The sequence below is a fragment of the Arthrobacter cupressi genome, from assembly GCF_900099975.1.
Classification (GTDB): domain Bacteria; phylum Actinomycetota; class Actinomycetes; order Actinomycetales; family Micrococcaceae; genus Arthrobacter; species Arthrobacter cupressi.
Genome location: NZ_FNEI01000020.1, coordinates 1 through 51,960 on the forward strand (window position 1 = coordinate 1; position 51,960 = coordinate 51,960).

At 67.3% G+C, this 51,960-nt stretch carries 45 protein-coding genes and 2 tRNA genes; 30 read left to right on the top strand and 17 right to left on the bottom strand.

The genetic code is table 11. The features are described from left to right. Positions 1–168: 168 nt before the first annotated feature. Positions 169–933, bottom strand: a complete 765-nt coding sequence (locus BLP88_RS17320) for a potassium channel family protein (RefSeq protein WP_074591277.1) — start codon at positions 931–933, stop codon at positions 169–171. Positions 934–1,030: 97 nt separating this feature from the next. Between BLP88_RS17320 and BLP88_RS17325 the strand changes: the two genes are divergently transcribed. After that, positions 1,031–1,576 carry an acyl-CoA thioesterase gene (locus BLP88_RS17325; protein ID WP_074591279.1) on the top strand — a complete coding sequence of 182 codons (546 nt, stop codon included), beginning with the start codon at positions 1,031–1,033 and terminating at the stop codon, positions 1,574–1,576. 33 nt (positions 1,577–1,609) lie between these two features. On the opposite strand, the gene BLP88_RS17330 is transcribed toward BLP88_RS17325, so the two are convergent. The 3 genes from BLP88_RS17330 to BLP88_RS17340 are packed head-to-tail and all read right to left on the bottom strand — an operon-like array spanning position 1,610 to position 4,049. Beyond that, positions 1,610–2,410 carry an ABC transporter permease subunit gene (locus BLP88_RS17330; RefSeq protein WP_074591281.1) on the bottom strand — a complete coding sequence of 267 codons (801 nt, stop codon included), beginning with the start codon at positions 2,408–2,410 and terminating at the stop codon, positions 1,610–1,612. Further along, the gene (locus BLP88_RS17335; RefSeq protein ID WP_074591282.1) at positions 2,403–3,377 is read right to left on the bottom strand and encodes an ABC transporter ATP-binding protein; all 975 of its coding nucleotides are present in this window, start codon (positions 3,375–3,377) and stop codon (positions 2,403–2,405) included. The genes BLP88_RS17330 and BLP88_RS17335 overlap by 8 nt, the downstream gene beginning before the upstream one ends. Before the next feature lie 15 nt (positions 3,378–3,392). Beyond that, positions 3,393–4,049, bottom strand: a complete 657-nt coding sequence (locus BLP88_RS17340) for a TetR/AcrR family transcriptional regulator (protein WP_074591284.1) — start codon at positions 4,047–4,049, stop codon at positions 3,393–3,395. A gap of 121 nt (positions 4,050–4,170) precedes the next feature. Between BLP88_RS17340 and trxA the strand changes: the two genes are divergently transcribed. Then, a complete protein-coding gene (gene trxA / locus BLP88_RS17345) occupies positions 4,171–4,542 on the top strand; it encodes a thioredoxin (protein WP_074591286.1) in 372 nt (123 codons plus the stop codon). An 85-nt stretch (positions 4,543–4,627) separates the two neighbouring features. Here the strand turns inward: trxA and BLP88_RS17350 are convergent, their stop codons facing one another. Both BLP88_RS17350 and BLP88_RS17355 read right to left on the bottom strand, forming a co-directional pair. Further along, on the bottom strand, positions 4,628–4,906 hold the full coding sequence (locus BLP88_RS17350) for a putative quinol monooxygenase (protein ID WP_074591288.1): 279 nt from the start codon (positions 4,904–4,906) through the stop codon (positions 4,628–4,630). 31 nt (positions 4,907–4,937) lie between these two features. Beyond that, positions 4,938–5,915: a DNA-3-methyladenine glycosylase family protein gene (locus BLP88_RS17355; RefSeq protein WP_074591289.1), complete on the bottom strand. Its 978-nt coding sequence runs from the start codon at positions 5,913–5,915 to the stop codon at positions 4,938–4,940. A gap of 129 nt (positions 5,916–6,044) precedes the next feature. Here BLP88_RS17355 and BLP88_RS17360 point away from each other — a divergent pair, with 129 nt between their 5' ends. The 4 genes from BLP88_RS17360 (at position 6,045) to BLP88_RS17375 (ending at position 10,364) form a co-directional block, all read left to right on the top strand. Then, positions 6,045–6,437 carry a VOC family protein gene (locus tag BLP88_RS17360; RefSeq protein WP_074591291.1) on the top strand — a complete coding sequence of 131 codons (393 nt, stop codon included), beginning with the start codon at positions 6,045–6,047 and terminating at the stop codon, positions 6,435–6,437. Positions 6,438–6,502: 65 nt separating this feature from the next. Then, positions 6,503–7,888, top strand: coding sequence for a cystathionine beta-synthase (locus tag BLP88_RS17365; protein WP_074591293.1), 1,386 nt, complete (start codon positions 6,503–6,505; stop codon positions 7,886–7,888). Positions 7,889–7,915: 27 nt separating this feature from the next. After that, entirely contained in the window at positions 7,916–9,079 is a 1,164-nt protein-coding gene (locus tag BLP88_RS17370; RefSeq protein ID WP_074591294.1) for a cystathionine gamma-synthase, read from the top strand. A 4-nt stretch (positions 9,080–9,083) separates the two neighbouring features. Next, positions 9,084–10,364, top strand: a complete 1,281-nt coding sequence (locus BLP88_RS17375; protein ID WP_074591296.1) for a glycosyltransferase 87 family protein — start codon at positions 9,084–9,086, stop codon at positions 10,362–10,364. A gap of 86 nt (positions 10,365–10,450) precedes the next feature. On the opposite strand, the gene BLP88_RS17380 is transcribed toward BLP88_RS17375, so the two are convergent. Then, entirely contained in the window at positions 10,451–12,613 is a 2,163-nt protein-coding gene (locus tag BLP88_RS17380) for a phosphocholine-specific phospholipase C (RefSeq protein WP_074591297.1), read from the bottom strand. A gap of 168 nt (positions 12,614–12,781) precedes the next feature. Here BLP88_RS17380 and BLP88_RS17385 point away from each other — a divergent pair, with 168 nt between their 5' ends. Next, the gene (locus BLP88_RS17385; RefSeq protein ID WP_074591353.1) at positions 12,782–13,348 is read left to right on the top strand and encodes a winged helix-turn-helix transcriptional regulator; all 567 of its coding nucleotides are present in this window, start codon (positions 12,782–12,784) and stop codon (positions 13,346–13,348) included. Further along, on the top strand, positions 13,345–14,664 hold the full coding sequence (locus tag BLP88_RS17390; protein WP_074591299.1) for an MFS transporter: 1,320 nt from the start codon (positions 13,345–13,347) through the stop codon (positions 14,662–14,664). The genes BLP88_RS17385 and BLP88_RS17390 overlap by 4 nt, the downstream gene beginning before the upstream one ends. Here BLP88_RS17390 and BLP88_RS17395 read toward each other — a convergent pair whose 3' ends face one another. Genes BLP88_RS17395 through BLP88_RS17405 form a run of 3 tightly spaced genes read right to left on the bottom strand, consistent with a single transcriptional unit; the run spans position 14,665 to position 18,007 of the window. After that, complete coding sequence (locus tag BLP88_RS17395) at positions 14,665–16,170, bottom strand: APC family permease (protein ID WP_074591300.1); 1,506 nt, start codon at positions 16,168–16,170, stop codon at positions 14,665–14,667. Next, complete coding sequence (locus BLP88_RS17400) at positions 16,167–17,372, bottom strand: glutathionylspermidine synthase family protein (RefSeq protein ID WP_074591302.1); 1,206 nt, start codon at positions 17,370–17,372, stop codon at positions 16,167–16,169. The genes BLP88_RS17395 and BLP88_RS17400 overlap by 4 nt, the downstream gene beginning before the upstream one ends. Positions 17,373–17,374: 2 nt before the next feature. Then, positions 17,375–18,007: a Tat pathway signal protein gene (locus BLP88_RS17405; protein WP_074591304.1), complete on the bottom strand. Its 633-nt coding sequence runs from the start codon at positions 18,005–18,007 to the stop codon at positions 17,375–17,377. A gap of 91 nt (positions 18,008–18,098) precedes the next feature. On the opposite strand from BLP88_RS17405, the gene BLP88_RS19250 reads away from it, so the two are divergent. The 7 genes from BLP88_RS19250 (at position 18,099) to BLP88_RS17440 (ending at position 24,863) form a co-directional block, all read left to right on the top strand. Then, entirely contained in the window at positions 18,099–19,631 is a 1,533-nt protein-coding gene (locus tag BLP88_RS19250) for a sensor histidine kinase (RefSeq protein ID WP_074591306.1), read from the top strand. Continuing rightward, positions 19,628–20,302, top strand: coding sequence for a response regulator (locus BLP88_RS17415; RefSeq protein WP_074591308.1), 675 nt, complete (start codon positions 19,628–19,630; stop codon positions 20,300–20,302). The genes BLP88_RS19250 and BLP88_RS17415 overlap by 4 nt, the downstream gene beginning before the upstream one ends. 16 nt (positions 20,303–20,318) lie before the next feature. Then, a complete protein-coding gene (locus BLP88_RS17420) occupies positions 20,319–20,981 on the top strand; it encodes an MOSC domain-containing protein (protein WP_074591310.1) in 663 nt (220 codons plus the stop codon). Positions 20,982–21,399: 418 nt separating this feature from the next. Beyond that, positions 21,400–23,448, top strand: a complete 2,049-nt coding sequence (locus tag BLP88_RS17425) for a DEAD/DEAH box helicase (protein WP_074591311.1) — start codon at positions 21,400–21,402, stop codon at positions 23,446–23,448. A gap of 484 nt (positions 23,449–23,932) precedes the next feature. Next, a tRNA-Thr gene (locus BLP88_RS17430) sits at positions 23,933–24,004 on the top strand. A gap of 59 nt (positions 24,005–24,063) precedes the next feature. After that, a tRNA-Met gene (locus BLP88_RS17435) sits at positions 24,064–24,137 on the top strand. Positions 24,138–24,203: 66 nt separating this feature from the next. Then, positions 24,204–24,863, top strand: a complete 660-nt coding sequence (locus tag BLP88_RS17440; RefSeq protein WP_074591313.1) for an SDR family oxidoreductase — start codon at positions 24,204–24,206, stop codon at positions 24,861–24,863. Positions 24,864–24,915: 52 nt separating this feature from the next. Here BLP88_RS17440 and BLP88_RS17445 read toward each other — a convergent pair whose 3' ends face one another. Next, a complete protein-coding gene (locus BLP88_RS17445; RefSeq protein ID WP_074591315.1) occupies positions 24,916–26,136 on the bottom strand; it encodes an ROK family protein in 1,221 nt (406 codons plus the stop codon). A gap of 215 nt (positions 26,137–26,351) precedes the next feature. Between BLP88_RS17445 and BLP88_RS17450 the strand changes: the two genes are divergently transcribed. The 8 genes from BLP88_RS17450 (at position 26,352) to BLP88_RS17485 (ending at position 38,035) form a co-directional block, all read left to right on the top strand. Then, positions 26,352–27,668 (top strand): extracellular solute-binding protein, encoded by a 1,317-nt coding sequence (locus BLP88_RS17450; protein ID WP_074591316.1) that lies wholly within the window; start codon positions 26,352–26,354, stop codon positions 27,666–27,668. Positions 27,669–27,672: 4 nt separating this feature from the next. Continuing rightward, positions 27,673–28,617 (top strand): carbohydrate ABC transporter permease, encoded by a 945-nt coding sequence (locus BLP88_RS17455; RefSeq protein WP_084111337.1) that lies wholly within the window; start codon positions 27,673–27,675, stop codon positions 28,615–28,617. Beyond that, positions 28,614–29,492 carry a carbohydrate ABC transporter permease gene (locus BLP88_RS17460; RefSeq protein ID WP_074591318.1) on the top strand — a complete coding sequence of 293 codons (879 nt, stop codon included), beginning with the start codon at positions 28,614–28,616 and terminating at the stop codon, positions 29,490–29,492. Before BLP88_RS17455 ends, BLP88_RS17460 begins: the two co-directional genes overlap by 4 nt. A 93-nt stretch (positions 29,493–29,585) precedes the next feature. After that, positions 29,586–31,265, top strand: coding sequence for a glycoside hydrolase family 13 protein (locus BLP88_RS17465; RefSeq protein WP_074591319.1), 1,680 nt, complete (start codon positions 29,586–29,588; stop codon positions 31,263–31,265). Between the two features lie 38 nt (positions 31,266–31,303). Continuing rightward, the gene (locus BLP88_RS17470) at positions 31,304–34,537 is read left to right on the top strand and encodes a glucodextranase DOMON-like domain-containing protein (protein WP_074591321.1); all 3,234 of its coding nucleotides are present in this window, start codon (positions 31,304–31,306) and stop codon (positions 34,535–34,537) included. 78 nt (positions 34,538–34,615) lie between these two features. Then, on the top strand, positions 34,616–36,340 hold the full coding sequence (locus BLP88_RS17475) for a glycoside hydrolase family 13 protein (RefSeq protein ID WP_074591322.1): 1,725 nt from the start codon (positions 34,616–34,618) through the stop codon (positions 36,338–36,340). A gap of 75 nt (positions 36,341–36,415) precedes the next feature. Then, positions 36,416–37,378 (top strand): aldo/keto reductase, encoded by a 963-nt coding sequence (locus BLP88_RS17480; RefSeq protein ID WP_074591324.1) that lies wholly within the window; start codon positions 36,416–36,418, stop codon positions 37,376–37,378. Positions 37,379–37,453: 75 nt separating this feature from the next. Continuing rightward, complete coding sequence (locus BLP88_RS17485; RefSeq protein ID WP_074591325.1) at positions 37,454–38,035, top strand: dihydrofolate reductase family protein; 582 nt, start codon at positions 37,454–37,456, stop codon at positions 38,033–38,035. A gap of 119 nt (positions 38,036–38,154) precedes the next feature. Here BLP88_RS17485 and BLP88_RS17490 read toward each other — a convergent pair whose 3' ends face one another. Genes BLP88_RS17490 through BLP88_RS17505 form a run of 4 tightly spaced genes read right to left on the bottom strand, consistent with a single transcriptional unit; the run spans position 38,155 to position 41,958 of the window. Continuing rightward, complete coding sequence (locus tag BLP88_RS17490; RefSeq protein WP_074591327.1) at positions 38,155–39,075, bottom strand: TauD/TfdA dioxygenase family protein; 921 nt, start codon at positions 39,073–39,075, stop codon at positions 38,155–38,157. 41 nt (positions 39,076–39,116) lie between these two features. Beyond that, complete coding sequence (locus BLP88_RS17495) at positions 39,117–40,037, bottom strand: ABC transporter permease (protein WP_074591329.1); 921 nt, start codon at positions 40,035–40,037, stop codon at positions 39,117–39,119. Continuing rightward, positions 40,037–40,930: an ABC transporter ATP-binding protein gene (locus BLP88_RS17500; RefSeq protein ID WP_074591330.1), complete on the bottom strand. Its 894-nt coding sequence runs from the start codon at positions 40,928–40,930 to the stop codon at positions 40,037–40,039. Before BLP88_RS17500 ends, BLP88_RS17495 begins: the two co-directional genes overlap by 1 nt. Next, the gene (locus BLP88_RS17505; protein ID WP_074591336.1) at positions 40,930–41,958 is read right to left on the bottom strand and encodes an ABC transporter substrate-binding protein; all 1,029 of its coding nucleotides are present in this window, start codon (positions 41,956–41,958) and stop codon (positions 40,930–40,932) included. Before BLP88_RS17505 ends, BLP88_RS17500 begins: the two co-directional genes overlap by 1 nt. Before the next feature lie 357 nt (positions 41,959–42,315). Here BLP88_RS17505 and BLP88_RS17510 point away from each other — a divergent pair, with 357 nt between their 5' ends. From BLP88_RS17510 to BLP88_RS17525, 4 genes are all read left to right on the top strand, one after another. Then, positions 42,316–45,321, top strand: a complete 3,006-nt coding sequence (locus BLP88_RS17510) for a hypothetical protein (protein WP_139163443.1) — start codon at positions 42,316–42,318, stop codon at positions 45,319–45,321. A gap of 104 nt (positions 45,322–45,425) precedes the next feature. Further along, positions 45,426–46,289 carry an HpcH/HpaI aldolase/citrate lyase family protein gene (locus tag BLP88_RS17515; protein WP_074591339.1) on the top strand — a complete coding sequence of 288 codons (864 nt, stop codon included), beginning with the start codon at positions 45,426–45,428 and terminating at the stop codon, positions 46,287–46,289. A gap of 2 nt (positions 46,290–46,291) precedes the next feature. Beyond that, positions 46,292–47,236 carry a DUF2797 domain-containing protein gene (locus BLP88_RS17520; protein ID WP_245679911.1) on the top strand — a complete coding sequence of 315 codons (945 nt, stop codon included), beginning with the start codon at positions 46,292–46,294 and terminating at the stop codon, positions 47,234–47,236. Between the two features lie 20 nt (positions 47,237–47,256). Continuing rightward, positions 47,257–47,481: a DUF3188 domain-containing protein gene (locus BLP88_RS17525; RefSeq protein WP_074591343.1), complete on the top strand. Its 225-nt coding sequence runs from the start codon at positions 47,257–47,259 to the stop codon at positions 47,479–47,481. A gap of 6 nt (positions 47,482–47,487) precedes the next feature. Here the strand turns inward: BLP88_RS17525 and BLP88_RS17530 are convergent, their stop codons facing one another. Both BLP88_RS17530 and BLP88_RS17535 read right to left on the bottom strand, forming a co-directional pair. Beyond that, positions 47,488–49,143: a SulP family inorganic anion transporter gene (locus tag BLP88_RS17530; RefSeq protein WP_074591344.1), complete on the bottom strand. Its 1,656-nt coding sequence runs from the start codon at positions 49,141–49,143 to the stop codon at positions 47,488–47,490. Further along, positions 49,140–49,520: an ArsR/SmtB family transcription factor gene (locus tag BLP88_RS17535; RefSeq protein WP_074591346.1), complete on the bottom strand. Its 381-nt coding sequence runs from the start codon at positions 49,518–49,520 to the stop codon at positions 49,140–49,142. Before BLP88_RS17535 ends, BLP88_RS17530 begins: the two co-directional genes overlap by 4 nt. A 117-nt stretch (positions 49,521–49,637) precedes the next feature. Between BLP88_RS17535 and BLP88_RS17540 the strand changes: the two genes are divergently transcribed. The 3 genes from BLP88_RS17540 to BLP88_RS17550 all read left to right on the top strand — a co-directional run bounded on the left by BLP88_RS17540 (position 49,638) and on the right by BLP88_RS17550 (position 51,863). Next, positions 49,638–50,099, top strand: coding sequence for an FAS1-like dehydratase domain-containing protein (locus BLP88_RS17540; protein WP_074591347.1), 462 nt, complete (start codon positions 49,638–49,640; stop codon positions 50,097–50,099). A 2-nt stretch (positions 50,100–50,101) separates the two neighbouring features. Continuing rightward, complete coding sequence (locus BLP88_RS17545) at positions 50,102–50,545, top strand: MaoC family dehydratase (protein ID WP_074591349.1); 444 nt, start codon at positions 50,102–50,104, stop codon at positions 50,543–50,545. Positions 50,546–50,621: 76 nt separating this feature from the next. Then, positions 50,622–51,863 (top strand): MFS transporter, encoded by a 1,242-nt coding sequence (locus BLP88_RS17550; RefSeq protein ID WP_245679913.1) that lies wholly within the window; start codon positions 50,622–50,624, stop codon positions 51,861–51,863. The last annotated feature ends 97 nt before the right edge of the window (positions 51,864–51,960 follow it).

The window sequence follows — 51,960 nt, forward strand, 5'->3', positions numbered from 1 at the left end:
GAGACCGTCAACGATGTCCCGCCACAGCAGTCAACTATCACCCGTCAACGATGTCCCGCCACAGGTGTAAACGATGTCCTGAAATCACACACCTCATCTGCCACCAAATGAAATCCCCGGAACCATAGGTTCCGGGGATTTTTCTTTGCCCTGAATCCCCTGAAACTCCTAGCCACGCTCCGGGCCTGTAGTCTCCACGATGCCCCCGCCCCGTCCCCGCAACTCAGCGATCTCGCGCCGCAGGGCCGCCACCTCGTCCAGCAACTCTGCCAATTCGCTGCGCACGGGCTCTTCGGAGGCCGTGACGGCCGCTTCAGTGTTCAGTTCGATCCGCTGCACCAGCCACGAGGCGATCGACGCGGTGACGACGCCGATCACGGCGATGCCGCTCATCATCAGTGCTGCGGCAACCAGCCTGCCCAGGGGAGTCACCGGGTAGAGGTCGCCGTAGCCCACCGTGGTAATCGTGGTGATCGCCCACCACGCGGCATCGCCCAGGGTGAGGATCTTCGCGTCGTGTGCATGCTGTTCCACGTCCAGCACGGCCAGGGAGCCCACCAGGACGAGCAGGGCGGCCGAACCTGCCACATATGTGACGACCCTGCCGCGGAGGGTGTCGCCCACGCTGCGGTGCAGCACGGAGAGCACCGTGACCAAGCGGAGCAGCCGCAGCGGCCGGAAGAACGGCAGTGCCACGATCAGCAATTCGTGGAGGTTCCAGATGAACCAGCGCCCGCGGTCGGGGGCGAGGCCGAGGTTGATGAGGTAGTCCGCCACGAAGACCGCCCAGGTGGCCCACATGACCACTTCGAACGGTGCTGCCGCTTCACCTTCCAGGCGGGCGACCACCTGCCACGCGTAAGCCGCCAGGAAGACCAGGGCGGTGGCCATCAGCGGCCACTCGGCCAGGTCCCGGTAGCGTGCTTGCGTCATACGGGCATCCTAGGGCCACGTGGTGCCGGGTTGAACCCCGCCGGTGGCGCCGACGGGGTCGTTGGCGAGCAATGTTACCGGCGAGTAGCATTGGGGAATGCACCTGCTTCTGCGAACCCTCCTTCTGCTGTTCACCTCTGCAAGGCGGAACCGCCTAAAGGTGTGGGACGAGTCCTCCCTTCCGCTGCGGGTCCTGCCCACCGACATCGACATCGCGATGCACGTCAACAACGGCATGTACTTCTCGCTGATGGACCTGGGACGCTTCGACCTGATGGTCCGTGCAGGCATCTGGGAAAGGATGCGGCGCCGCGGCTGGACCCCGGTGGTCTCCGGAGAGACCATCGCCTTCCGGAAGTCCCTCCAGCTATGGCAGCGCTACACCATCGAGTCCCGGATCATCGGCCTCGATTCCAAGGCGATCTACTTCGAGCAGCGCATGGTGGCCGACGGCGAAATCTATGCCCGCGCCCATATCGCCACCCGGCTGGTCGAGAACGGCCGGCCGGTCAGCCAGGAGGACATCCTGGCCGAGTTCGGCGCCCCGCCGGCCTCCCTTGAGCTCCCGGAGTGGATCCATGAGTGGCGGGAAAACAACGCCCTTCCGGGCGCCCGAAGGCCCGCCCCGCACGCCTGGAGCTAAGCTCCCAAGGCAACTCCCGACGTCGGGAACGACTTAACTGCCAACATCCCTGCGCTGCAGCGCCAGCGAGCTGAGCAGCACGAGCCCCGCGGAGATGCCCCAAAGCCAGCCGGCCGAGGCCCAGTCGGCACCGTTGGCCACCGGGGAGTTCCCGTAGGCCCAGTGGTACGGCGAGAGGTCGAGGAGCCAGTCCAGGTCGGGACTCTGCCGCCCCACCGCGTTGAAGACGTACCCCAGGACGCCGACGGCGGCGCCGGCCGCCAGCCCGTACGCCTTCCGCCCGCTCAGGGCACCGACAAACAGGGCCGCGGTGCCGCTCAGCAGGGCCAGGCCGGCGAATTCGACGGCGGCGCCGAACAGGTGCATGGAGTCGATGGACAGGTGCGCCGAATCGTTGAGCGCCAGGATCAGCACGAAGACCAGGACCGCCAGCAACACCACCCGCAGGAACATGGCGAGGGCGCGCTCCCAGACAAGCTGCATGCGGGTGACCCCGTGCGCGAGTGTGAGCTCAAGCTGGCCGGACTCCTCGTCGCCGCCCACCGCGGCCGCACCCCAGGACACCGTGGCGATGGTCATCAGCAGGAAGCCGATCAGCCCAAACACCGTGGCCTGGGTGTAACCGGGACCGGAGGCGATCTGGTCATAGTTCAGGGCCTTGGTCATTTCCGGCGGCAGGGCGTTGATCATCTCCTGCATCTGGGCGCTGCCGCCAATGGACGGATAGATGGGCAGGTAGAGCAGGATCGCTCCGGCGAGTCCGGCCGCCCAGCCCAGGGTGGAGCGCCAGGAATCCACGAAGGCCCGCCTGAAAAGCGGCATGGGACTACGCATGGCTGCTTCCTTCCTCCTGCGGTTCGCGCCTGCGGGACCCATTGCCCCGCCGGCCATTGCCGTTGTTGCCATATAGCCTGAGCACCGATTCCTCCAGGTCCGGTTCCTCCAGGACCAGGTCCGTCAGCTCCAGCCTGGAGAGCGCCTGCACCAGCGGCCCGATGCTGCCTTCCAGCACCGCGGTCAGTTCGACGCCGTCTCCCGCCGTGAGTACCTCGACGCCGCCGACGCCGGGCACCCGGCCCAGCAGCGCGCCGGCGTCGTCCGCTGTTATCCCGCTCGCCGTGAACCGCAGGTGCCGCACCGCACTTTCCCGCAGGGCGTCGACGGTGGCGACAGTGACGATCCGGCCGTCCCGCAGGATGGCGACCTCGTCCGCCGCCTGCTGCACCTCGCTCAGCACGTGGGAGCTGAGAAACACCGTCTGGCCGCGGTCGCGGGCTTCCTGGACCATGGCCAGGAATTCCTGCTGGACCAGGGGGTCGAGGCCGCTGGTGGGTTCGTCCAGGACAAGGAGTTCGGGCTCGTGCATGAAGGCCTGGATGAGGCCGAGTTTCTGCTTGTTGCCCTTGGACAGCTTGCGCGTGTGCCGATCCAGGTCCAGGTTGAGGCGTTCGGCGAGTTCGTCGATCCGGCCCGGACTCACGGGGCCGCTGACCGCTTCGTAGTGGTCCAGGAGCCGCCGGCCGGTGACCCTGGCCTCCAGCGTGAGTTCGCCGGGCAGGTATCCGATGCGCCGGCGCAGGCCCGGGCCGCCGTGGCGGGGGTCCTGGCCCAGCACGCGGAGCGTGCCCGCGCTGGGCCGGATGATGTCCAGCAGGCAGCGCATGGTGGTGGTCTTGCCGGCGCCGTTCGGGCCGATGACGCCGAAGACCGACCCGGCCTGCACTTGGAAGTCGATCCCGTGCAGGACCTCGCGGGACCCGAAACTTTTCCGCAGGCCCTCGACCGTGATTGCCGATTCCATGGTTTCCCCTTTTCTTCAGCCTGAGGTTCCGGCGCTGCCGGCTGGCGCCTGCAGCGCCGTGCGGGCAGCATCGAGGAAGCGTGTGTCCGCATAGAAGCCGTGGGTGTACAGGTCCAGGGCCGGGACGGTGAGCGAACGCAGCATGTCCGCGCCGAGTTCGCTGGTGCCCAGGACCCGGGCGGCGTGCTTGCCGAGCACCAGCATGGCCAGGCTGTTGCTGGCCACCACGACGGCGGTGGCATCGACGTCCTCGAACGCACGGATGGTGCCGGCGGCGATCCCGGCCTCGATGATCGACTTGGTCTGCCGCACGATCGCAGCGAAGAAGGCGTGGCCAGCCTCCGAGTCGTCGCCGAGGGACTGCCGGATGTAGGCGATTTCCGTGGCGTACTGGCCGGGATCGGCCAGGTAGTCCTGGATCTGCCGGCCGGCGGATTCGGGGTGGGCCTTGCGGAGGCCCTGTTCCCCGGTCTCGGCGATGACGTGCCGGTCGCAGGCTTCGCGGAGGCCGTCCTTGCTGCCGAAGTGGTGGATCACCAGGCCCGGGCTCACGCCCGATTCGGCGGCGACCCCACGGATGGTGGTGCGCGCGAAACCGTCCCTGCCGAACAGGACGATGGCCGCGTCCCGGATGCGGGCGCGGGTGCTGAGATCCTCAGCTGCTGAACGCATGTTTAATACACTAAACAGTTGTTCAATGACTGGCAAGAGGCCGCCGTCGGGCTTTTATTCCCGCTTCGCCGGGTAGCGAACAGGGGCGACGGCGGCACCCCGTGTCGCGTACCGTGGGAGCATGGCTACAGTTGACATCACCGGCGAACAGTTCGCAGCAACCATTGAGGGCAACGACATTGTCCTGGTCGATTTCTGGGCCGAATGGTGCGGACCTTGCCGCCAGTTCGCCCCGACGTTCAAGGCCGCCTCGGAGAAACACACGGACGTTTTCTTCGCCAAGGTGGACACCGAGGCCGAGCAGCAGCTTGCCGCCGAGGCGGGAATCTCCTCGATCCCCACGCTCATGGCCTTCCGCGAAAAGGTGCTGGTGTTCTCCCAGCCCGGCGCCCTGAACGGGCCGCAGCTGGAGCAGGTCATCGAAGCCGTCAAGGGCCTGGACATGGAAGAGGTCCACGCGCACGTGGCGAAGATGCGCGCCGAAAACTCCTAGTTAAGGCAATCGACTGCTCCGTGGTTGTCGTTTTGAACCCTCAGAACGACAGTTACGGAGCAGTCGATTGCTTTAAGCAGGGAACTTAGAGGCGCTCGACCTTGACGGGCTCGGCCAGCAGCGCGCTGAGGGATTCGTTGAGGTCCTGCACGGCGATGCCCTTGGAGTGCTTCGCCAGGTCTTCTTCCGAAGCCCACTGTTCGGTGAGCACGAGCTTCTCCTCGGTGGCTTCCGTCAACTCGTAGCGGATGCAGCCGGGCTCGTTGACCACCTCGTCGATCGCGATTTCCAGCGCGAGCTTCACGCGGAAGAATTCGCCGTCGTTGGGGATGAAGGTGGCCTGCAGGTCAATAGGGGAAGTCATGGCCTTCACCTTACCGGTTGGTGTGAAAAGGTCAGTGCCCGCGGTGGTCCTGGATGGTCATCCGCGGGCCGAACGCCGGTTTCCGGAAGCCACTGAGGCCCAGCAACCGGACCACCCTTTGCCGGTGCCCGCGCCACGGCTCCATCAGGGCGAGCATGCCGGCGTCGTCCGTCTTCTTCCCGGTGAGGGCGTAGCCCACATAGGACGCCAGATGGTAGTCGCCCACCGCGATCGAGTCCGGGCAGCCGTGGGTGCGCTGCAGAACCTCTGCCGCTGTCCAGATACCGATGCCCGGAATGGTCTGCAGCTTCGCGCCGGCCTCCACAGAGTCCAGCAACGCCAGCCGTTCCAAGGCTGACGCCGAGCGCAGCGCCCGCATCACCGTGGCCGAGCGCTGCGGTCCCACGCCCGCCTTGTGCCACTCCCAGGACGGGATGCCCAGCCACTGTGCGGCGGTGGGGGCGAGCAGAAGGCCCGACGGCGCGCGGCGGCCCGCGTCCGGAGCCGGGCTTCCGTAGCGGTACATGAGATAGCGGTAGCCGCGGCGGGCCTCGATGGTGGTGACCTTCTGCTCCAGGATGGTGGGCACAAGGGAGTCCACCACCCGACCGGTGGCGGGCAGGCGCAGGCCCGGGTTCCGGCGCCGGGCCTCAATGACAAGGCGGGGGAGTCCCGCATGGAAGGCAGGCTCGTCGAAACCGGACCAGTCGTCGTCCCCTCCCAGCAGCCGCGGCACCCCGGAGATCGCGGACCCCGCGCCCGGCCCCCAGGCCTGGGCATCCACATGACAGTCCGGACCGGAGGCGGCGGTGAGCCGCAAGGTGGCGGGACCGTCCGGCGTCGTGAACGCGATCCACAGCCCGTCCGGGCGGTTGGCGAAGGACGGATCGCCGTTGCCTCGCATGAGGATTCCCAGGCTCTGCAAAAGGTTGAACGGCCCCCCGGGATGCCAGCGCACGGAGGCGTCCGCCGCAGCCGCTGCGGCGGCAGGGGCGCTGGCTATCGTCATGGATCCATCGTCCCACGGGGGACCGACGGTATGTTTCCGGGGACCCTTACGCCCCGCGAACCGCGCGGCTAGACTCCCGGTGTGGCGCGGGTGCCCGCGCCTTTCCCGAAACTTATGCAGGAGAACGCAATGGGTGGAGTAGTACATTTCGAAATTCCCGCCGAAGACTCCGAGCGGGCCAACAACTTCTACCAGGGGGCGTTCGGCTGGACGCTCAACTACATGCCGGAGCTCGATTACACCATCGCCCTCACCACGCCGTCCGACGAGCAAACCGGCCTGCCCAACTCGCCGGGCGTCATCAACGGCGCTCTGTTCACCCGCTCGGCGGAACTGCAGACCCCGGTCCTCACCGTGGACGTCGAGGACATCGACGCCGCCCTGGCGCAGGTCGAGTCCGCGGGCGGCACCGTCCACAAGGGCAAGGACGCCGTTCCGGGAATGGGCTGGTACGCGTACTTCAAGGACACCGAAGGCAACATCCTGGGCCTCTGGCAGACGGATGACTCCGCCGGCAAGTGACGCCGGATGGAAGCCCGGGCAGGTCCACGCCCGCCCTTCCTTGCCGAGGCGGTAACTTGGTACCCATGAAGTACGCCGAGTCCGTTTTGGACCTCATAGGCAATACGCCGCTCATCAAGCTCAAGCACGTTACCGAGGGCATCAAGGCCACCGTCCTGGTGAAACTCGAGTACATCAACCCCGGCGGATCCATCAAGGACCGGATCGCGGTGAAGATGATCGAGGAGGCCGAGCGCACCGGCAAGCTCAAGCCCGGCGGCACGATCGTTGAGCCCACCTCCGGCAACACCGGCGTCGGGCTGGCCCTGGTGGCGCAGCAGAAGGGCTACAAGTGCATCTTCGTGGTCCCGGACAAGGTCGGCGAGGACAAGCGCGCCGTGCTGCAGGCCTACGGCGCCGAAGTGGTGGTGACCCCCACCTCCGTGGCCCCGGACAGCCCGCAGAGCTACTACGGTGTTTCGGACCGGCTGGTCACCGAAATCCCCGGCGCCTACAAGCCTGACCAGTTCTCCAACCCCGCCGCCCCCGGCAGCCACTATGAAAGCACCGGCCCGGAAATCTGGCGGGACACGGACGGCTTGGTCACCCACGTGGTGATCGGCGCCGGCACCGGAGGCACCATCACCGGTACCGGCCGCTTCCTCAAAGAGGTTTCGGCGGACCGCCCGGAGGCCGACGGCGGCCGGGTCAAGGTGATCGGTGCGGACCCCGAGGGCTCGGTGTACTCGGGCGGAACCGGCCGGCCGTACTTCGTCGAGGGCGTGGGCGAGGACATGTGGCCGGAGAACTACGACAAGACCGTCCCCGACGACGTGATCGCGGTCAGCGACGGCGACTCCTTCGAGATGACCCGCCGGCTGGCCCGCGAAGAAGGCCTGCTGGTCGGCGGCTCCTCGGGCATGGCCGTGGTGGCCGCGCTCAAGGTGGCGAAGGACTTGCCCGAGGAGGCCGTCGTCGTCGTGATCCTGCCGGATTCCGGCCGCGGCTACCTGGCCAAGATCTTCAACGACCAGTGGATGCGCTCGTATGGCTTCCTCTCTGGCGGCGAGGAGTCCTCGGTGGGCGAGGTCCTCAAGTCCAAGACCGGCGAGCTGCCGGACCTGGTCCACATCCACCCCAATGAGTCCGTGCGCGATGTCATCAACATCATGACCGAGTTCGGCGTCTCCCACATCCCGGTGCTGTCGGCGGAACCGCCCGTGGTGATGGGCGAAGTGCTGGGTGCCGTGGACGAACGCTCGCTGACGAGCAAGCTGTTCCGCGGCGAGGCGAAACTGACGGACAAGATCTCCGAACACATGGGGGAGCGGCTGCCGGTGATCGGTTCCCTGGAGACTATCTCCGCTGCCCGCGAGCTGCTCTCCGACGTGGACACCGTGATGGTGACCTTCGTCGGCGCCCCGGTGGGCATCCTGACCCGCCACGACCTGCTCGCCTACCTCAGCCACTGAATTTTTCCCGCAACACGAGGAGTACCCATGTCTGCCCATGAAGCAGGTTTCAACACCCGTGCCGTCCACGCCGGCCAGGACTTCGAGCCCCGCACCGGTGCGGTGGTGCCGCCGCTGCACTTCAGTTCCACCTACGCACAGGACGGCATCGGCGGGCTGCGCGACGGCTACGAGTACGGCCGCGGCGGCAACCCCACCCGCGACTCCCTGCAGGAACAGCTCGCCGCGCTCGAAGGCGGCAGCCACGCCTTCAGCTTCAGCTCCGGCCTCGCCGCCGAGGACTCCCTGATCCGGGCGATCGCCCGCCCCGGGGACCACATCGTGCTCGGCAACGACGCCTACGGCGGAAGCTACCGGCTTATCAACCGCGTGCTGGGCGAATGGGGCATCGGGAACACCCCGGTGGACATGTCCGACCTGGACGGCGTGCGTGCCGCGGTTGCGGCGCATAAAACCCGGATCGTGTGGGTGGAGACCCCGTCCAACCCGATGATGCGGATCACCGACATCGAGGCGCTCGCCGCCGTCGCGCACGACGCCGGAGCCCTCCTGGTGGTCGACAACACCTTCGCGTCCCCGTACCTGCAGAACCCGCTCGCCCTGGGTGCCGACGTCGTGGTCCACTCCACCACGAAGTACATCGGCGGGCACTCGGACGTGGTGGGCGGCGCCGTCGTCGTCAACGATGCGGAACTGGCCGAGAAGATCGGCTTCGTGCAGTTCGCCGTGGGCGCGGTGTCCGGACCGATGGACGCGTTCCTGACCACCCGCGGCCTGAAGACCCTCGGCGTGCGGATGGACCGGCACAGCGAGAACGCCCAGGCCGTGGCCGAATGGCTGCTGCAGCGCCCCGAGGTGGAGGCCGTGCTGTATCCCGGCCTGCCGGATCACCCGGGGCACGAGCTCGCTAAGAAGCAGATGAAGAAGTTCGGCGGCATGGTCTCCGTGCAGTTCAAGGGCGGGGAGGCCGCGGCCCGCACCGTTGCGGAAAACACCAAGGTGTTCACCCTGGCCGAGTCCCTGGGCGGCATCGAGTCCCTCATGAACTACCCCTCGGAGATGACCCACGCCTCCGTGAAGGGCACCGAGCTGGCCGTGCCGGTCAACCTGCTTCGCCTTTCGTGCGGCATCGAGGACGCGGAAGACCTGATCGCGGACCTCGAGCAGGCGTTCGCCGCGATCAGCGGCTAGGGGAATGCCTGAATCTGTCTCTGCGCAACAAGGCCGCGGGTGGGTCCTGACTGCCATTGCCGGGGTGATCCTCGCGGCCGCCGTCTGGTTCCTCTACAAGGACTACCGTCCGTTCCTGAACGATTTCGAGGTCTACTACTACGGCGGCAGCCGGGTCCTGGAGAGCAGTGAGAGCCTCTACGCTCCCCGGGACGGACTGCCTTTCACGTACCCGCCGTTTGCCGCCGTGCTGTTTGCCGGGCCGGCAACCATGGGCTTCGGGACCGGCAGCATGGTCTTCATTCTTTCGGCGCTGCTCGGCGCCGCCGTGGTGGCGGCCTGGCTGTCCCGCCACTACTTCGGGATGAAGACCTGGCGTGCGGCGTTCGCCGATTACCGATGCAGGACCACCGCGGCCCTGGGGACAGGGGCCATCCTGCTCCTCGGACCGTGGCGCGACACCTTCGTGTTCGGCCAGATCAACATCATCCTCATGGGCGTCATCCTGGCGGACTTCGCTTTGCACGGGAAGGTGCGCGCCGGGGAGATACGCTGGCCGGCAGGTCTCCTGATCGGGCTCGCCGCCGGAGTGAAACTCACGCCCTTGGTCTTTGGCCTGTACTTCCTGGTGCGGCGTGACTTCAAGGCGCTCGCCTGGATGGCTGCGGGCTTCTTCGGGTCCATCGCCGCTGCGTGGGCTGTCCTGCCGCAGGCGTCCCTGGCCTTCTGGACGAAGATCCTGCCGGATACCGGAAGAATCGGGCAGCCGGAGTTCGTGGACAACCTCTCCCTGAAAGGCTTGTTGCTCCACTTCGGTTTGCCGGATTCCGCCCAGACCACCCTCGACTGGGCGGCGCTCTCGCTTGCGCTGGTCGCCCTCACCGCCTTGGTCATCAAGTGGGCGCTGGACGCTGACGAGAATTTCATCGCTGTCTCGGCCACAGCCGTCCTGATGCTGCTGATCAGCCCGGTTTCGTGGTCCCATCACTGGGTCTGGGTGGCTGTTGCCCTGCCGAGCATGGCCTTCGCGATGCACCGCGTGCCGTCCCGCCAAGGCAGGATGCGCCGGGCCGGCTGGTTCATCGTGGCCTGTTCGACCATTGCCTTCTACCTCACCCCGAAGAACATTGCGGTGCTGGCCGGTGCCGCGGAATGGGGCAAGGGTGTGGAAACGCAGTTCCAGTTGGCGGTGTCCAGCCTCGGAGTGCTGTGCGGCATTGCCCTGCTCGTGTACTGGGCCTTCGCGTACTGCCCGGCCCGGACGGGAATCGGCGCGGCGCCCACCGGGGCAGTCCGTTCGGCCTGACCCTGCTTTGCGAAGCGCAACGGCCGCGGCACCCCGGAAACTCCGGTGGTGCCGCGGCCGTCCTGCGCCAAACAAGGTCAGGAAGGCTAGCCGGAGATGCCGGGTTTGCCGTTTTCCTCGCAGCCGGTCAGCCGGCGCCGGAACGAAGTGTCCTCGGCAGCAGTGACCTCGATGTCGTACCAGCCCTTCAGGGTCGCCCAGGCCAGGGTCTTCGAGCTGCCGGGCTTCAGCTTCACCGTTGCGCCCAGCTGCTTGTACTGCAGCGAGCCCAGCCGGAGCGTCACCGTCTTGGAGCCGTTGTTGCGCAGGTCCAGCACCACGTCGCTGCCTTCGCGCGTGATGACTGAAACGTCGACGCCGGCCGCCGCCCCCGCCGTCGAGCCCTTCAGCTCGTACTGGTAGCGGTTGGGTCCGGTGACGATCAGGTCGAAGCTGCCCGACGGCGCCGCGAGGGTGAGTGCCTCGCTGCCCTTGACGTCGAGGTGCCGCGGTTCGGCGAGCTCGCCCGCGTAGCCGTACACGGCGAAGTGGGCCGAGCGGGTGCCGCCATTGCGCAGGGACAGCACGACGCCGTCGGCGGTCACAGCGGCGGACGTTCCGGGCCGGTACGGCAGCGGACGTGCCGGGCGGGTGCCGTCTTCCTGGATCGGCGCCACCTGCACGGCCGGCGGAACAGGACGCCAGCGGCTGATCTTCGCGGGGACCGGACCCGGGTGGTCCAGCAGCGGCGGGGTGCCGGCGGTGGCGAAGTTGAAGACGCCGGTGAGATCGCCGCAGACTTCGCGGCGCCAGGCAGAAATGTTGGGTTCCTGCACGCCGGTCCATGCTTCCAGGAAGCGGAGCACCGAGGTGTGGTCGAAGACCTCGGAGCTGACGAAGCCGCCGATCGTCCATGGCGAGACGACGGTCATGGGCACGCGCGGCCCCAGGCCGATGGGGCGGGCCGTGGTCCAGTCCGTGGCTTCGCCGGAGGCCGGGCGGGGCTGCACGGGCGGCGGGACGTGGTCGAAGTAGCCGTCGTTCTCGTCGAAGTTGAGGAAGATGGCCGTGCTGTCCCAGGTTTCCTGGTGGCTGGCCACGATGTCCAGGAGCCGGTAGACGAAGTTGGCGCTGCCCACCGGGGTGGACGCGCCGGGGTGCTCGGAGTCGGCGGCGGAGGGGACCAGCCAGCTGACCTTCGGCAGGGTGCCGCCCTCGATGTCCGCGCCGAGGCGCTGCAGGAGCGTGTCCGGGCGGCCGCGGAACATGGCCTTGTCGAAGAGGAGCTTCTCGGCGTCCGTCAGCAGCCCGCGGCCGGCTTCCAGCTGGGCAAGGAGCCGTTCCTGCTCTTCCGGGGTCTTGGCGTGCAGCGAGTCGTAGAACTCTTCCGTGGTGCGCAGGTCCCCGTCCACGGCGTCCAGCATCTTGTGGCCGATCGCCTTGAAGGTGTCGAAGTACTCCACCGCGTTGTCGGTGAAGTTGTCCCAGTCCTGGTAGATCCGCCAGGACACACCGGCCTGCTCCAGGCGCTCCGGATAGGTGGTCCAGTCGTAGCCGGCGTGGTCGTAGCTGTAGGCGGCGTTCGTGACGGCGCGCTTGCCGGTGGCCTTTTCGGTGCCGGTGGTGCCGCTCCAGAGGTAGTTGCGGTTGGGGTTGGTGGAGCCGTTGACCGAGCAGTGGTAGGCATCGCAGATGGTGAAGGTGTCCGCCAGCTCGTACTGCAGCGGGATGTCTGAACGCTCATAGAAGGTCATGGTGGAGGCGCTCTTGGCCGGGATCCACTTGTCGCACCAGCCGTTGTTCCAGGCCGCGGTGGTGCCGTTGAAGGAGTGGTCCAGGTCGCCGAGGTATTGGATGTCCGAGTCCGGGCGGCCGGCGAGCTCCGCGGCTTTGCGGAGCGAGAACGGCAGCACGGTTTCGCCGGTGGCGCGCGGTTGTTCGAACATGGACTTGCCGTTGGGCAGGCGGGTGACGGACTTGTCGCCGTAGCCGCGGACGCCGCGCAGCGAGCCGTAGTAGTGGTCGAAGGAACGGTTTTCCTGCATGAGGATGATGACGTGCTTGATGGACTGCAGGTTTCCCGGCGGGACCGGCTTGGCCATGGCGGCCTGCACGGAGGGCGGCAGCAGCGAGCCGGCGGCGGCCAGCGCCGTCGCGGCGGCCGTGGCGCCCAGGAAACCGCGGCGGGAGAATCCCCTGGCGGCGGCGTCAGCGGCCGAGCCACTGTCGGCGGTTGAACGTTTCATCATCTCGGGGTCATGCGTTGCCATAATCGGATTGCCTTTCGTAGATAAGGTCCAGCCCCACCAAAGTAGACGCTTCGGGTGAAGCCTTGGTGTATTTCGCGTACATCAACCGGCAACCGTCCCGACACCGGAGTGTTGTGCGCCGGCTTGGGCGTGCTGGCTTTCTTGAAGCAAGCCAACTACGATCGTGCCATGCCTCTTCGTTCCGACTGGTCCGCGCGCACCTGCAGCCTGGCCCGCGGCCTGGATGTCCTCGGCGACCCGTGGGGGAGCCTGGTCCTGCGGGAGGTCTTCTTCGGCAACGGCCGCTTCGATGCCATCAAACAGCGGCTTGAAATAGCGGACACCGTCCTCAGCAAGCGCCTCGGCTGGCTGCTGGAGGCCGGCCTGCTGGCGCAGCGCCCCTACCAGGACGGAAACCGGACCCGGCAGGAGTATGTCCTCACGCCGAAGGGCGAGGATTCCTTGCCCGTGCTCAACGCGATCATTATCTGGGCCGAGAAGCACCTGGACGCGCCCAATGAGGTCTCCCACGTGCGCGTCATCCACACCGACTGCGGACGCACCACCTCCTCCGCCGACACCTGCAGCCATTGCGGAGTACCCCTGAGCGCGGCCAACACGAGCTGGCACAGCCTCAAACGGAGCGAGCAGCCGCTGCCGCTCGCCGTCGCCCCCGTGGAGATGGCCGCAGCAGCAACGTCCGCCGAACCCGCACCCGACAACAGTTCGACCACCGAAACGGAGATCCCTGCATGACAGCGCCCGACGTCACCGAGGTAGCCAGCCAAAAGTCCCGGCGCCGGCGCCTGCACCCCGCGTGGTTCGTGGCCGCCGTGGCCTTCCTGGCCTTGGTGGGCGCCGCGGGCTTCCGTGCCGCACCCGGCGTGCTGATGGTCCCGCTGCAGGCGGAGTTCGGCTGGTCCACCACGGTCCTCTCCCTGGCGGTGAGCATCAACCTGGTGCTGTTCGGGCTCACGGCACCCTTCGCGGCGGCCCTCATGGAACGCTTCGGCATCCGCGCCGTGACCGCCATCGCCCTGTGCCTGATCGGGCTTGGCTCGGCACTGACGGTCTTCGTGAACCAGTCCTGGCAGATCCTGCTCACCTGGGGGCTGCTGATCGGCCTGGGCACCGGGTCCATGGCCCTCGTCTTCGCCGCGACCATCGCCAATACCTGGTTCGCCAGGCGCCGCGGCCTGGTGATTGGCATCCTCACCGCCGGCAGCGCCGCCGGGCAGCTGGTGTTCCTGCCGTTCATCGCCGTCCTCGCACAGGACCCGGGCTGGCGCGGGGCCTCGCTGCTGATCGCGGCCGGCGCGCTCGCTGTCGTCCCGCTCGTGCTGCGCTGGCTGCGGAACTCTCCTGCCGACGTCGGCGTCCTGCCGTACGGTGCCGAGACCGCGGAACCGGCGGTCACGACGGCGGCCGCCGGCGACTCCACGAACGCCGCCGTCCGCGCGCTGCAGGTCCTCAAACGCGCCAGTAAGGTGCGCACCTTCTGGGGCCTCGCCGCGGGTTTCGCGATCTGCGGGGCGACCACGAACGGCCTGATCGGCACCCACTTCATCCCCTCGGCGCACGACCACGGCATGCCGGAGACGACGGCGGCGGGGCTGCTGGCCGTCGTCGGGATCTTCGACATCGTGGGAACCATCGCTTCCGGCTGGCTGACCGACCGCTTCAACCCCAAGATCCTCTTGGCCGTGTACTACCAGTTCCGCGGGATCGGCCTGCTGGTGCTGCCGCTGCTGCTGGGCTCCACGGTGGAACCGAGCATGATCGTGTTCGTGGTGGTGTACGGGCTGGACTGGGTGGCCACGGTGCCGCCCACTGCCGCGATCTGCCGCAGGGTCTTCGGCGCGGACGGGTCCGTCGTGTTCGGCTGGGTGTTCGCCGCCCACCAGCTGGGCGCAGCCGCGGCGGCGGTGGCAGCCGGCTTCGTCCGCGACGCCACCGGGCACTACACCTATGCCTGGGTCGGCGCCGCCGCCATGTGCACCGTGGCCGCCGTCATCAGTGCCACGATCCGCAAGGACGCCGCCCACAAGGAAGCGGCGCCTGTAGCCGCCTGACTACTTCGCCGGAAGTGCTTTCGCTTCGAAGTAGGCCCTGGTGGCCGGCAGGAAACGGCACACGACGGCGAGCACCACGCCCAGGAGCAGCAGCACAACGCCGCTGACAAAGGCGCCGCCCACCCCGAAGATCATGGTGTCCCCGTACTCCGGGTCCCACATCTGCACCGCGGAGACGAAGAACGCCGCGGCCAGCATCACGGCACCCAGCAGCGGCAGGATCCCGCGGAACCACAGGTTCCGGGCGGAGCCGCGCAGCGTGCCGCGGAAGTACCACACGCAGGCGAAGCCGGTGAGGGCGTAGTAGAAAGCGATGAACAGGCTGATCGAACTGATGGAATCGGCCAGCAGGTTCTCGCTGAGGAACGTCATGGCGATGTAGTAGGCGGCGGCCGCGGCGCCCATGAGCTGGGTGGAGAAGCCGGGCGTCTGGTAGCGCGGGTGGACCTTCCCGAAGCGGGGCGGCAGGGCTCCGTGAACACCCATCGAGAGGGTGCCGCGCGCAGTGGGCAGGATGGTGGTCTGCGTGGAGGACAGCACCGAGGCCAGGACCGCGACGACGATCAGCCAGCCCCAGGGACCCAGCACCACGTCCTTCATGGCCAGGAATACATCGGATTCGTTCTCGCTGTTGCCCAGGCCGATACCTTCGGCGCCGGAGCCCGCGTACATCATCACCAGCAGGGCCACGGAAACGTAGATCGCCACCAGGACGAAGGCCGAAATCACTGCACCGCGGCCGGGGGTCTTTGCGGGGTTCTCGGTTTCCTCGTTCAGGGCCAGGCACGTGTCCCAGCCCCAGTAGATAAACAGGGCCAGCAACGCACCGTGCACCACGGCGCCGGGGTCCGTGAACGCGCCCGTGGGGTTGAACCATTCGAAGGTGAACGGCGTGGCATTACCCGACCCGCCGTTGGCGATGCCGACCATCAGGGCCACGGCGAAGATGCCCAGCGAGATGTACTGCACGTAGGTCAGGGTGCGCTGCACATGTTCGCCCAGCCGGATGCCGCGGTGGTTCACGAACGTCATCAGGGCGATGAACGCCACCCCGGTGGCGGTCACCAGCCAGGTGTTGCCGGCCAGGGAACCGTCGCCGACCAGGAGCCACAGATACTGCCCGGCCACCTGGGCCAGGTTCGCCAGCACCACCGTGCCGGCCAGGGCCACGCCCCAACCGCCCAGCCAGCCCGCCCAGGGGCCGAAGGTTTTCCGGGCCCACACGAAGGTGGTGCCGCAGTCGGGCATGGCGCTGTTCAGTTCCCGGAACGCGTAGGCGATGAACAGCACCGGGATGAAGCCCAGCACCAGGATCAGGGGAGTGTAGTCCCCGTTCACGGCGACGATCAGGCCCAGGGTCGCCGCGAGCGAGTAGACCGGCGCCGTCGACGCCAGGCCCAGCATCACCGAGTCGCCGAGATCCAGGATCCCGGCCCGCAGTCCCTTGGCAGGGACGGTGCCGCCGGGCTGGGGCCGGCCGGACGACGTCGAGGTTTCCATGCTCACAGGGCGGCTCCGTTGCTGGTGGCCGGTGCCAGGTTCGGCGCCGGTGCGTCGATGGTGTTGGGCACAAAGCGGCAGAAGTAGTCGGTGACCGGGCCGTCCGATTCACGGATGCCGCAGCCCACCGATTCCCCGTCCACCACCCATAGGCCGAGGACCGGGTGGTTGCCGTCGAAGTCCGGAAGCTGCTGGTACTGCTGGAAGCACCAGCCTTCGCGGCCGTACTTGCCGGGCTGGTCGATCTCGATGCCGGGGGCGTGGATGCGGATGTTGTCGCCTTCGCGTCCGTGCAGGGGTTTCGCCACCCATTCCGTCAGCGGCCCGGGGTCGTTGAGATAGGCGGGCAGCAGGTTTTCGTGGCCCGGGTAGAGGTGCCACAGGGCCGCCAGCAGCGCCTTGTTGGAGAGCAGCATCTTCCACGCCGGCTCCACCCAGCGCGGGTTATGGGCACGCTGCAGCAGGCGGTGGCCGAACGGCTCCTTCATCATCAGCTCCCACGGGTACAGCTTGAACATGGTGCTGATCATGAAGTTGTCCAGGTCTACGAAGCGGTTCAGGTTCGGGTCCCAGCCGATGTCCGACATGTTGATGCCGATCGTCGTCCAGCCGCCCTGGCTGGCTACGTCCCGCATGTAGGCCGCCGTCATCCAGTCCTCGCCGGATTCCTCGGCCTCCGAATGCGCCACGTGCAGGGTGCTCATGCCGGTGCGGTACTGCAGCTTCTTCCACTGCCGGATGAGGGCCTCATGGATGCCGTTCCACTGGTCCTTTTCCGGGAAGACGTCTTGCAGCCAGAACCACTGCGCCACGGATGCCTCGATCAGGCCGGTGGGGGTGTCGGCGTTGTACTCGAGCATCTTGGCGGGGCCGCCCGCGCCGTCGTAAATGAAATCGAAGCGGCCGTAGATGTCCATGTCCCCGGCCTGCAGCGATTCGGCCGCGAGCTCCAGCGCCTGCTGGCCGATGCCGATCCCGCCCATCGCCCCGGTGGCCAGGAATTTCGCCGCCTCCAGGCACATGAGGTGCATGTCCTCGGCGGTTTTCTCGAGCGTTTCCACCTCGTCCATGGTGAATTCGTAGTAGGCCGATTCGTTCCAGTATTCGATCTTGCGGCCGTCGGGCATGGTGGTGGTGGAAAACACCAGGCCCTGTTCCTCGATCTTCTGCTTCCAGTCCGGGCGCGGTGCCACTGCCAGTCTCTTCATCCTCAGCTGCCCGTGCTTCCGCCGCCCTTGGAGCTTCCGCCAAAGCCGCCGCGGCTCACCGTTCCGCCCTTGGTGCTGTACCCGGTGGAGGCTTTTGCACCGCTGGGCATGGTCCGCGTGTAGTTCGGATACGTGCTGCGGTTCTGGCCCACGGCCGGGACGCTGGAGCCGCGCGAGTAGAAGTACCAGGCGTAGAAACCCGAGCCGCGGCCCTCGGAACTGCCGCAGTTGACGTCCTCCACGCGCTCGCCGGTCTCATCGTTGAAGCACACCTGCGCGTAGTCGGCGTCGTTCTCCTGGCTCGCCACGATCGCGGTGATGGTCCCGGCGAGCAGCGCCGTGACGCCCAGGCCCACCACCACGGTCCGCCGCTGCGAGCGCTTCTTCCGGTGGGCGGCCTCCGCGGCCCGTTTGGCGTGTTCGCGGGCAAAGGGGTCGACGACGGCGGGCGGCTCCTGCGGCGATCCGTCTGGCCCGGCGTCGGGCTTCTGGAGTTCCGGCCGCAGCTCCGGCTGCGGCACCTGCCAAGGCGGCGGCTTGGGCCGGCCGCCGTCGCGTGCGCCGTCCGGACCTTGGTCCGGGCCGGACCCCGTGTCCGGGCCGTCGGCGTCCGACGGATTGCTATTTGGATCCATGCTTTCCTGTCCCCCCGGGATCTGGTTGCTGAGGAAAGCCTACCGCTGCGCTCCTGCCGCGGCATGGGGCGGGGAATGCCAGAATTGGGGCATGGCCGCAGCTGACGCAATGAATGGAACCGGGGCGGGGAAGGGCACGGCACTCCCCGGGCGGCCGGGCGTCCCCGGCATCGGCCGCGGCCGCGTGCTGGCCGGCTTGGCCCTCGCGGTCCTGCTGCCACCCGCCGTCGAGCTCCTGGTCACCGCGGTGGGCTACCGGAACTTTGCCATGATCATGCTGCTGCACCTGGCCGTGGCTGTTGCCGTGGCCGCGGTAGGGGGCCTCTGGCCAGCCGTGGTGGCGGCCGTCCTGGGCAGCTCGCTGCTCAACTATTTCTCGGCCGAGCCGGTGGGCTCCTTCTCGATCGCCGATCCGTCCACCCTGTTCATCCTGGTGGTCTTCCTCGCGGTGGCCTGCGGGGTGGGCTTGGCGGTGGGGCTGGCAACGCGGCGGGCCCAGGAGGCTGCGCATGCCGGGGCCGAGGCCCTGGCCCTGAACGAGCTTGCCCTGCGGATCCTCCGTTCGGACGGCAGCCTGGAATCGTTCCTGGACAAGATCCGCGCCAAGCTCGGCATGGAGGCGGTGACGCTCCTGGAGGCCGGCCCGCCGGACGGCCCGGTCCGCACCCCGGCCACCGCCCGGCGGGCGGAACCGCGCTGGCACGTGCTGGCAAGCTCAGGGCCGCAGCCGCCGCTGGGCCACGCCGCGGCCGACCATGCCGCCGTCGTCGACGCCCACTACACGCTGCTGCTGCGCGGCGGACCGTTGTCCGGGCAGCACAAGCGCATGCTGGCCGCTTTCGGCGCTTATGTGGTCGCGGTGCGGGAGCGGCAGCAACTGGTGCAGAGCCGGCAGGACAACCTGCGCCTCACGGAGGGAAACACCATGCGCACCTCCATCCTGCGGGCGGTATCCCACGACCTCCGCACCCCGCTGGCCGGGATCAAACTGGCCGTCAGCAGCCTCCGCCAGGAGGAAATCAGCTTCAGCCCGGAGGACGAACGCGAACTGCTGGCAACGATCGAAGACTACGCGGACCGGCTGGACCACCTCGTGGACAACCTGCTGGACATGTCCCGCATCACCGCGGACGCCGTGACGCCGCACCTGCGCGGGCTGGCCTGGGAACAGGTCCTGCCGGACGCGCTGCGCGGCGTGCCGGAGGACCGCATCCGCAATGAACTGGCCCCCAACCTGCCCGCCGTGGAAGCCGACGCCGGCATGCTCGAACGCGTGGTGGCCAACCTGGTGGAGAACGCCGTGAAATATGCGCCCGGTTCGGACGTCGTGCTGCGCTCGCGTACCGCGGGAGTCGCCGTTGGCGGGCGGCCCGGCAGCGAACTGCGGGTGGTCGACCACGGCGGGGGAGTGCCGCCGTCGGACATTTTGGCGCTGTTCCTGCCGTTCCAGCGGCTGGACGACGCCGGCTCCGCACGGGAAGGGCGCAGCGGCATCGGCCTGGGGCTCGCCGTCGCGAAGGGGTTCACTGAGGCGATGGGCGGCACCCTGACTGCGGAGCCGACGCCGGGCGGCGGGTTGACCATGGTGGTCACCCTGCCGCTGTGGGAAGGGGAACAGTTGTGAGCCTGGTACTGATCGTCGAGGATGAGGCGCAGATCGCCCGGGCCATGCAGATCAACCTGCACGCCCACGGGTACAAGGCGCTGACCGTCAGCAACGGCGCCGACGCCCTCAAGGCCGCTGCCCACCAGCCGGTGGACATCGTGGTGCTGGACCTCGGACTGCCGGACATGGACGGCGTGGACGTGATCCGCGGTATCCGGGGCTGGAGCGGCATGCCCATCATCGTGCTGTCCGCCCGGCACGGTTCCGAAGACAAGGTGGCGGCGCTCGACGCGGGAGCGGACGACTACGTGACCAAACCTTTCGGCCTGGACGAACTCCTGGCCCGGCTGCGGGCCGCCTCCCGCCGGGCCGGTCCGCGGGACGAGGCGCCCACGCTGGAAACCGCCGACTTCGTGGTGGACCTGGCCGGCAAGAAGATCGTCAAGGACGGCGGCGAGGTGCGGCTGACCCCCACCGAATGGAACATCCTGGAACTGCTGGTCCGCAACGCCGGGAAGCTGGTCAGCCAACAGCAGATCCTCACGCAGGTGTGGGGCCAGGCCTACGCCAAGGAAACCCAGTACCTGCGCGTGTACATCGCCCAGCTCCGCCGCAAGCTCGAATGCGACCCCTCCACGCCGAGGCACCTCCACACCGAAGCCGGCATGGGGTACCGCTTCGACCCCTAGCGCTAGGCTTGGTCCCATGGACACCGCATCGTTGATCGCAGTCTGCCGGGTACACCAGCTTCTGGCGGATCCGGAAGGCAGCGTTGGCGTTACCGCCATCGACAAGCGCCCCGTGGACGGGCCCGTCAAGGTGCACAAACTTGGCGTGCACGGTGACGTCCAGGCAAGCCGCGTGCACCACGGCGGCGAAGACCAGGCGCTATACGCCTACTCCCAGGACGACGCCGACTACTGGACCGGGGAGCTCCAGCGCGAACTGCCGCCGGGGACCTTCGGCGAGAACCTGCGCGTGCGCGGCATCGGTACCACGGATGCGGTGATCGGTGAACGCTGGAAGATCGGGCTGGACCTGGAGGTCGAGGTGACCTCGCCCCGCGTCCCGTGCGCCACGTTCCAGCGGGTCATGGACGAACCCCAGTGGGTCAAGCGCTTCACCCAGGCCGGGCGGGTCGGCTGCTATCTGCGTGTGGTGAAGACCGGAAGCATTTCCGCCGGCGATCACATCCACCGGCTCTTCGTACCAAAGCACGGCATCACCGTGGGGAAGTGGTTCAGCGATCCCACCGTGGAAGACGTCCAGACCTTGCTCGACGCCGAAGCCGACGGCGAGATCCGCTTGCAGCCGGAGTACCACGACGAGTTCGAGAAGGTCATGCGCCGGGCCGGCGCCGCTTACTGAACCGCGCCCCTGAGTTACTGAACCGGGCACCTGACCGGGGATTTTGTGCGCAAGCTCACCGCCGCCGTCGGGCCCTGTGTCACGGGCCCGCCGGGCCGTACCCTACAATGGATGTATCCCCCACTCCGGAAATCCCTTTTTCCTGCCCAATTTTTGAGGCAGGACTGGTCAGTGTTGGGGCCCGTGATTTTGATGCGGGCATTTTCATAGGGAGAGCCGGGCGAAGAAAACGCTGTACAGACTGCCGGGATGGCAGCCAAGAGATGCAGCGCGAAGTCCTGCCATGGGATTGCGACAGCGCCGGACTTCTTTGCGTGCGGCCGTGCCCCCATAGGTTCTGCCGCGTGCAATGCGTACTGCGGCCAAGCCCAACCGGGCCGCGCCGACTGGCCACCTATGGATGAGGAAATCTTCCCCAATGCCCGAAAACCCGAACGAAACCCTCGACGCCGAAATCACCGAGACCGTCGACACCGCGCCTGACGCGCCCGCCGCTTCCGCTCCTGCCGAAGCCGCCGCTCCCGCGGAAGACGAAGAGGAAGGTGTCCGCTTCACCGACCTCGGCCTCGACGGCCGTGTACTCGCCGCCCTGCAGGACGTCGGCTACGAGAAGCCGTCCCCCATCCAGGCTGCCACCATTCCGCTGCTGCTCGAGGGCCGCGACGTCGTCGGCCTGGCCCAGACCGGTACCGGCAAGACCGCCGCGTTCGCCGTCCCGGCCCTGTCCCGCCTGGCCGAACTGCACGACCTCAACGGACCCTCCCGTAAGACCCAGGCGCTGGTCCTGGCCCCGACCCGCGAACTGGCCCTCCAGGTTGCCGAGGCCTTCACCTCCTACGCCAAGCACATGGAGGACTTCACTGTTCTTCCCGTCTACGGCGGTTCCGCCTACGGCCCGCAGCTGGCCGGCCTGCGCCGTGGCGCCCAGGTGGTTGTCGGTACCCCCGGCCGCGTGATCGACCACATCGCCAAGGGCTCCCTGGACCTCTCCGAACTCCAGTACCTGGTGCTGGACGAAGCCGACGAAATGCTGCGCATGGGCTTCGCGGACGACGTCGAGCAGATCTTCCAGGAAACCCCGGAGTCCCGCCAGGTGGCCCTGTTCTCCGCCACCATGCCGGGCCAGATCCGCCGCATGTCCAAGCAGTACCTGAACAACCCGGCCGAGGTCTCCGTGAAGTCCAAGACCTCCACGGGCTCCAACATCCGCCAGCGCTACGTGCAGGTCATGGGCCCGCACAAGCTGGACGCCATGACCCGCATCCTCGAGGTCGAAGAGTTCGACGGCGTCATCGCCTTCGTGCGTACCAAGATGGCCACCGAGGACCTCGCCGACAAACTGAAGGCCCGCGGCTTCCAGGCCGCCGCCATCAACGGCGACATCCCGCAGCAGCAGCGTGAGCGCACTGTGGACGCCCTGAAGGAAGGCCGCATCGACATCCTGGTGGCCACCGACGTCGCCGCCCGCGGCCTCGACGTCGAGCGCATCAGCCACGTGGTCAACTACGACATCCCGCACGACACCGAGTCCTACGTGCACCGCATCGGCCGCACCGGCCGTGCGGGCCGCGCCGGTGACGCGATCCTGTTCATGACCCCGCGCGAGAAGTACCTGCTGCGCGCCATCGAGAAGGCAACCCGCCAGAGCGTGGAGCAGATGCACCTGCCCACCGCGGAGACCGTGAACTCGCTGCGCCTGGGCAAGTTCGCCGAGCGCATCACGGAGACCCTCGAGTCCGAGGACGTGGCACTGTTCCGCGACCTGATCGCCTCCTACGAGGAAGAGCACAACGTTCCCGCGGCCGAGATCGCCGCGGCCCTGGCCGTCATGGCCCAGGGCGGCCAGCCGCTGCTGGTCAAGGAACTGCCGGCTGCTCCGGAATTCCAGAAGCGCGAACGCGGCAAGGACGGCTTCGGCTCCCGTGGCCCGACCCGCCCGCTCACCGAAGGCAACGCCACCTACCGGATCGCCGTCGGACGCCGCCAGCGCGTCATGCCGGGCTCCATCGTGGGTGCCATCGCCAACGAGGGCGGCATCTCGTCCTCGCAGATCGGCGGCATCGACATCCGCTCGGACCACTCTCTGGTGGAACTCCCGGCGGACCTGAGCCCCGAGCAGCTGCGCGCCCTGTCCCGCACCCGGATCGGCGGCGAGCTGATCCACCTCGAGCTGGACTCCGGCCGCAAGCCCAACCGTGATCGCGGCGGCTACGGCGACCGCGAGAACCGCGGCAACTTCAAGGGCAACGGCGGGTTCAAGAAGGACTTCCGCCGCAACGACGGCGAACGTTCTTCCGCCGACCGCGGCGGCCGTTCCTACAGCGAGCGTTCCGAGCGCAGCTTCGGCGACCGCGACCGCGGCCAGGCCAGCGACTCCCGCTTTGGCGGCCACGGCAACGGCGCCCGCAAGCCCCGCCACGGCGGCGACAGCGGACACCGTGATTTCAACCGCAAGGGCAAGTGGTAAAGACCACCGCTTAGTTTGACCCCCGAAGGGCCGGCATTGTGCCGGCCCTTCGGGCGTTTAAGGGCGGTTTGCCTGAACTATAGGGCAGTTTGGCGCTCTCGGGCCTTTCCGCCGTCGGGGCACTAGGGGCGCAGACAGGCGCTCGGATGCGTTTTCCACCGGTGCCGTGCCGAACCGCCCCCTGAAGGGCCCGACGGCGGCTGCCCTGACGCCGTCGCGGGGGCCTTTGGAGGCGCGTGGGACGAAGGCCGCCGAACCCAGCCGGCATGTCGTGTCGAAGTGCCCCGGGAAGGAGCCCGACGTGCCCCGGGAAGGAGCCCGACGGCGGCGCTTCCGCACCGTTTTCGAGGTCCGTGGAACGCTGGTTCCGGCGCTCGTGGAACACCGATTTGGGTGCTCCGCAAATTGTGTCTGGCCCGGTATTTGCCCCCTTCAGCCCCGATTTGGCGTCAGGGGCGAACCTCCGGTAGAGTACTTACTCGTTGCCCCCTTAGCTCAGTGGTAGAGCGCGTTCTTGGTAAGAACGAGGTCGCCGGATCGATTCCGGCAGGGGGCTCTGAATGAGAGCCTGTGTCAAGGCGGTATGACCGGCTTGGCACGGGCTTTCTCATTCGTGGCGGTGTAGCTCAGTTGGTTAGAGCGCACGACTCATAATCGTGAGGTCGGGAGATCGAGCCTCCCCACCGCTACAGGGCAAGGCCCCGCAGATTTCGATCTGCGGGGCCTTTTGTTTTTGCACCTGCTTGAATGGGTAAATGCCACGGATCACGATCATCGGCGGCCACGGCAAAGTGGCCCTGCAGCTTGCCCGCATCCTCAGTGACGAAGGCCATGCGGTCGCGTCCATCATCCGCAACCCGGACCACGCCGCCGACGTCACCGCGAGCGGCGCCGCCCCGGTGATCCTCGACGTCGAGCATTCCACGACGGCGGAACTCGCCGCCGCGCTGCGCGGCAGCGACGCCGTGGTCTGGTCCGCGGGGGCCGGGGGCGGCAATCCGGCCCGCACCTACGCGGTGGACCGCGACGCCGCCATCCGTTCCATGGACGCCGCGGCGCAGGCGGGCGTGAAGCGCTACGTGATGGTGTCCTACTTCGGCGCCGGGCCGGGGCACGGCGTCCCGGAAAACCACAGCTTCTTCCCGTACGCCGAGGCCAAGGCGGCGGCGGACGAGTACCTGCGAGCCAGCAGGCTGGACTGGACGGTCCTCGGGCCCGGAACGCTGAGCAACGACCCCGCCACCGGACTGATCGACGTCAACCCTTCGGATCCCGGTGCGGGCACCGGAACGTCACGGTCGAACGTCGCGCTGGTGGCCGCTGCCGTCCTGGAACTGCCGGAGACCGTCGGACGGACCATCGAGTTCCGGGACGGCGCGAGGGACATCGTTGAGGCCCTCACAGGGGACTCCTGACGCACGGACCCAACAGCGCCCCGTCATCCGAGTTGCCCGCGGGCGCCGGGCATTAGGACGAGGCGCTCCTGGACAGCGACGCCGGAAAAACGTCCAGGGCGTTTTCCTCGACATAGTCCAGGGCGTGGCGGATGGCGCCGATGGACACGATGCCGTCGCCCAGGGTGGAGGCCTCCAGCCGCGGCGGGGTATGGGTGAAGTCCGGCAGTTCCTTGTTGATGGCCGGGATGAGCGCACGGGCGGATTCGGCCACGGCGCCGGCGAGGACCACGAGTTCGGGGTTCACCAGCGTGCTCAGGGAGCCGATGACCCGCGCCATGCGGTGCGCCACGCGGTCCAGGACCCCGACGGCGGACGCGTCACCGTCCGCCGCGGCGGCGAAGACCATCTCGGCGGTCAGGGCTTCGGGATCCCCGGCGCAGAGCTTGTGCAACCGGGACCGTGGATGGGCCTCCAGGGCCTCCCGCGCCCACAGCACGGCATAGTGCGCAATGCCGCTCGTGTCGCCGACGCCGTCGAGATTGTCCAAGTATCCCAGTTCGCCGAAGCCGCCGAGCTGTCCGTGGAGCAGCCGGCCGGATTCGAGGATTCCGGAACCGAGCCGGTCGCTGGCAAGCATGACAACGAGGTTGTCGACTCCCTGGGCGGTGCCCCGCCAGCGTTCGGCCAGCGCTGCGAGGTTGGCGTCGTTTTCGAGGAGCACATGCCAGCCATGCCGCTCTGAGATGATCCCGCGGACGTCGAAGGACTTCCAGAACTCCTGGGCGGTGAGGACTTCGCCGGCGCGGCTGACCGGGGCGGCCACGCCAACGGAGACGGCAAGCACGGAATCCACGGATACGCCCGCTTCGTCCAGGGCCTTTGCGGCGATGCGGTCCAGGACGTCGGCGCGTTCGTCCGCGGGCACACTGTATGCGTGCCGGAACGGCATGGTGACCTGGGACAGGGGGGTGCCGGCCATATCCGCCACGATGGCAGTGATTTTGGTGGCGCCGATGTCGATGCCGAGCACGCTGGCCGCACGGTCGTCAAAGACAAAGCGGCGGGCCGGCCTGCCCTTGACGTAGTCCCCGGCCCCCCGCTGGTTTTCCAGTTCCTGGAGCCAGCCCAGCCGGACGAGCTCATCGCAGATCGAGATGACAGTGGCGCGGGAAAGCCCGGTCGCGGCCATGAGATCGGTTCCCGTCAGGACTCCTGCCCCGCGCATCGCCTTCAGCATGGCGCTCGCATTGAGCCTGCGCACCAGCTGCGTTGACGGCGCCGTCTCGACCATCTTCAATCCTCCCCATCTGCCCCCGCCGCTAAGCGGCAGTTCACTCTCTCTAAATTTAGTCCATAAATTTACCTTTCCTTACATCTTCCAACCTTCTTGACTCTGTGGCGAGCCTCACTCCATACTTGCGATAGGTAGTAAATTTACCTCCTAATTAAACTTGAGCGCACAGGCCGCCGTTGGCCCCGCCGCTCCCATGAAAGGAACCGACGCAGATGTCTGACTCCCTCCTCTCACGCACTGTTGACCGCCGGGCGCTCCTGCGCACGGGCATGCTTGGTGCCCTCGGCCTCGCTGCGGCGCCGGCCCTGGCCGCGTGCGGTGGCGGCTCGGCTCCAGGCGGCTCAGGCTCCGGCGGCAGTGTCTCCTGGGCGGCATGGGCAAACCCCGGAGAAGGAGAGCGCTACAAGAAGTTCGCCGCGGAGCTGTCGAAGAAGATCAACGCCAAGGTCAGCTTCCAGGCCGTCGTGGGTGACTATGAGGCGAAGCTCCTCTCCCAGTTGGCCGGCGGGGCGGCGCCGGACGCCTTTTATGTCGGGGATGGGCAGATGGCCAAGTTCATTGCGTCGAAGCAGGTCGCGGACCTGAGCGACTATCTTTCAGGCGGAGAATCCCCGGTGAAGCTGGACGAGTTCCCGGAGGGGCTCTACCAATGGTGCAAGGCTGCCGACGGCACCGGCCTCTACGGACTTCCGGTGGACTGCAACCCCTCGGTCCTGTGGTTCAACAAGGACGTCCTCGCGTCCGCGGGCGTCAGCTCAGACCCCGCCCAGCTGTTCGACGGGGGCGCGTGGGACTTTGGCGCCTTCACCGATGCCTTGGACAAGGTCCGTGGCTCGGGGAAGAAGGGGCTGATCCTTTCCAACTGGTGGTTCAACTGGGCCTGGGCGGTAACCGCCTTCGGCGGCAAGCTCCAGGATGAGTCCGGCAAGATTGTCTTCGCCGACGACCCCAAGGCGCAGGAAGGCCTGGCCTGGCTGTTGGAGCAGTTCAAGTCCGGCAACATCACCTACGCCGGTTCGCTGCCGAAGGGCCAAAGCGGCGACGCCCTTTTCCTGGCCGGCCAGCTTGCCTTCAATAACGTGGGACGCTGGGCCTTGCCAACCCTGAAGTCCGTCAAGTTCGGATACGACATTGCCCCGCTGCCTTCGCCCACCGGCAAGGACATCATGCCGGTTCCCGTTGCCACCGCAGCGATCGCCCTCAACGCGAAAGCGAAGAACCGCGAAAAAGCACTCGAACTGATCGGCAACTACGTCTCCAAGGAGGGCCAGCAGTTCCGCCTTTCCGGAGGGGGCAACGCTGTGGCATCGGTCAAGGGCCTGGATGGACTGGCCACCGAAGGCGGGGTTCCTGCCCACGGCAAACTGTTCAATGACGTTGTCGCGAAGGGCTTCGCAATGCCGAACGCCTTCGTGTCCAACGCCAAGACGGCCACGGAACTGCCGACGCTTGTTGACAAGCTTTTCAAGAACCCGTCGACGACGGCTGCCTCCTTCTCCGAAGCGGTCACCAAGCTGGTGAACGGCTAGCAGAATGTCACTGGACACACAGATCCGGGCCAGCGCTGATGCCGTGCCGGTCCAGCCGCGCCGCAAGGTGTCCCGACGGCACCGCAAGGACGCCATCGCGGCCCTCGTCTTCCTTTCGCCCCAGCTCGTAGGCCTGATCGTCTTCATGATCGGCCCCCTGGTGTTTGCCCTGTACCTGGCCTTCAGCCACTGGGACGGGTTCGGCGCCGCCACCTTCGCGGGACTGTCCAACTTCACCGAACTTTTCGAGAACCCCCGCATCCAGCGTTCCGCGATCAACACCGTATGGTTCACGGTGTTGCAGGTCCCCGGGGTGATGATCACGGCTTTCCTCTTCGCGCTGTTCATGCAGAAGGCGGGAAAGATGACCAACGTCTACCGTCTTGGTTTCGTTGCCCCGGTGGTCACCTCCTCGGTGGCCGTCGCCACCATCTGGCTCTACCTGTTCAACCCCGAGATCAGTCCCATCAACAGCGCCTTGCGTTCCGTTGGCATCCCGGCGCCCAACTGGCTGCAGGATCCGGCGTTCATCATCCCGTCCTTCGCCGTCGTGGCGATCTGGCAGGGCCTGGGCTATCAATTGGTGATGTTCATGGCCGGGCTGCAAAGCATCGGCGCCTCATACCTGGAAGCCGCCGAACTGGATGGTTGCTCGGCGTGGCAGAAGCTGTGGCACGTGACGGTGCCGCTGATCTCACCGACCATCCTGTTCCTCTCGATCACCTCGATCATCGGCTCCTTCCAGGTCTTCGACTACATCTACGTCTTCATGGATTCAAGCGCGCCGGACGAGGCCCGCACCATCGTCTACGAGATTGTCCAAATGGCCTTCCGTGAGTTCAATTTCGGAGCCGCTTCAGCCCTGGCGTTCCTGCTGTTCCTGGTCCTGCTGGGAGTCACCGGGTTGCAGATGGCCGCCCAGAAGAGATGGGTTCACTACGCAGAATGAGCACCCTGACCCGCAACATTGCCCGCTCCCAGGAAACGCGGACGCGCCGCCGGCCGGTCCGGCCGGGCAAAATCATCCTTCACCTGGCCCTCGCTGCCTGCGCCGCCCTCATGGCCCTGCCGTTCCTGTGGATGATGTTCTCCTCGTTCAAACCGCTGGATGAGATTTTCCGCCAGCCGCCCACCTTCCTCCCGGAGGCCTGGACCACCGGAGGCTATGAGACCGCTTTTGCCGGTGCCGACTTCGTCCGGGGCTTCTGGAACAGCACGTACATCGCCGTGACAGTCACGGTGGTTTCGCTGCTGACCAGCACCATGGCCGCCTACGCATTCGCCAGGATCGACTTCCGCGGAAGCAAACACCTCTTCATGGTGTTCCTGGCCACCATGATGATCCCCGCCCAGCTGACCATCATCCCTCTGTACATCATCATGGGATGGCTCGGTTGGATCGATACCCCGCTGTCACTGATCATGCCGGCTTCCCTGTTCAGCGCTTTCGGGGTCTTCCTCATGCGCCAGTACATCAAGGGCATTCCACGGGAACTTGAAGAAGCCGCGGAACTGGACGGCGCCAGCCGCTTCAGGGTCTTCACCACCATGATCCTGCCCCTGCTGCGCACCCCGCTCACGGCGCTCGGCATCTTCACGTTCCTGGGTCAGTGGAACAACTTCTTCGGTCCGCTGATCTTCCTCAACAGCGACGCCAACTTCACCCTCCCGTTGCTGGTGAACCAGTTCAAGGGCCAGTACGGCGCCGACTGGACCTCCTTGATGTCGGCCACAACGCTCGTCGCGGCACCGCTGCTGATCATCTTTGCCGTCGCCCAGCGGCAGATCGTGGACGGCATCGCGCTCTCGGGCTCCAAGTCCTGAGGCACCCCCGCCAATAAGCAGGAACGACGACGGCGGGAACCCGCCGTCGTCGTTCCTCCCACCGCTTCTTACTACCTGAAAAGGATTCCCGGTTTGCCTACGCCCCCCTTCGCCGCATCGTCCGCTTCCGATCCCGCTGCTGTTGATCCTGACTGGTGGCGGCAGGCCGCCGTCTACCAGATCTATCCGCGGAGCTTTGCCGATTCGAATGGTGACGGCATCGGGGACCTGAAGGGTGTTTCGGCCAAGGTGCCGTACTTGAAGGCGCTGGGGGTCGACGCCGTCTGGCTGAGTCCCTTCTATCCCTCGGCTTTGGCGGACGGCGGCTATGACGTGGATGACTACCGCGATGTGGATCCGAAGATCGGCACGCTGGCGGACTTCGACGAGATGGTGGCCGCCCTCCATGCCGCGGGCATCAAGGTGATCGTGGACATCGTGCCGAACCACTCATCCAACCGGCATGCCTGGTTCCGGGAGGCACTGGCCGCCCCGAAGGGTTCGCCGGCCCGGGAACGCTACCACTTCCGCGACGGACTGGGAGAGAACGGGGAACTGCCGCCCTCGGACTGGACCGCCTCGTTCGGCGGCCCGCGGTGGACCCGCGTTGACGACGGACAGTGGTACCTCAACACCTTCACCCCGGAACAGCCCGACCTCAACTGGGACAACCCCGAAGTCCGGGAGGACTTCCTGACGACCCTGCGTTTCTGGTCCGACCGCGGAGTGGACGGCTTCCGGGTGGATGTCGCGAACCTCCTGGTCAAGGACCTGCCGGCCAGGCTGCCCGGCAAGGCTGAACTGTCCACAATGGACCGGAACTCCGGAACCCACCCCCTGATGGACCGCGACGAGGTCCACGAAATCTACGCAGAATGGCGGAAGGTCTTCAACGAATACAACCCGCCGCGTTTCGCCGTGGCGGAGGCCTGGGTGGAGACTGCGGAGCGCCGGGCGAAGTACGCGTCGCCCGAGGGCCTGGGCCAGGCGTTCAGCTTCGACCTGCTGATGGCGGACTTCGACGCCGGACAGTTCCGGGCGGTTATTGCGGACAACCTGGAACAGAGCCGGTTGACCGGTTCGACCTCCACCTGGGTGTTCTCCAACCACGACGTCACCCGCCACGCCACCCGCTACGGGCTGCCTCCGCTGAACGGCCGTGCGGTCAAAGGCGGCGTGGAATGGGTCCGGGACGGCGGGCCGAAGGAAGCCCTTGATGTTGCCGGCGGCATCCGCCGCGCCAAGGCAGCCACCCAGCTCATGCTGGCGCTGCCGGGATCGGCGTACCTGTACCAGGGCGAGGAACTTGGCCTGCACGAAGTCGCGGACATTCCGGCGGACCGCCGCCAGGACCCGTCCTTCTTCCGCGGCGCCGAATGGGACGGGCTGGGCCGGGACGGCTGCCGCGTTCCGCTGCCGTGGGAGCCGGACGGCCCCTCGTTCGGCTTCGGCGCGAACGGGGCCCACCTTCCCCAGCCGGTGTGGTTCGCCGGGTATGCGGCCAGCGTCCAAGAGGCCGACGGCGGATCCACCCTCGAGTTCTACCGCACCGCCCTCGCACTCCGGCGCGGCCTGCAGACCGAGGAGAAGCTGCAATGGATCGACACCGGCAACGCGGACGTACTGCACTTCGTCCGCCCGGGCGGCTGGCATGTCGTCGCGAACTTCGGAACCGCCGCCGTCGAACTTCCCGCAGGTGAGCTCCTCCTTGCCAGCGTTCCGGCTGAAGGCGGCAAACTTGCGGGCGAGGCAACCGCCTGGCTGCGCGCTTGAACCCTCATCCGAAAGATCAACAGAGAGGTTGATGTTTAGTGAAAAACCGTTGGAGTTTTAGCACTCTTGCCGGCGCGGGCGCGCTCATCGGGGCCCTGCTGGCCCCCATCGCTCCCGCCGCCGCAACGGATCCCGTCATCGCCGCCGGGCCGGCGGCTCCGGCCCCTGTGGCTCCGCCCGCATCGACCCCGACGCTGACCACGTGGGGCCATGACAATGCCGTTGCTACCAGCGGTCCCGTGCCTGCGGACAAAGTCCGCGCGTCGGAGTTCTACGAGGCGTCCGTTGCAACGGCCGCCAGCCCGGACACGGCCTATGGTTCCTTTGTCTACGCGAGCGTGCCCCGCGGCGGCAACGGCAAGATCGGCTACACGGAACAGGACGGGGCCGAGTTCGCCTCCGAAGCGGGAATGACCATGAGCTGGTCGAGCTTCGAATACGGCGAGGACGTCTGGGTGAATGTGCGCCTGAAAACCGGGCAGCAAATCACTTCGGCCAGCCAGGTCACCATCAGGCCGACCGATCTCGGCCTGGAGAAGCAGTTGGTGGACAGTTCCACCATCCGCGTGAAAGTGCCCTTCACTCCGGACGGGCTTCGCTTCTCGGTGGAGTTCGATCCGCAGCTGGTCACCTCCTACAACGACATGTCGGGCACCTCCGGTGCGCTCACCACGAGTGCGGCCGCGGGCAACAGGCCGGTACATACTGAACCGCGGAATTCGATGCTGGTCTTCGCGAACCCTGTCCTCTCCGCCACGGATACCGGGCGGTACGTTCCCGGCGCGGACGACGGGTCCATTCACTACCCGGAGCCTGGCCTGGTCAACAACCTGGGGGCGATTACCGAGGACATTGTCTACTTCCGGCCGGGTACCTACTACATGGGTTCGGACTATCACGCGGTGCTGCCCGCCAACGTGAAGTGGGTCTACCTGGCCCCGGGCGCCTACGTCAAAGGCGCCTTCCGTTTCCTCCACAAGACCCAAAGCCACTACAAGGTGACCGGGCTCGGTGTCCTCTCCGGGGAACAGTACGTGTACGAGCCGGACACCGGGAATGGTTACGCGCACAGCGTGGGCGCGAACTGCCATGCGAGCTGCGTCAAGATGCTTCAGTTCGAATCGTCGAACACCGGCCAGACGCTGGACCTGCAGGGCGTCACCGTCGCCGACCCGCCGTACCACTCCTTCGTGGTCTACGCCCATGAAGGCGAGGGCTCGGACGAAGTCGAGGTCGGCGTCGAGAATTTCCGCATGGACGTGGAGAACTACAAGCAGGTGGGAGGCTGGTACTGGCAGACGGACGGCATCGAGCTGTACGACGGAAGCAGCATGAAGAACACCTTCTTCCACTCCAACGACGACGTCTTGAAGCTGTACCACAGCAACGTCGACATCAAGAACACCGTGATCTGGAAAAACGAGAACGGCCCGGTCATGCAGTGGGGGTGGGTGCCCCGCGAAATCGATGCCGTTTCCGTGGCCAATACGGACGTGATCCACAACCGGATGTACTGGAAGGACGTCAAATACAACACCTGCGTGTTCAACTCCTCCAGCCATTGGGAAGACATGGGCGCCACCGACCGCGCCGATGCCGCCACCACGGTCAGGAACATGCGGTTCACCGATACGCGGGTGGAAGGCATGGTCAACTGCGGCGTCCGGGTTTTTGCCCTGTCGAACACCGAGAACCTCGAGATCGACGGATTCTCGGTGGACGCCTGGAACGGCCTTGACTACACCTCGCAGGCCAGCCTGCTGAAGCGTTACCACGATCCTGCCGGCCGGAAGGTGGCAATCGGCAACGAAGTGTCGCAGGGCAACGGGATCCTGCTGCACAACTACATTGTGGGCGGGACCAGCGTTATCAAGGCCGGCGACAACTGGTGGGACACCGAGCCCGGACGCTTGAACTTCGACGCCGACACCTGGGACGGCTGGAATGCCACCGCCGACGGCCAGCCCGAGGGACCGGCGCCGGAACTCGCTGTGGACGGCCTGGCGGACGGCTCCGTGGTGGACTCCCGGCAGCTGACGGTGTCCGGGACCACGAGCGCGCCCGGCGTGGCCGTCACCGTGAACGGGGTCCGGCATGATGCAGCGGTGGCGGACGGCAGCTTTGCGGTGGACGTTACCCTGCCCGACATCACCAACCGGGTGGTCGTCACGGCAACCGGCGACAACGGTGTGGTGGCCGTTGTTCGGCGTACCGTGACCGCGCTCGGCACCAGGATCGGATCGCTCTCCGATCCCGCCGGCGATGACAACGGCCCGGGCAGCTACACCTACCCCACGGATTCGGCCTTCAACCCCGGGAGCTTCGACCTGACCGGCATGGACGTCTACCAGGACGGCGGAACGGTCCGCTTCCTGACATCCACGGCCGGCCCCATCAACAATCCGTGGGGCGGCGCGGGAATGAGCACCCAGCGGCTGAACATCTACCTTCAGGACGGCAGTTCGACCCAGGCCGCTGCCATGTTGCCGGGTACCAACACCTCGGCCGCCGGTGCCTGGAAGTACGCGGTGGTTGCCGATGGCCGGTACGCGGAATCGCGCTTCGGCGGAGGTGTCTATGACGCAGGCCTGCAGCGTGTGGGGGAGGTGAGGCTCGACGTCGACCCTTCCGGCAAGATCATCGCGTCAGTTCCCGCCGCGGTGCTGGAGGGCATTGACCTGCGGAACACCGGTTACCAGGTGTCCATGTTCAGCGACGCCGAAGAAGGCGAGGGCATCGGCAACGTGCGCCCCGTGTACAGCGCGGAATGTTCCAACGGCGCCGGCTGCCCCTCCTTCGTGGGCCCGTACAGGATTGGCGGCGGGGCCGGTTCCTGGACTGATGCGGACGCATCGCGTGACACGGACACGCGCGATTCCAACGCGCTGGACATCATCTCCGGCAGTACGGCGCAGGCCGAAGTAATGGATTGGACCCGCGGCCCGGTGGTTGTTCCCTTCGTTCGCCTGGATACCGCGCAGACCGTCATCGATGCCGAATTCACCCTTGGCAGCAAGAAGGTCAAGGGGTCCCAGGTGCTGACGATCGCCGCGGAAAACCGGGGCGAGAGCCCCCTCGAGCTGACCGTTGAGACTGCTTTCGGTGCCACGCAGTTCGGCTCGCTGCCGGCCGGCGCGTCCGGCATGTATTCGATCGATACGCACAGCCCGCACCTGCCTGCAATGTCCGTGAAGGTCATTGCGACTGCCCCGGACGGCACCTCAAAGAGCTATGCCTTTTCCTATGCGGGATCTAAACGCAACCAGGGCTGAGCACCGCTGTTGACCTTCGCTTGCTGGAGTCACATACTGGATGGGGAGATAATTTAGATTCTAAATAAAAGGAGTTTCGTGAGCACCATCGCCACCAAGGCAAACCGCACCGACGCCGAGCGAATGGCCGACCCCAACTGGTGGCGGCAGGCCTCCGTGTACCAGATCTACCCGCGCAGTTTCGCCGACTCCAACGGCGACGGCCTGGGAGACCTCAAGGGCATCACCGCCAAGGTGCCGTACCTGAAGGAACTGGGCATCGACGCCGTCTGGCTCAGCCCGTTCTACCCTTCGGCCCTGGCGGACGGCGGCTACGACGTGGACGACTACCGCAACGTGGACCCCCGGCTGGGCACGCTCGAGGATTTCGACGAAATGGCCACCGCCTTGCACGGAGCCGGCATCAAGCTGATCGTGGACATCGTTCCCAACCACTCCTCGGACCGCCACGAATGGTTCAAGGAAGCCCTGGCCTCCCCGAAGGGCTCGGCCGCCCGCGACCGCTACATCTTCCGTGACGGCCTGGGCGAGAACGGCGAGATTCCGCCGTCAGACTGGGACTCCGTCTTCGGCGGCCCCGCCTGGGAGCGCATCACCGAACCGGACGGCACTCCCGGCCAGTGGTACATGCACATCTTCGCCAAGGAACAGCCGGACTTTAACTGGGACAACCCGGAGGTCCATGAGGACTTCCTGACCACCCTGCGCTTCTGGTCCGACCGCGGCGTGGACGGCTTCCGCATCGACGTCGCCCATGCCCTGACCAAGAACCTCGAAGGGGCCCTGCCCACCAAGGCCGACCTCAAGGCCAAGGCCCACGGCACCGACGGCTTCATCGACGGCTCCCACCCGTACTGGGACCGCGACGAGGTCCACGAGATCTACGCCGAGTGGCGCAAGGTCTTCAACGAGTACAACCCGCCGCGCACCGCCGTCGCCGAGGCCTGGGTGCACGCGGACCGCCGCGCCCGCTACGCCAGCCCGGAGGGGCTGGGCCAGGCGTTCAACTTCGACCTGCTGCAGGCCGATTTCGACGCCGCCCAGTTCCGCACGATCGTCACCAAGAATCTCGCCGAGGCGGAGGCTTCCGGCGCGTCCTCCACCTGGGTCTTCTCCAACCACGACGTCGTCCGGCACGCTACCCGCTACGGCCTCCCGGTCTCCGAACCGACGGAGGACGACGAGATCATGGCGGGCGCGGCCGGCAAGAAGTGGCTGCTCGAAGGCGGCCTGCAGGACGACGTGGACGTGGAGCTTGGCCTGCGCCGTGCCCGTGCCGCCTCCCTGCTGATGCTGGCCCTGCCCGGTTCGGCGTACCTGTACCAGGGCGAGGAGCTCGGCCTGCAGGAAGTCGGCGGAGAGATCCCTGATTCCGAGCGCCAGGACCCGTCCTTCTTCCGCAACAAGGGCGTGGAGATCGGCCGGGACGGCTGCCGCGTGCCGCTGCCCTGGACCGCCGAGGGTCCGTCCTTCGGCTTCGGCGCCAACGGCTCCCACCTGCCCCAGCCGGAATGGTTCGCCGCCTACGCGGCGGACGTCCAGGACGGCGTCGAGGGTTCCACCCTGGAGCTGTACCGCAAGGCCCTGGCCCTGCGCTCGGACCTGCAGTCCGGGGAACGCCTCGAGTGGATCCCCAACGCCAATCCCGAGGTGCTGCACTTCCGCCGCCCCAACGGCTGGCAGTCGGTGACCAACTTCGGCACGGAGGCCGTGGCACTGCCGGAAGGCACCGTGGTCGTCAGCAGCGCGGCCCTGGAGGGCGGCAAGCTTCCGGGTGCCACCACCGCCTGGCTTTTCGGCTAACCCTGTCTTTTTGATCACGACGGCGCCCCGCACCTTTGCGTGCGGGGCGCCGTTGCCGCGTGGAAGAGTTTGGACATGACTGCACAGAACAACAACGGCGGACGCCTCATCTACGGCTGCATGGGCCTGGGCGGGGACTGGGACAGCCCGGACTACGGCCCCGGCGATGTCGACGCAGCGGCGGCCGCGATCGAGGCGGCCCGTGGCATCGGCATCACCCTGTTCGACCACGCCGACATCTACACCCGCGGGAAGGCCGAGTCCGTCTTCGGCGACGTGCTCGCCGCGAGCCCGGGGCTTCGGGAACAGATCCAGCTGCAGGGCAAATGCGGCATCAGCCTCGCCGAGGGCGGCGTGCCGGGGCACTACAACCTCAGCCGCGAGGCCATCCTGGAACGCGTCAACGCCAGCCTGCAGCGGCTGCGCACCGACTACCTGGACATCCTGCTCCTGCACCGCCCCGATCCGCTGCTGGAACCGTCCGAGGTGGCGGCCGCCGTCGGGCAGCTCATGGCGGAAGGCAAGGTGCGGGCGCTGGGCGTGTCCAATATGTCCGCGGCCCAGATCGACTATCTGCAGGACGCGCTGGAGACCCCGATCGTGGCCAACCAGCTGGAAATGAGCCTGCACAAGGCCGCCTGGGTGGAAAGCTCGGTGCTGGTCAACCGGCAGGAAGGCTTCGACGCCGGCTTCCCGCACGGCACCATCGAGCATTGCGTGCGCAAGGGCATCGAACTGCAGGCCTACGGCTCCCTCGCCCAGGGCCGGTACACGGGCGCGCCTTACGCTTCGCCCACCGCCGCGGACCGGGAGACCGCGGGGCTGCTGGCCCGCTTCGCCGAGGACAACGGCACCACCCCGGAAGCCGCGCTCCTCGGCTGGCTCATGAAGCATCCGGCGGGAATCTCCCCGGTGGTGGGCAGCTCCCGGCCCGAACGGATCGCCGCCTGTGCCGGTGCGGCGGAGGCGGCGACGTCGATGAGCCGGATCGAGTGGTACTCGCTCTGGACCGCTGCCCGGGGCGCTGCCATGCCGTAAGCCCTGTTGCAAACGTCCCCGCTGTGCCACTCTCGTTGCTGGAGGCATCGGCAATCCAGCAACGGGAGGCGCACCATGCGCAGGGTGATTGTTTCCGAATTCGTATCGCTCGACGGTGTGGTCCAGGGGCCCGGGGGAGGCGAGCCGGAGTACAAACACGAGGGCTGGACCTTCGACATCGACCAGGATCCCGCCATGTACGAATACAAGCTGGAGGAGCTCAAGGAGTCCGGTGCGCTGCTGCTCGGCCGGGTGACGTATGAGGGTTTCGCGGCGGCCTGGCCTGAACGCGACGACGAAGCCGGCTTCGCGAACAAGTTCAACAACATGCCCAAGTACGTCGCCTCCACCACCCTGAAGGACCCTGCATGGAACAACAGCCATGTGCTTGACGGGGACGTGGCGGAGGCCGTGGCCGCGCTGAAGGAACTGGACGGCGGGCCGCTGCTGGTCAACGGCAGCCCCACGCTGCTCAAGGCCCTGTACGACGCGGACCTCGTGGACGAATACCGGCTGATGGTTTTCCCGGTGATTCTCGGCTCCGGGAAACGGTTGTTCCCGGACGACGCCGCGGGCAAGCGGAAGCTGACCCTGACCAGCACCAGGATCTACTCGAACGGGATTGTGCTGAGCGTGCTGGAACCCGTCAGGGACTGACTGTTCCCGTTAACCCAACTAGCTCGCAGTTGTTGTCGTTATGAGCGCTCAGAACGACGTTAACTGCGAGCTAGTTGGGTTGCGGGTCCGGTACAGCTACAACAACACATGCGTGCTACTTAGAGCGGCGCGACGACGGAATAGGTGGAGGAGTCGCCCTGGATCGACTGGCTGGCCTTGCCGTCGATGCCCACCGGGATCTCGCCGGCGATGGTCACGCGGTTGAGCTTGCGCTGCTGGCCGTCGTAGTTGTCCGGGGCGTAGTGCTGGGTGATGCGGTTGTCGAACAGCACCAGCTGGTTCGGCTCCCAGTTCACGCGAACGATGTTTTCCGGCCGGGTCACGTAGGCCTGGAGCAGGCGCAGGATGTCCCGGGACTCGGTGTTGGAAAGGCCCACGATCCGCAGCCGCTGCGCGAAACCGCCGATGAACAGGCCGCGCTCGCCGGTCAGCGGGTGGACGCGCACCACGGGGTGGGCGGTTTCGAACTTGATCCGGGTGAACTCCTTGCGGCGCTCCTCGGCGTTCTCGTGTTCCAGATTCTTGGGCACGGAGTAGTCGTAGTCGTTGGTGTGGATGGCCCACAGGGTGTCCGCGAAGTTCCGCAGTTCCTCCGGCAGGTCGGCGTAGGCGCCGGCCGAGGACGCGATCAGGGTCTCGCCGCCATAGGAGGGCAGGTCGATGCTGCGCAGGGTGGAGGCCTGCGGCGGGTTCACCACGAAGGTCACGTCCGTGTGCCAGTTGTTGGCCGAGCCGTTCTCGCTGTCCACGGGCAGCACGTTGGCTTCGCCTTCCACGGAGGCCACCGTGGGGTGGGCCGTGGTGAGCGGGCCGAAGTGGCTGGCGAACTTCACCTGGGCTTCGTCCGTGAGGATGTTGGCCTCCCTGAACACCAGGGCCTTGTGCTCGTTGAGGGCGGCGCGGATCTGTGCCACGGTGCTCTCGCTGAGGTCCCCGCTGAGGTCCAGGCCCCGGATTTCGGCGCCGATGCGGGAACCCAGTTTGGCGAATTCGAGCTTGGTTTCGGTAATGGCGGTCATTGTTCTTTCCTATCTGTTTGTTTGCGGTGGAAGGGAAGTAATTAGGCCCCGACGGCGGTCCGCCAGCGGGAGAAGTGCCGCTCCAGGGCGACGAGCAGGAAGTTCACGCCCAAGCCCAGCAGGGACACGGTGAGGATGCCGGCGTACATGTCCGGGATGAGGAAGCTGCTCTGGGCATTGATGATCAGGTAGCCCAGCCCGGCCTTGGCGCCGACCATTTCCGCGGCGATCAGCACCAGGATCGACGCCGTGCCGGCCATCCGGATGCCCGTGAAGATCGTCGGGACCGCCGAGGGCAGGATCACCTTCTGGAAGAGGCGGAAGCTGTTCAGGCCCAGGGACTTCGCCGCCCGGATCAGCAGCGGGTCCACGGTCTTCACGCCGGCGATCGTGTTCAACAGCACCGGGAAGAACGCCGCGTAGGCCACGATCGTCACCTTCGATTCCTCGCCGATGCCCAGCAGCAGCGTGAAAACCGGAAGGAGGGCCAGCGCCGCGGTATTGCGAAACAGCTCCAGCAAGGGATTCAGCACCGAATTCAGCCGGCCATACCAGGCGATCAGCAGGCCCAGGGACACACCGGCCGCCACGGCGATGCCGAAGCCCAGCACCGAGCGGCTCAGGCTCGCGGCAAGGTGGCCCTGGATGGAGCCGCTCTCGAAGAGCCTGCCCCAGGCCTGCAGCACTTCATGCAGCGGCGGAAGGAACACCCGGGTGGACGGGGGCGCGAGGTGGAGCGGCCCGAATTCCCACAGCGCCAGGAATCCCAGGATGCCCGTGGCCTTCCACAGCCAGGACCCGGCGCGGGACGCCGCGCCCTTGAAGGCGTCCGCCACGGAGGCGAGGGCCGCCGTCGCCGGCTTTGCGGTGACCGGCGGGGGAGTGCCCTGCCCGACGGCGGCAGCCGCCTCAGCGGCGTCGGTCCCCAGGGCGCGGGCTGTCTTGGTGAGTGTTGCGCTCATTAGGCAGCGCTCCTTTCGCGGGTTTCTTGCGTTGCCGGCTCGTCCGGGGCGCTGCCGTCCGGGAGAATCTTGCGGTGGCCCGCGTCCTGCGCGAGGCGGACCTCGTCGTGCAGCAGGGTCCACACCTTGTGCCGCTGCTCCACGAAGGCGGGGGTGGAGCGGATGTCCTCGTCGCCGTCGCGGTCGGGGATCTCCACCTCCACGATCGCCTTCAGGCGCCCGGGCCGGGCGCTCAGCACGGCAACCCGCTGGCCCAGGTACACGGCCTCGTCGATCCCATGGGTGATGAAGACAATCGTCTTGCCGGTGGCCCGCCAGATCCGCAGGAGCTCCTCCTGGAGCTGTTCGCGGGTCTGGGCGTCCAAGGCGGCGAATGGTTCGTCCATGAGCAGCACGTCCGGTTCGTAGGCCAGGCTGCGGGCGATGGCGACGCGCTGCTTCATCCCTCCGGAGAGCTCGTGCGGGAAGCGGTCCTCGAAACCTGCCAGGCCCACCAGCTTGAGGTACTCGCTGGCCTTGGCGGCGCGCTCGCGGCGGCTGAGCTTCCGGCCGTCGGCTCCCTTGCCCTCCAGTCCGATGGAGACGTTGGCCGAGGCGGTGCGCCAGGGGAAGAGCGCGTACTGCTGGAAGACGACCGCACGGTCCTTGCCCGGTCCCGTCACCGGCTGGCCGTCCACCAATACCTCGCCGGAGGTGGGCGTGGACAGGCCAGCCAGGAGGTCCAGCAAGGTGGTCTTGCCGGAGCCGCTGGGCCCCACCAGGGTGAGGAATTCGCCGTCGCGCACGTCCAGGTTGAGGGAATCGATGGCGGTGAGGGTGGTGGCCGCGGTTCCCTTGCCCGGCCGCACTGTGAACTGTTTGCTGACGTTGCGCAGGCTGATCTTGGCGGTCATCACTTCCCCTTTGCGAGCTCGTTGAACTCGTTGGTGTAGTAGTTGGCGGGGGTGAGGTCCTTGGTGACGATGCCCGAGGTCTTCAGCCATTCGCCCCAGCGGGTGAAGTCTTCATCCTTGATCCGCCCGGCGTCCGGGACGCCGACGCTCTTCCAGTACTTCAGCGCGTCGGTGCTTTCGTTGCGGCCGCGTTCCTTGATGATCTTGGTGAAGCGGGCAATGACTTCCTCGCGGGGAGTGGTGCGTTCCCACTCGATGGCTTTGGCAACACCCGTGGCGAAGGTCTCGGTGGTGGACGGGTTCTTGGCGATGAAGTCGGTGCGCAGCACGTAGGGGCCGCCGGCGAAGCTGCCGAAGAACTGGACATCGCTGAAGACGGAGCGGAGCCCGCCGGCGGCGATCGCCTTGTCCTGCAGCACACCGCCCAGCGCACCGGCATCCACCTGGCCGCGGCGGATCGCCTGTTCCGTGTCGTTCGGCGGAAGCGGGACCAGCTGGACCTGCTTGGCTTCCTCGGCGCTCAGCCCGCTCTTGCGCAGGTAGGTGTTGATCACAGCATCGGCGTGGGCGCCCAGGGTGTTCACGGCAATTTTCTTGCCGATGAAGTCCCGGGCCGAGCGGATGGGGCTGTCTTCCTTGACGTAGAAACCGTTGAAGGTCTTCTCGTCTTCGCCGTAGTAGTTGACCACGGCCTTGACGGGGGCGCCGGCCTCGATGAGCTTCACCACGGCTCCTGCGAAGGCACCGCCGAAGTCGGTCTGGGCGGTGGCTGCGGACTGGATGTCCTGCGGGCCGCTGGTGGTGTTGCCGACCCATTTGAGCTTGACGTCGCCCAGGTAGCCAAGGTCCGCCGCGAGTTCGGGCAGCGTGACCGAGTTGGCCCAGCCCTGGTAGCGCAGTTCCTTCACCTCGCTGCCGCCCTGGGAAGAGCCGCCGGGGCCCGCTTCCGCGTTGCCGCCGCAGCCGCTCACCGTCAGCGCAAGTACGACGGCGGCCGCGACGCTCAACAGGGGCTGGTGCAGTTTCATGGGAGCTACTTTCCGGTTAGGGGTTTGGGGATCCGGTCGTGTTCGAAGGACCGGTGGGAACGATGTAAGCGCATCCGGGAAGGGGCTGGGAAGCCTGCGGGTAACGCTCGGAAACCCCGGGAAACCAAGGGAAACCCGGCGCAACGGCAGGCAATCACAGGCAACCCTGCGACGCATTTCGGTGTGCGTCGCCGGGTTAAGCACGGTGACGCCGCGGGGCCTCGCTGCCGGTCCCCGTGCGCAAGGAGAACAGGTTCCTACAGTCGATTGACATGGAACGGGGTCGGGCGCATCATTCAGTCACGCGCCCGCGGTCTCCCCAGGGGCGCTGGACGAGGCACCCGGCTGGGGGTTGTCATGGCTGAGGCTTTAGCTGTACCGCGGTCACCGCGTTTCCCCGTACCGCGCCGCGTGCTGCGCTGGCTGACGGCAACTCTTCTGGTCTGCGCGGTGACGCTGTGGATCGCGATGGCCGAAATCGACCGGCTCGTGGCGGGGGTCGTCACCCCGGACGGTGGAAACAGCAGCGTCACCATCCTCAGCGGCTTCGGGGCGTTCGGCGCCCGGGACACCTGGTCTGTCTGGGCCGGGCTGGATCAGGAAGACCATGAGCAACTGGCCGCCCTGGTTACCGTCCATGTGGCGATCGACTTCGCATTCGCCCTGCTCTACGGGGCCCTGCTTTTCCGGCTGGCGAGGGGCAGGATCCTTGCGCGGATCATTGCCGTGACCGCGGCCGCCTTGGATGTTACCGAAGGTGTGCTCCTGCTCTTCGCCATCCGGGATGCAGGCTCCACGCCCCCTGCGGCGGCCGTGCTGGGTGTCGTCACCAACCTGAAGTGGCTGGTCCTGGCATTGTTTGTGCTTGGCCTCCTCGCCACGCCGCTGCTGCGGAAGAGGGTCTTCGGCCGCCTGCGCCGGCTGGCCGGGACCGTCCAGTTCCACCGGCTGACCGTTACTGCCGTCGGCCTGGTCGCTGTCCTGGCGCTGCTGCCGGTTCCTGGCATCAATGACCAGATGCCGGACTCCCAGAGGCTGTGGGCGGAGGGAAGCCCCGGGCCGTTCCTTGCCAGCTCGCTGGTGGTTCCCGTCATTGCACTGGGCCTGCAATACATCGGGCGCCTGCGGTCGGTCCTGGCCTGGCAGCTCTGGGCAGAGTCCTACATACCTGAGCTGCCGCCCAGTTGGCGGCTCTGGCTGGCCGGCCCGGTGGTCCTGCTCGCCGCGCTCGCAGTGATGGCCGCCGGTGGGTTCCCTGTCGAGCGGAGCAACTGGTGGCAGTACGGGATCTTCATCGGCGTGCCCCTGATTCTGCTGGCCGTGTCCGTCGTTATGAAGTTTGTCTCGATGCTGGGGTCGCCGTTCAGTTTCCGGGCAAGGTGGGCCATGTGCCCACACGGGGAGGACCGCCGCCGGGCCATGGACGCCTGGTGCGGAGGCGACAACCTGGCGCTCTTGCTGATCGCCGTGGCGGGCATGTCCCTCGTGCGCAGCTTCGCCGGGCCGGCCGCCATGATGCTCGTTGAGCCGGGGTTGGTCGCATCCATGCCCGACGGCTGGCCGCTGCGGGTGTGGGGTCTGCTGGCGTTCGGAGCGGTCCTGGCCGCCGGCGCCTACCCGTTGCGGAGCGTCCTTCTTCGCCGCGCCCCGCGGCTGTTCGGTCCGGACCCCAGAAACGGTTTCGGGCAATGGCCGTACCTGAAGCACTTGGTGCTTGCCCTCGGAGCGGTGCCGTTGCTGGCATTGCTGCTGGCGCCGGCGTTCTTCACCGCCTTCCTGGGAGTCTCGGCGACGGCGGTGCTTGGTATCGGCTCCTGGGCCCTGCTGTTCGGTGCGGTGGTCGTGTGGGCCCAGCAGCGCCAGCCCCTGGAGATCTTCTACCGGATGGGATTCCGGGCGAACCCCATCCTGTCCCTCATGGCCGCGGCCCTGGCCCTCGGCCAACTGAGCGGGGGCGGCGACGCCATGCACCTGCCGCGCACCGGCAAGGTGCCCGTCTCCCCGGAACGCAACGCGGTGGACGCCGAGTTCAGGGACTGGCTGGGGAAATCCACGCCATGCAATACCAAGGCCGGGAACGGGAAGACCGTCCGCCCCATGCTGTTGGTCGCGGCGGAAGGCGGCGGCATCCGGGCCGCGAGCTGGACCACCAGGGTCTTCGGCGCCCTCGCCGGAACCGGGTGCGGCAAGACCGCCACTCTGCTGTCCAGCGGTGTCAGCGGGGGATCCCTCGGGCTGGTGCTGGTGACGCGCTATGCACCGCGTGGCGAAGGAGCAGGAACAGGCCTGGCGACCGCGAGTGATGCGGTGGCGGCCCCGGAAGCACTTTCGGTCAGCGTCGGCGGAGCCATCGTCTCCGACCTCGTCGCCGGCGGCACGGGCCTGCTGATCCCCAACCGGAGCCGGGGCGATTTCGCGTGGCACGACCGTGCCGCCCTGATGGAACGCGAATGGGAGCGCCGGGCCCCGTTCCTGGACGCAGCCTTTGATCCAAGCGCCCGCGGCGCCGCCGGCGCCGTGATCCTCAACTCCACGGTCACGGGCTCGGGCTGCCGGCTGGTCCTGAGCCAGGTCAAGCTGCCCGGGTCGAAGGACGCTTCCGATGCGGCGGCGCCGGAATGCCTGTCAGAGGACGGGCCGCCGGTGTCCATCGATTTCTTCGATCCGGCGAATGGTTTCTGCGACACGGACCTCCGCTGGTCCACGGCGGCAATGATCTCCGCCAGGTTCCCCCTCATTTCCCCTGCCGGCCGGCTCCGGTACGGTCGGGCCGCAGAGGCAGGCTGTACCCCGGCGGGAGCCTTCCAGGCGATCGACGGCGGTTACGCGGAAGGTTCCGGCCTCGGGACGGTCTCCGATGTCTGGGGCACCCTCCGTGAGGTGGTCCAGGACTACAACGGCGGGCCCGGGGCCGGCACGGAGCAGCATCCCTATGTGGTTCCGGTGTTCGTCTACATCCGCAACTCACCGGGCGTGGACCTGGCGGCCAGGGTGCCCGCACCGGTCGCGGAGCTCGCCGTTCCACTCGCGGGCCTGAAGGCCAAGGCCAACCAGGTTGAAGCCGGGGCCTGGCTGCAGCGCCTCGGCGCAGCGTCCGACGTCTGCTTGGACACTGAGTGCGACGCAGCCAGTGGCGCGGTCCTGGACAAGCTCGGCGGCGACGGCACCGTGGTGGTGGCACCGAAGAGCCGCCCGGCCATTGACCCGCCGCTGGGTTGGACCCTGTCGATGCTTTCGCAGAACCTCCTGGACGAGGCGCTGGAGGCCGAAAAAGGCCAGGACAACGGCGGCTCCGGTGAGCTCCCGGGCCTCGGAAAGCTGCTAGCCGTTCTGTCGCCACCGGGGGCCGGGGCGCCCGACTAAGGTGCGTGCCGCCGTCGAGGGTCATATTCATTTTGTTCATAGTGATGATCACATAGAAGGCTCTTTCTTCGCCATTGCCCCTGCCGGGCGGATACGGTAGATGCATGACGTCCAGCATCACCACCGAATCCGTGCGCCCTACGCGCAGCATCCCTGCCGACATCGCCCGCTCCTGGCTCCTCGTGAACGCCATGAAGACGGAGCTTTTCGACCAGTCGGCCAGCTCGCGCGCGGACGCCATCATCCTGGACATCGAAGACGCCGTTGACCCGTCCCAGAAGGACCACGCCCGCAGCAACGTGGTGAACTGGCTGGCCGGCGGCGGCCAGGCCTGGGTCCGCATCAACGATGCCACCAGCCCGTTCTGGGCGGACGACCTCGCCGGCCTGCGCGGCACCCCGGGCCTGCTCGGCGTGATGCTCGCCAAGACCGAGTCCGCGGACCAGGTCACCGAGTCCTACCACCGCATGGACGGCAAGACCCCCGTGATCGCCCTGGTGGAATCCGCCGTCGGCATCGAGGAAGCCAACCACATCGCCAAGGGGCAGGGCTGCTTCCGCCTCGCTTTCGGTTCCGGCGACTTCCGCCGCGACACCGGCATGGCAGCCACCCCGGAAGCCATGGCTTACCCGCGCGCCAAGCTCGTTGTCGCCAGCCGCGTCGGCAACCTGCCGGGCCCCATCGACGGCCCCACTGTCGGCACCAATCACCCCATCCTGCGGGAGCAGACGGGCATTACGGTGACCATGGGCATGACCGGCAAGCTCTGCCTGGCCATCGATCAGACCACCGTCATTAACGAAGTCATCAGCCCCACGCCGTCGGACGTCGCCTGGGCCACCGACTTCATGAACGACTTCGAAGCCAACGGCCGCGTCATCCGGGACGGTTCCGACCTCCCGCGCCTTGGCCGCGCCGAAAAGATCATGAAGCTCGCGGTTGCTTTCGGGGTCCAGCCCTCCCTGTAGCCATGCTGGTTCACGGCGTCGCCTGGGACCGGCCGGCTGCACAGGACCGGCCGTCGGCAGGAATGCCCGACGGCGGGTCCCCGGCGCTGCTCCTGCGCGCGCCATCCGGGGAGCCGCGCGATGTTCCGCTGGCCGTCGGCGGCCGCCTCGGATTCCGCGTGCTCGACGGGCTGTGGTGCCTTGGCCATAGCAAGGTCCACGGACCGCGGGAACGCCTCCATGTGCCCTGCCCGGACGCGGCGCCGGCTGAACGGGGCAGGCAATGCGGGCCATGCTTCGCGCGCGACGACTTCCGCCTGATGCATGATTTCCACCGCGGCGGTTCCGTTCCGGCCGGTCTGCGCTCCTACCTGATGCAGCCGCACTGGCTCTACCTGGCCACCTTCGCCGGCGGCGCCACCAAGGTGGGCACGGCCTCGTCCGTGCGCAAATGGCAGCGCCTCGCCGAGCAAGGCGCCGTGCGGGCAAGCTACGTGGCCCATGCCGAGGACGGCCGGGTGGTGCGCATCCTCGAAGACCTCGTCACGCAGGAACTCGGCACGGTCCAGCTGGTCAGGTCCGCCGCCAAGGCGGCTTCTCTGCTTGAGCCGTTGGCCGACGTCGAACTTTCAGCCATCAACAAACGGGCGGCCGCCCGCACGCGCGAGCTCCTGGACGAGCTTGCCTTGGGCGGTTTTTCCACGGTGGAGGAAGACTGGCAGCGGCCCGCCGTCGCCGATGAAGCGTGCGGAGTTTTCGACTCCCGGAGGCGGCACCCCTATCCCCAGGCGTTCGACGGCGGCGACCACGGCTTCACGGTCCGCTCGCTGAGCGGCGCCACCGCTCTGGTGTCCCTGCCGGGCGAAGAGTCCGGGTTCATTGCTGGCCTCGGCGCGCTCAAGGGCCGCCGGATCGAGTTCGGCCACTACTGCACGGAGGTTCCGGCGCTCCAGGACTCCCTCTTCTAGTGCGTCGGTAGAATTGGCGGGTGCTGAATGAATTCTGGGCCACTGCCTCCACCACCTATAAGACGCTGGTCTTCAGCGCGATGGGCCTGATCGCCGTCGGGATCATCCTCACCATCATTGGAAACACCACCCAGAACAAGGGCATGGCCTTCGCCTCCCTCGGCGTGATCGGCCTGGGCTTGGTGCTGCACGTCGTGGGCTTGGTGGTGCGAGGGCAGCAGATCCGAAAGACGCTCAGGAAGTAACCGGGTTCAGGACAGCGCGGCCCGGGCTTCGGCGTTCCGCCTGACGTGGCTCCTGGCGTGCTCGATCGCCGGTTCCAGTTCGGTGAACAGATGCTTGTGGTGCCGCAGGGAGCGGATAACGCCCACATTGGTCACCAGCGAGAGATGCTCGGGTTGCACCCCCTTGATGAGCACGGTGATGCCGCGCAGTTCCAAAGCGGACACCACGTCCACCAGCGCATGTGCACCGGTGGCGTCCAGCATTTTCAGCTGCGAGAGCCTGATGACCGCCACCTCGATGTCCCGCACCTGGCTGATCTCCTGCAGCACCCGTTCGGCGGCGCCGAAGAACATGGCGCCGTCCAGGGTGAACAGAGCGATGTGTTCATCGCCGGCGAGCGCCGCTCCCGGAATCTGTTCCCGCCGCACGCCGGTCAGGGACGCCACCTTCCGCAGCGTCAGGACCGCCGTGACAGCCAGGCCGATCTGGATGGCGATGATCAGGTCGAAAGCAACCGTGATGACGGCCGTGATGGCAAACGCGGCCGCATCTGAACGCGTCGAGCGCAGGATCGCCGTGACCGTCCGGTGCGACACCATGCGCGTGGCGGTGACCATCAGGATCCCGCCGAGCACGGCCAGCGGGATCCGCCCCACGAAGCCGGCCGCGAGGTAGATGGTTGCCAGCAGCACCAGGGCATGGACGACGGCGGACACCCGGGTGCGGGCCCCGGACCTGACGTTCACGGCAGTCCGGGCGATCGCCCCGGTGGCAGGCATGCCGCCGAAGAACCCCGCTGCGATCGAGGCCAGGCCCTGACCGGTCAGTTCCCGGTCCGGGTTGTAGGGGCCGGTGGGCCGGCCGTCCGGACCTTTCAGCCCCGTGGCCACGCGGGCGGACAGCAACGATTCGATCGCGGCCAGCGCTGCGACGGCGACGGCGGGCATCGCCAGGCTGCCCAGCGCGGCGGGGTCGACCGCGGGCAGCTCCGGAACCGGGAGCGAGTGGGGCAACGCGCCGATGCGAGGGATGTCCAGGCGGAGCAACTCCGCCGCGGCGGTCGCGAGGACGACGGCGATGAGGCTGGCCGGCAGTGCGCGGTGCAGCAGCGGGACAAGCAGCATGACGCCGGCCACCGCGGCCACGATCGCCAGGGTCTGGATGACCGTGGGCAGGTGTGCCGTGGCAGCCGCGTCGATGGCCGCCAGCAGGGTGTTGTGGCCGGGAACGGCTGCGGTGCCGGTGGCCAGTGGAACCTGCTGGAGGAAGATGATGGCGGCGATGCCCAGGGTGAAGCCTTCGACCACAGGCCAGGGAATCAGGGAGACTGCCCGGCCCAGGCGGCTGACGCCCAGGAGGCAGACAAGGAGGCCCGCCATGATCGAGACGACGGCGATGACGCCAGCGCCGTGCGTGGCCACGATGGGTGCCAGCACCACCACCATGGCGCCGGTGGGGCCGGAAACCTGCACATTGGAGCCGCCCATGACCGCCGCCACGAAACCGGCGACCACAGCCGTAATGAGCCCTGCCTCGGCGCCCACGCCGGAACTCACGCCGAAGGCCAAAGCGAGGGGGAGCGCGACAATTCCCACAGTGATCCCGGAGAGCAGGTCCGCCCGCCACGAGGAGCGCAGGCCGGTGTAGTCGGAACGCGCGGGGAACAGGCTGCGCAGGTTCATGATGCGGCTTCCGCGGACACCGGAACCGCCGGCAGTTCCCCGGCGAGCTGGAGCCGTTCCTGGGAACCCGCAAGGGTGTCCAGGAGGAAGGTCCGGGCGATGGCCAGGAGTTCGGCGATCTTGGGGTGCGCGAGCGTGTAGTTGACGGCGTTGGCGCTCCGGCTGGAGGTCACGACGCCGTGCTTGCGGAGGGTGGCAAGGTGCTGGGACAGGTGCGAAGCCTCAAGGCCGGTTTCGGCCAGGAGATAGCTGACAGGCGCCGTGGTGCCGGGTGCGGCGGCCAGCAGCTCCAGCACCCTGATGCGGGCCGGATGTGCCAGGCCCTTGAACAAATTGGCCTTGATTTCGTACAGCGGCGCCTGCGCGGCTGAATACATGGCTTCCTTGCCATCCTTCGATTGATGAAATGATGGATTCATCATATCGTGCCCGGAAAGTCCGGGAGTGCCTTCACAACTGCCGCTGTGGTGCGCCCGCCCATTAGGGTTGGATGCATGACTATTAACCCCGACCTGCAGGGCCGCAGCTACCCTGCCGCTGAGGTGTACGACGTCGGCCGCGAGAAGATCCGGGAGTTCGCCCGGGCGGTCAAGGCCACCCACCCCGCGCACTTCGATGTCGAGGCCGCCAAGGCGCTCGGCCACGCCGACCTGGTGGCGCCTCCCACCTTCGCCATCATCGTGGCGCAGCGGGCCGACGCCCAGCTGATCGAGGACCCGGAATCGGGCATCGACTTCAGCCGCGTGGTCCACGCCGACCAGCGCTTCACCCACCACCGCGCCATCGTCGCCGGCGACCAGCTCCGCGCCGAACTGCACGTGGACGGCGTCCGCGCCATGGGCGGCGGCGCCATGATCACCACCCGCGCCGAAATCTTCACGCTCCGCGACGACCTGCAGCGCGAACCCGTGGCAACCACCACCTCATCCATCCTGGTCCGCGGAGAGGGACAGTAACCATGAGCCTGAAATTCGAAGACCTCGCCGTCGGCCAGGAAATCGGTGCGCGCAGCATCGACGTCACCCGGCAGGACCTGGTGAAGTATGCCGGCGCGTCCGGAGACTTCAACCCCATCCACTGGAACGAAGCCTTCGCCACCGGCGTGGACCTGCCCGGCGTGATCGCGCACGGCATGTTCACCATGGGCTCGGCCGTGCAACTGGTGAGTGACTGGGTGGACGACCCCGCCGCCGTCGTCGACTACCAGACCCGCTTCACCAAGCCCGTACTGGTCACCGACACCACCGGCACCGGCGAACCCGGTGCCGTGATCGAGGTGGTCGGCGTTGTGGGAGCCCTCGACGCCGACGCCGGAACCGCGCGCATCGACCTCACCGTCACCTTTGAGGGGCAGAAGGTCCTGATGAAGTCCCAAGCCGTCGTGAAGCTGACCGAACAGTGAAACTCGCTTGAACACCATCCCTGGGCAAGGCGAAGGCGCCACCGCTGCAGACATTGCGCGGTGGCGCTTTGCTGTCATGGCCGCGTACGGGGCCAGCGGCATCGCCGCCGCGTCCTGGGTTTCCCGCCTCCCGGCGGTGCGGAACGGGCTGGAACTGACTCCGGCCGCCGTCGGGCTGATCCTGCTCTGCCTGACGGCCGCGTCCTTCACCTCGGTGTCCGTCTCAGGGCTGGTGGTGCTGCGGATCGGCTCTGCCCGCACGGCGCGGATCGCCTGTGTGCTCAGCGGCAGCGGACTCCTGCTGCTTGGCGTGGGCACCTCGGTGCTGTCCAGCCTGCCGGTGGCCGCCTGCGGCCTGGCGCTGCTGGGCCTGGCCAACGGCTGCTACAACACCGCCCTCAACGTCGAGGGCGCCGCCGTTGAGCGCGCCCTGGGCAAGTATGTGATGCCTTGGCTGCACGGATCCTTCAGCCTGGGCACCGTGGCCGGAGCCGCGGCAGGCGCCTGGGCCGCCGCCGCGAAGCTGTCCGTGGCGTGGCACCTCGGGCTGGTGGGCGCCGTCGCGATCGCCGCGGTGCTGGTTGCCAGCCTGTCCTTCCGGGCGGACCGCGCAGGCGGCGTACGGAGCCGCCCTGCCTTGCAGCGCAAGCCGGTGCGACCCCGGAAAACCGACACTTTCGAAGACCCCACCACGGGCCCGTTGCCAGTCATCAACCCGGCCCTGGCCTCGGAGGCCGCATCCCTGCACGGCAAGCGCCTGGTGGCCATGGCCTGGCGGGAACCGCGCACCCTGCTGCTCGGGCTGTTGGTGCTCGGCCTGGCGCTGTCCGAGGGCGCGGCGGGGGACTGGGCGGCGCTGGCGCTGGCGGACGGCCACGGCCAGAGCGAAGCAGCCGGCGCGGCAGGCTATGGCGTCTTCGTGACCTTCATGACAGTGGGCCGCTTCGCAGGGACCTTCCTGCTGGACCGTTTCGGCCGGGTCGCGGTGATGCGGTGCTGTGCCGCTACCGCTTTCCTCGGGGTTGCCACGTTCGTTTTCGCCCCTGTGCCGTGGCTCGCCTTCGCGGGCCTTGGACTCTGGGGCCTGGGCACTTCCCTGGGCTTTCCCGTGGGCATGTCCGCCGCGGCCGACGACCCTGTCCATGCCGCGGCCCGGGTCTCGGTGGCTTCGACCATCGCCTACGGTGCGTTCCTCGCCGGCCCGCCCGTGCTGGGCTTCCTCGCCGAACAGTTCGGCATCCTGCACTCCCTGCTGCTGGTGCTCCTGTTCCAGGCGCTGAGCTTCCTCCTGGCCCCAGTACTGAGCCAACGGCAGTAGCCCGCAAGCGGCGGCAGCCGGCGCCAATGGCAGTCGCTTGCCCGCAGGCTGATATGAGTTGAGTTAGTCCTTCCAAAGCACCTCCGGAGCTGTCAGG

Bases quoted from the DNA above. Each gene is read 5' to 3' on its own strand.
- BLP88_RS17320 (WP_074591277.1), bottom strand. From the start codon at position 933: ATGACGCAAGCACGCTACCGGGACCTGGCCGAGTGGCCGCTGATGGCC.
- BLP88_RS17325 (WP_074591279.1), top strand. From the start codon at position 1,031: ATGCACCTGCTTCTGCGAACCCTCCTTCTGCTGTTCACCTCTGCAAGG.
- BLP88_RS17330 (WP_074591281.1), bottom strand. From the start codon at position 2,410: ATGCGTAGTCCCATGCCGCTTTTCAGGCGGGCCTTCGTGGATTCCTGG.
- BLP88_RS17335 (WP_074591282.1), bottom strand. From the start codon at position 3,377: ATGGAATCGGCAATCACGGTCGAGGGCCTGCGGAAAAGTTTCGGGTCC.
- BLP88_RS17340 (WP_074591284.1), bottom strand. From the start codon at position 4,049: ATGCGTTCAGCAGCTGAGGATCTCAGCACCCGCGCCCGCATCCGGGAC.
- trxA (WP_074591286.1), top strand. From the start codon at position 4,171: ATGGCTACAGTTGACATCACCGGCGAACAGTTCGCAGCAACCATTGAG.
- BLP88_RS17350 (WP_074591288.1), bottom strand. From the start codon at position 4,906: ATGACTTCCCCTATTGACCTGCAGGCCACCTTCATCCCCAACGACGGC.
- BLP88_RS17355 (WP_074591289.1), bottom strand. From the start codon at position 5,915: ATGACGATAGCCAGCGCCCCTGCCGCCGCAGCGGCTGCGGCGGACGCC.
- BLP88_RS17360 (WP_074591291.1), top strand. From the start codon at position 6,045: ATGGGTGGAGTAGTACATTTCGAAATTCCCGCCGAAGACTCCGAGCGG.
- BLP88_RS17365 (WP_074591293.1), top strand. From the start codon at position 6,503: ATGAAGTACGCCGAGTCCGTTTTGGACCTCATAGGCAATACGCCGCTC.
- BLP88_RS17370 (WP_074591294.1), top strand. From the start codon at position 7,916: ATGTCTGCCCATGAAGCAGGTTTCAACACCCGTGCCGTCCACGCCGGC.
- BLP88_RS17375 (WP_074591296.1), top strand. From the start codon at position 9,084: ATGCCTGAATCTGTCTCTGCGCAACAAGGCCGCGGGTGGGTCCTGACT.
- BLP88_RS17380 (WP_074591297.1), bottom strand. From the start codon at position 12,613: ATGGCAACGCATGACCCCGAGATGATGAAACGTTCAACCGCCGACAGT.
- BLP88_RS17385 (WP_074591353.1), top strand. From the start codon at position 12,782: ATGCCTCTTCGTTCCGACTGGTCCGCGCGCACCTGCAGCCTGGCCCGC.
- BLP88_RS17390 (WP_074591299.1), top strand. From the start codon at position 13,345: ATGACAGCGCCCGACGTCACCGAGGTAGCCAGCCAAAAGTCCCGGCGC.
- BLP88_RS17400 (WP_074591302.1), bottom strand. From the start codon at position 17,372: ATGAAGAGACTGGCAGTGGCACCGCGCCCGGACTGGAAGCAGAAGATC.
- BLP88_RS17405 (WP_074591304.1), bottom strand. From the start codon at position 18,007: ATGGATCCAAATAGCAATCCGTCGGACGCCGACGGCCCGGACACGGGG.
- BLP88_RS19250 (WP_074591306.1), top strand. From the start codon at position 18,099: ATGGCCGCAGCTGACGCAATGAATGGAACCGGGGCGGGGAAGGGCACG.
- BLP88_RS17420 (WP_074591310.1), top strand. From the start codon at position 20,319: ATGGACACCGCATCGTTGATCGCAGTCTGCCGGGTACACCAGCTTCTG.
- BLP88_RS17425 (WP_074591311.1), top strand. From the start codon at position 21,400: ATGCCCGAAAACCCGAACGAAACCCTCGACGCCGAAATCACCGAGACC.
- BLP88_RS17440 (WP_074591313.1), top strand. From the start codon at position 24,204: ATGCCACGGATCACGATCATCGGCGGCCACGGCAAAGTGGCCCTGCAG.
- BLP88_RS17445 (WP_074591315.1), bottom strand. From the start codon at position 26,136: ATGGTCGAGACGGCGCCGTCAACGCAGCTGGTGCGCAGGCTCAATGCG.
- BLP88_RS17450 (WP_074591316.1), top strand. From the start codon at position 26,352: ATGTCTGACTCCCTCCTCTCACGCACTGTTGACCGCCGGGCGCTCCTG.
- BLP88_RS17455 (WP_084111337.1), top strand. From the start codon at position 27,673: ATGTCACTGGACACACAGATCCGGGCCAGCGCTGATGCCGTGCCGGTC.
- BLP88_RS17460 (WP_074591318.1), top strand. From the start codon at position 28,614: ATGAGCACCCTGACCCGCAACATTGCCCGCTCCCAGGAAACGCGGACG.
- BLP88_RS17480 (WP_074591324.1), top strand. From the start codon at position 36,416: ATGACTGCACAGAACAACAACGGCGGACGCCTCATCTACGGCTGCATG.
- BLP88_RS17485 (WP_074591325.1), top strand. From the start codon at position 37,454: ATGCGCAGGGTGATTGTTTCCGAATTCGTATCGCTCGACGGTGTGGTC.
- BLP88_RS17490 (WP_074591327.1), bottom strand. From the start codon at position 39,075: ATGACCGCCATTACCGAAACCAAGCTCGAATTCGCCAAACTGGGTTCC.
- BLP88_RS17495 (WP_074591329.1), bottom strand. From the start codon at position 40,037: ATGAGCGCAACACTCACCAAGACAGCCCGCGCCCTGGGGACCGACGCC.
- BLP88_RS17500 (WP_074591330.1), bottom strand. From the start codon at position 40,930: ATGACCGCCAAGATCAGCCTGCGCAACGTCAGCAAACAGTTCACAGTG.
- BLP88_RS17505 (WP_074591336.1), bottom strand. From the start codon at position 41,958: ATGAAACTGCACCAGCCCCTGTTGAGCGTCGCGGCCGCCGTCGTACTT.
- BLP88_RS17510 (WP_139163443.1), top strand. From the start codon at position 42,316: ATGGCTGAGGCTTTAGCTGTACCGCGGTCACCGCGTTTCCCCGTACCG.
- BLP88_RS17515 (WP_074591339.1), top strand. From the start codon at position 45,426: ATGACGTCCAGCATCACCACCGAATCCGTGCGCCCTACGCGCAGCATC.
- BLP88_RS17520 (WP_245679911.1), top strand. From the start codon at position 46,292: ATGCTGGTTCACGGCGTCGCCTGGGACCGGCCGGCTGCACAGGACCGG.
- BLP88_RS17530 (WP_074591344.1), bottom strand. From the start codon at position 49,143: ATGAACCTGCGCAGCCTGTTCCCCGCGCGTTCCGACTACACCGGCCTG.
- BLP88_RS17535 (WP_074591346.1), bottom strand. From the start codon at position 49,520: ATGTATTCAGCCGCGCAGGCGCCGCTGTACGAAATCAAGGCCAATTTG.
- BLP88_RS17540 (WP_074591347.1), top strand. From the start codon at position 49,638: ATGACTATTAACCCCGACCTGCAGGGCCGCAGCTACCCTGCCGCTGAG.
- BLP88_RS17545 (WP_074591349.1), top strand. From the start codon at position 50,102: ATGAGCCTGAAATTCGAAGACCTCGCCGTCGGCCAGGAAATCGGTGCG.
- BLP88_RS17550 (WP_245679913.1), top strand. From the start codon at position 50,622: ATGGCCGCGTACGGGGCCAGCGGCATCGCCGCCGCGTCCTGGGTTTCC.